The organism is Devosia equisanguinis, from assembly GCF_900631955.1.
GTDB classification, from domain to species: Bacteria; Pseudomonadota; Alphaproteobacteria; order Rhizobiales; family Devosiaceae; genus Devosia; species Devosia equisanguinis.
The window spans coordinates 1-56,470 of the sequence record NZ_UZWD01000033.1; the positions used below are offsets into that span (position 1 = coordinate 1).

Genomic DNA, 56,470 nt, shown 5'->3' on the forward strand with positions numbered 1-56,470 from the left:
CTATCTTCACAATGTCAAAGAGCTGACCTAACGCCGTCGCCGGCTGAAACGTCATGGGAAGCCTGTGCTTCCGAATTCCTTCAGGGAAACATGATCTTAGCACCGGTTGCCCGGCAGATCATCTGCCCTGTCAGAGATCGCTGAACTGTGGGAGCAGCTCGTGCTCGGCGTCGTCAGCGTGGCGGGTTGTAGTCGAGACACTTAAGTCTGTCAACACCCTATTTTCATTTTTCGTTTCGCTCGAAACCAGTTCGAACAACCCGGAAACTGAAAACCCGAAACCGAAAATTTCTCTTCAATTTCAGTGGCTTGCCTCCGTGCCCGCCGCCGTCTGGCGCCGCGCTCTTCAGCGATGAGCGGGTTATAGGGCCCACCCCCGAACCTGTAAACCCCCATCATGACAAAAACGACAAATTCGCTTCGTCCGGCAGGGTGCAACTGTGGGAAACTCGACTGAGACACCAGAGATTTAAGGGCTTTGCGGCCGAAGTCGATTTTTTGCGGTTTTTGAGGCAACCCTTTCCCCGCACTCACCAATTCGCCCTGGCGTTCTGGCCTTCACGGGGCAAATCAGCGATTCAACCTGCGAAACAGCCAAAAGAAAAGGGCCGCCGGATTGCATCCGGCGGCCCTTTTCATGTCGCACCCGATCCGGTCAGGCCGAACGGTTCTTGTTATAGAGGTCGAAGAACACCGCAGCGAGCAGCACCACGCCCTTGATCATCTGCTGCCAGTCGATATTGACGCCCATGATCGACATGCCGTTGTTCATCACGCCCATGATGAAGGCACCGATCACAGCGCCGGCCACCTGGCCCACGCCACCCAGCGCCGAAGCACCGCCAATGAACACGGCCGCGATCACGTCGAGCTCGAGCCCCTGCCCGGCCTTGGGCGTCGCCGAATTGAGGCGGGCCGCATAGATCATGCCGGCCAGCGCTGCCAGCGCCCCCATGATGGCGAAGATGTAGAAGGTGGTCCGCTCGGTCTTGACGCCCGACAGCGCCGCCGCCTTGAGATTGCCGCCCAACGCATAGATGCGGCGACCAAAGGTCAGCTTCTTGGTCAGGAACACGAAGCCGGCGATCAGCACGGCCATCACCACCAGCACGTTGGGCAGGCCGCGATAGGAGGCCAGCATATAGGCGAAGAACAGCACCAGGGCCGCGATCACCAGGTTCTTGATGACGAAAAGGCTGAACGGCTCCACGGTATAGCCGCGGGCCTTGCGACGGGCGCGACTGCGGATGGAGAAGAACACCATCGCCACGATCGCCAGGATGGCGATGATCATGGTTGTGGTGTGCAGCACCACCGGCTGGCCGTTTTCGGCAATGAATGGCGTAGCCGTCGGCCCCACGAAATCGGGAATGAAGCCGGCGGACAACAGCTGGAACTCGGCCGGGAACGGGCCGACGGACTTGCCGCCCAGAATGGCCAGCGACAGACCCTTGAAGATCAGCATGCCGGCAAGCGTCACGATGAAGGCCGGCACCTTGTGATAGGCGATGATATAGCCCTGTGCCGCACCGATGGCCGCGCCGGCCACCAGACAGATGGCGCCTGCAACGATCGGATTGGCGAGGAAGGCCAGCTCCGGCGGGAATTTCCAGCCGATCATCAGCATGGCCGCCAGCGCGCCGATAAAGCCGGAGACAGAACCAACCGACAGGTCGATATGGCCGGCGACGATCACCAGCAACATGCCCAGCGCCATCACGATGATGTAGGAGTTCTGCAGGATGATATTGGTCAGGTTCACCGGCTTGAACAGCACGCCATTGGTGAACGACTGGAAGAAGATCATGATCAGGATCAGCGCGAGCAGCAGCCCGTAATCGCGCATATTGGCACGCAGCGCGCCGATCAGCGTCAGTTCTTGGCTCTTGGCCTGAGCGGCCGGGGAACCGGTCGGTACAGTTTCGGTGGTCATGATGCCTTTCCTTCAGCGCGCACGATGGAGCGCATGATCTTTTCCTGGCTCGCTTCGCTGGTCGGCATTTCGCCCACGATACGGCCTTCGTTCATTACATAGATGCGGTCGGTGATCCCCAGCAGTTCCGGCATTTCCGAGGAGATGACCAGGATCGCCTTGCCCTGGGCCGCCAGCTGGTTGATGATGGTGTAGATTTCATATTTGGCGCCCACGTCGATGCCGCGGGTCGGCTCGTCCAGGATCAGCACGTCCGGATTGGCGAACAGCCATTTCGACAGCACCACCTTCTGCTGATTGCCGCCGGAAAGATTGCCGGTGACCTGATAGATGCTGGACGAACGGATATTGGTCTTCTTGCGATAATCGTTGGCGACGTCCATCTCGGCGAGATCGTCGATCACGCCCCAGCGCGACACCCCAAGCAGATTGGCGATGGTGGTATTGTGCTTGATATGGTCGATGAGGTTGAGGCCATAGGTCTTGCGATCCTCGGTGGCATAGGCGATGCCGTTGCGGATCGCCCGGTCCACGGTCGAGGTATCGACCTTCTTGCCGTTGAGCAGCACCTCGCCCGAAATCTTCTGGCCATAGGACTTGCCGAACAGGCTCATGGCAAATTCGGTGCGGCCCGACCCCATCAGCCCGGCAATCCCCACCACTTCGCCACGGCGCAGGGTGATATTGACGTCGCGGATCACCTGTCGCTCGCGATGCAGGGGATGGAAGACGTTCCAGTTCTTCACCTCCATCACCACATCGCCCACTTGGGGCGTGCGGGACGGGTAGCGGTCATCCAGCGAGCGCCCCACCATCGAGGTGATGATGCGGTCTTCCGAAATGTTCTCGGTGTCCATCGTCTCGATGGTCTTGCCGTCGCGGATCACCGTCACGCGGTCGGCAATGCGCGAGATTTCATTGAGCTTGTGGCTGATGATGATCGAGGTAATGCCCTGCTTCTTGAACTCGAGCAGCAGGTCGAGCAGCGCCTGGCTGTCCTTTTCCGAAAGCGAGGCGGTCGGCTCGTCCAGGATGAGCAATTGCACCTGCTTGGAGAGCGCCTTGGCGATCTCGACCAGCTGTTGCTTGCCCACCCCGATATTGGTCACCAGCGTGTCGGGATCTTCGGTCAACCCCACCATGGACAACAGCTTGCGCGCGCCGTCGCGGGTTTCGTCCCAGTCGATCACGCCACCCTTGGCTTGTTCATTGCCCAGGAAAATGTTTTCGGCGATCGACAGGAGCGGCACCAGCGCCAGTTCCTGATGAATGATGACGATGCCCTTGTGCTCGCTGTCACGGATGGAGCGGAATTGCTGCTCCTCACCCTGATAGATGATCTGTCCGTCATAGGAGCCATGGGGATAGACGCCGCTCAACACCTTCATCAAGGTGGATTTGCCGGCGCCGTTTTCCCCACAGATGGCGTGGATTTCGCCTTCTCGCACATCGAGATTGACGTCCTGCAGCGCCTTCACGCCGGGAAAGGTCTTGGTGATGCTGCGCATCTCCAGAATGGTTTTGCTCATGCTTTGCTCGCCTTGATGGACGCTGTCCGCCATTGGGGGCCAGTGACCAGCCGAATGACCGATGGGCTCCGCATGACTGCGAAGCCCTTGCTTGAATGTTAGCGGGATTACTGCAGGTCAGCTTCCGAGATATAGCCGGAGTCGACGACCAGTTCCTTGTAGTTCTTCGCATCGACCTCGTAGGGGGTCAGCAGCTTGGACGGCACAACCTTGTTGCCGTTATTATAGGTGCTGTTGTCGAGATCGGCCGGTGCATTGCCGCTCAGCACGGCATCGACGAGATCGGCAGTGACGCGCGCCAGCTCGCGAGTGTCCTTGTAGACGGTCGAATACTGCTCGCCGGCGATGATCGCCTTGATCGAGGGCACTTCGGCATCCTGGCCCGAGATGATCGGGTACTTGAGATCAGCCGAGCCATAACCGATGCCGGTCAGCGAGGAGATGATGCCGCGGGCAACGCCATCGTTCGGGGCCAGGATCGCATCGACACGCGAGCCATCCGAATAGTAAGCGGAGAGCAGGTTATCCATGCGGGCCTGGGCGGTCGCACCGTCCCAACGCAGCGTGCCGACCTGGTCCATGCCCTGCTGGCCGGACTTGAGCACGAGGACACCCTCGTCGATCAGCGGCTTCAACACGCTCATGGCGCCGTCATAGAAGAAGAAGGCGTTGTTATCGTCGGGCGAGCCGCCGAACAGCTCGATATTGAACGGACCCTTGTTCTCGGGATAGCCGAGACCCTTGAGGATGGAATTGGCCTGCAGCACGCCGACCTGGAAATTGTCGAACGTGGTGTAGTAGTCGACATTGGGCGTGCCCAGGATCAGGCGGTCATAGGCGAACACCTTGATGCCGGCAGCGGCGGCCTGATCGAGCACGGCGCTGAGCGTGGTGCCGTCAAGCGCGGCGATGACCAGAGCCTTGGAGCCCTTGGTGACCATGTTCTCGATCTGCGACAGCTGGTTCGGAATGTCGTCACCGGCATATTGCAGGTCGACGGTATAACCCTTGGCCTCAAGCGCCGCCTTGAGCTCCGCGCCGTCCGAATTCCAGCGGAGCGTGGTCTGCTCGGGCATGGAAACGCCCACGATACCCTTGTCCTGCGCAGCGGCGACACCCATCGAACCGACTGCGATCACACCGGCCATGGCGGCAGCGGCGATCGTCTTCAACACGTTCATTCTCAACTCCCAAAAATGAATTTGCGCGCCAGATAGAGGCATTGCCACTCCAAAGGCCGCGCCTCGATATAGAACTCCGAATTGCTGCAAGTAAACAGCAATTGAAGTACGTACGTCGAATTTTCGATTTACCTAGAAATCGAAGGCAGTTCCCAATTGCGATTGAGCTCCGCGCTTACGCGGAGCCCGATATTTCAGAACAATTGCAGATGATTACTGAAGTTCTTCTGCCTTGATGTAACCGGAGTCGATCACGCGTTCCTTGTAATTGGTGGCGTCGACTTCGTACGGGGTCAGCAGGATCGAGGGCACAACCTTGACGCCATTGTCATAGGTGGTGGTGTCGAGGCCGCTCGGCTCGTTGCCGGACAGGACCGTGTCAAGCAGCTGAGCAGTGTACTGAGCCAGCTCGCGCGTGTCCTTGAACACGGTGGAGTACTGTTCGCCGGCAATGATGGCCTTCACCGACGGGACTTCAGCGTCCTGGCCAGTGATGATCGGCCAGGCAAGGTCGCCCGAGCCATAGCCCACGCCGCGGAGCGACGAGATGATGCCGCGCGACAGGCCATCATAGGGAGCCAGCACGCCATGAACGCGGGTGCCGTCCGAGTAGTTGGCGGACAGGATGTTGTCCATGCGAGCCTGTGCGACAGCACCGTCCCAACGCAGGGTACCAACCTGTTCCATGCCCATCTGGCCCGACTTGATGACGATGTCACCGCTGTCGATCATCGGCTGCAGTACAGCCATGGCGCCATCATAGAAGAAGAAGGCGTTGTTATCGTCCGGCGAACCGCCGAACAGCTCGACATTCCACGGCTTCTGGTCGGCGAAGCGCTCGTTGAGGCCCTTCACCAGGCTATTGGCCTGGAGCACGCCGACCTGGAAGTTGTCGAAGGTGGTGTAGTAGTCGACATTGCCGCTGTCGCGGATCAGGCGGTCATAGGCAATGACCTTGACGCCCTGGTCAGCGGCCTGCTGCAGCACGGCGCTGAGCGTGGTGCCGTCGATCGAACCGATCACGAGGGCCTTGGCGCCCTTGGTGACCATGTTCTCGACCTGAGCCAGCTGGTTCGGGATTTCGTCTTCTGCATATTGCAGGTCGACAGTGTAGCCCATGCCTTCCAGCGCGGACTTCAGCTCATTGCCGTCCGAGATCCAGCGCAGCGACGACGAGGTCGGCATGGCAATGCCGATCAGGCCCTTGTCCTGTGCGAAAGCGCCGGTGGCAGCGGTGGCCAACAGGGCACCGGTGGCGAACAGCGTCGCTACTGTTTTGAGAACCTTCACGTCTCGACTCCCTTTGATATTCGAGATTGTTGTTGTCGGTCTTTTGGGATGGGGAACAGATCAGACAAACACAGCTGACATCGACCGCAGACAACCCGACCCGGCAGCATGCCCGCCCGGCCAGCGCCACAGCAATTGCAGCGGCACCGCATGCGGGGCCGCAACGTGCAACTGTATCGAAATCCTCCTGCTTGGAACGGCAATGCCGCTACGGACCCTCCCCGGCCCATGGCTGGGACGCTAGGATAATCAGATAAGGGTGTAAAGGTCTCCAGGGGGTGGATTCAGTGTTTTTTTCGATACTCGAATATTAATATTGACCAATGATTGCGGCGCTTGGAACGAGCGGCTAGTGTGCCCCAATCCCGGGAGGGGGTTGCCAGATGGGCTCGGAACGGAGCATGAGGCAATCACAAAGGTATCAGATACCATGGGGACGCTTTGACAGCCTTGTCTGAGGACGGTCGCGCCGAACAGAGCGCGGCCCATACGGTCGCCGACGACCTAGCGCAACACATCCTGACGCAGTTGACGCCAGGCTCCAGCCTGCCAAGCGAGGCGGAGCTGGCCGAGCATTACGCCGTCAGTCGCCTTACCGTGCGTGAAGCGGTCAAGCTGCTGGCCGGGCGTGGCCTGCTGCAACTGGCGCGCGGCCGCAAGGCGGTGGTGCGCGAGCCAGACGGCGCCGCTTTCGCCGACTTCCTTACCTCGGTGATCCGTTACGATTCCAAGGGCCTGTTCGATCTGGTCGAAGTGCGTCTGGCACTCGAAGTGCAATCGGCGACGCTGGCCGCCAAGCATGCCAGCCGCGCCGGTATTGCCGCCATCGAGAGCGCCCTGCAGGGCATGCGCGAAGCCGCCTTGTCAGACGCCCCCGACGCCGAGACGGTTTTCCATACCTGCGATGTCGGTTTCCACGAGGCCGTCGCCCTGGCCAGCGGCAACCGCGTGCTCGGCTATCTATTCGAGGCCATGGCCACGCCTTTGCGAGAAGGCCTCTTCATCAGCCGCCGCGGCCATGCCAGCCGAGGCCACACCCTGCAGGACACCATCGATGCGCATCAGCGCATTCTCGACTGCATCCGCGAGGGCAATGGCCGCGCCGCCGCCGAAGCCATGCGCGTCCATCTCAAGGACACCCAGCGCGACATCCGCATCGCCGTCACCAAGCTGGCCATCCTGCCGACCAGCACCGGCAACCGCTCGCCATCAGTGCCCGCATTGGAAGAGTGAGGTGCGGGGTTCTGACCCTGTTTGCAGCAAGCACCGTTCCGGCCCCGGGCTCGAACCGAGTGCGGCATGGTGCTGGTGCATCTATCGCACCAAAAACCAGCGAGCGTTGGACAAACACTTTTGGTGTCTTCCTGGGGCGTGATGCCCCCAAGACGCATCACCTGGCCCCACCAAGCGCCTAGCGGTGGCCGCAAAACCCCGCTAAGCTCTTTGTCGGGAAGTCATTTTCGTGGCCTGAAGCGAGCGACTGGTACGCATGTCGATCAAAGCCGCCGTCTATCATCTGACACATTACAAATATGACCGACCGGTCTATCTGCAGCCCCAGATCATAAGGCTGCAGCCGGCGCCGCATTCTAAGACCAAGGTCCTGAGTCATTCGCTTCGGGTCTCGCCGAACCTGCATTTCGTCAACACGCAGCAGGATCCCTATGGCAATTTCCTGACCCGTTTCGTCTTTCCCGAGCCGGTGACCGAGCTCAAGATCGAAGTCGATCTGGTCGCCGACATGACGGTCTATAATCCCTTCGACTTCTTCGTCGAGGAGATCGCCGAAACCTGGCCCTTCACCTATCCCGAAGAGCTGCGCGACGATCTCTCCATCTATATGAAGCCGGAGCCGGCCGGTCCGCTGATGCAGCGGCTGATCGCCGATATCGACCATTCGCCGCAAAACACCGTCACCTTTGTCACCGGCCTCAATGCGCGCATCCAGACGCTGGTAAACTATATCGTCCGCCTCGAGCCTGGCGTGTGGACGCCCGAAGAAACGCTCGGCAATGCTCGCGGCTCCTGTCGCGACTCCAGCTGGCTGCTGGTCAATCTGCTCCGCCATCTCGGCTTTGCCGCACGCTTCGTCTCCGGCTATCTCATCCAGCTCAAGCCCGATCTCGTTTCGCTCGACGGCCCCGCCGGCACCGACCACGATTTCACCGACCTGCACGCCTGGTGCGAAGTCTACCTGCCCGGCGCCGGTTGGATCGGTCTCGACCCGACCTCGGGCCTGCTGACGGGCGAAAGCCATGTGCCGCTGGCCGCCACCCCGCATTATCGCAATGCCGCCCCGATATCGGGCTTCGCTTCCTTTGCCGAAGTGGATTTCGCTTTCGACATGAAGGTGACGCGCGTCGCCGAGCATCCGCGCATCACCAAGCCCTTCTCCGATGAAAGCTGGCAGCGGCTCGATGCACTGGGCCACAAGGTGGATGCCGTGCTCGCCGAAAACGATGTGCGCCTCACCATGGGTGGTGAGCCGACCTTCGTCTCCATCGACGATTTCGAGGCCGATGAATGGAATGCCGGCGCGGTCGGCCCCACCAAGCGTGGCCTGGCCGACGACCTGATCCGCCGCCTGCGCCAGCGCTTCGCGCCCAATGGCATGCTGCATCATGGCCAGGGCAAGTGGTATCCTGGGGAAACCCTGCCGCGCTGGACCTTCTCGCTCTACTGGCGCCTCGACGGCAAGCCGGTGTGGAAGGACGAAAGCCTCATCGCCCGCGAAGGCGTTGAGACCAGTGCCACCCACGAGGACGCAAAGCGCTTTCTCGATGCCTTCGCCCGCAATCTCGGCCTCACCGGCGACACCATAGCCGAGGCCTATGAAGACCCCGGCGAGTGGCTGCTCAAGGAAGCCAACCTGCCTGCCAATGTCGATCCGGCCAATTCCGAGCTTGCCGACCCCGAAGCGCGCTCCCGCATCGCCAAGGTGTTCGAGCGTGGCCTGACCTCACCCACCGGCTATGTGCTGCCCGTACAACGCTGGAACGCCATCGCCTCCAGCCCCTGGCTCACCGAGAAGTGGAAGACACGGCGCGGCAAACTGTTCCTCGCGCCCGGCGACAGCCCCGCCGGCTACCGCCTGCCGCTGAGTTCGCTAAAGCATCTCAAACCCACCGACTACCCTCATGTCGTGCCGCTCGATCCTGGCGCGCCGCGCGCCCCCCTGCCCGATACCGAGGAACTGCTGGCGCGCAAACAGACCGGTCTGGAGATCGATCCACGCGCCCAGACCGCCGCAGGATTCACTGCGGCCACCGAGCAGCAGGACATCACCGAACAGGTGCTCAGCGAGATCGAGGGGCAAGTGCGCACGGCGGTCACAGCCGAACTGCGCGACCATCGCCTCTGCGTCTTCCTGCCTCCCGTCGAGCGGCTGGAAGATTTCCTTGAACTGATCGCCGCCACCGAAGCGGCGGCCAAGGAGATCGGCCAGCCCGTTCACCTCGAAGGCTACGCGCCGCCACAGGATCCGCGCCTCAATGTCATTCGCGTGGCGCCAGATCCGGGCGTCATCGAGGTCAATATCCATCCATCGGCCAATTGGGACGAATGCGTCGCCACCACCACGGCAGTCTATGAAGAGGCCCGCCTCTGCCGCCTGGGCGCCGACAAGTTCATGATCGACGGCAAACATGTCGGCACCGGCGGCGGCAACCATGTCGTGGTCGGGGGCGCCACCCCCAATGACAGCCCCTTCCTGCGCCGGCCGGACCTGCTGAAATCCCTGGTGCTGCATTGGCAGCGCCACCCCTCGATGAGCTATCTGTTCTCCGGCCTCTTCATCGGACCCACCAGCCAGGCCCCCCGCTTCGACGAGGCCCGGCACGACAGCCTCTACGAGCTCGAAATCGCCATGGCCCAGGTTCCGGCGCCCGGCGAAGGCACGCCGCCTTTGCCCTGGCTGGTGGATCGGCTGTTCCGCAACCTGCTGGTCGATGTCACCGGCAACACCCACCGTTCCGAAATCTGCATCGACAAGCTCTATTCGCCAGACGGCCCCACCGGTCGACTGGGTCTGGTCGAATTCCGCGGCTTCGAAATGCCGCCCAATGCCCGCATGTCGCTGGCCCAGCAATTGCTGGTTCGCGCCCTGATCGCTCGCTATTGGGCCGCCCCGCTCGACGGCAGCTTCGTGCGCTGGGGTACAACCCTTCATGATCGGTTCATGTTAGGGTCATATATCTGGCGCGACTTCCTCGGCGTGCTCGCCGATCTGCGCCAGCACGGATTCGATTTCGACCCTGCATGGTTCGCCGCCCAGCAAGAATTCCGCTTCCCCTTCTGTGGCGAAGTGGAGGTAGACGGGGTAAAACTCGAACTTCATCAAGCCCTTGAGCCCTGGCATGTCATGGGCGAGCAGGGCGCCATCGGCGGCACTGTCCGCTTCGTCGACAGCTCGGTGGAGCGCCTCGAGGTCACGCTCGAAACCGACAATCCCAGCCGCTACACCGTCACCTGCAACCAGCGCCCGGTGCCGCTAAAGCCTTCCGGTACCAACGGAATTTTTGCCGGCGGGGTCCGCTTCAAGGCCTGGCAGCCGGCCTCGGGCATGCATCCGGCCATGCCGGTCCATGCGCCATTGGTGTTCGACATCTACGACACCTGGACCGGCCGGGCCATCGGCGGCTGCACCTATCACGTCGCCCATCCCGGCGGCCGCAATTACGAAACCTTCCCGGTCAATGGCAACGAGGCCGAGGCCCGGCGCCTAGCCCGCTTCGTGCCGCACAACTACACGCCCGGACCCTATGGGTTGCGTGCAGAAATGCCTGCGGAGGAATACCCGCTGACCCTTGACCTGCGTCGTCCGCCACGGTTCACCTAGCAAATGATCACGCGGAATCAAGAACGTCGCGGCAAGCCCCCGGCTGGGCCTGGTATTGTTGCGGACTATAAACTGCTGCCCGGCGTGCCGGATGAGATGATCGACCCCTCCGGCGCCATCCGCCCGGGCTGGGACAAGCTCATGTCGGCCTTTGACGCGCTGGGGCCGACAGAGCTTGCCGGCCGCTTCGAACGCGCCGACCAGTATCTGCGCGATGCCGGGGTGTTCTATCGCAAATATGACGGTGCTGAGGGCAAGGAACGCGCCTGGCCGCTGGCCCATATTCCCCTGCTTATCGCCGAAGCCGACTGGATCCGCATTTCCAATGGCCTCGTACAGCGGGCCGAACTGCTCGAGCGCATCGTTGCCGACATCTATGGCGACAACCGGCTGGTGCAGGAGGGCCTGCTGCCTCCCGAACTGATCGCCCAGAGCGGGGAATTCCTGCGCCCGCTCGTGGGGGTGCGACCCACCAGCGGCCATTTCCTGCATTTTTGCGCCTTCGAACTGGGCCGCGGCCCCGATGGCGCCTGGTGGGTGCTGGGCGACCGCACCCAGGCCCCTTCCGGTGCCGGCTTCGCGCTGGAAAACCGTGTTGCCACCACCCGCGCACTGTCCGACATCTATGCCGGCATGAACATCAAGCGGCTGGCCGGTTTCTTCCGCGGCTTCAAGGATACGCTCTTCGCCCAGGGACGCCGCGATGGCGGTCGTGTCGGCATCCTGACCCCCGGCCAGCTCAACGAGACCTATTTCGAACACGCCTATATCGCCCGCTATCTCGGCCTCATGCTGCTCGAAGGCGAGGATCTGGTAGTGGACAATGGCCAGGTCATGGTGCGCACCGTTGCCGGCCTCAAGCCGGTCAGCGTGCTCTGGCGGCGCATGGATGCCAGCTTCGTCGATCCGCTGGAACTGCGCTATGACAGCCATATCGGCACGCCCGGCATGGTCGAGGCGCTGCGCAGCGGCTCGATCTCGATGATCAACGCTCTGGGCACCGGCATCCTTGAATCCCGCGCCTTCGCCGCCTTCCTGCCGCGCCTGAGCAAGCATCTGCTCGGCACCGGGCTCGAACTGCCCGAAATCGCCACCTGGTGGTGCGGACAAAGCGCCGAGCGCGAATTCGTGCTCGACAATTTCGACAACCTGATGATCGGCCCTGCCTTTTCGACCGACCTGCCGTTCGACGATCTGCGCGGCACCGCGCTCGGCCGCAGCATGACCGAGGAGCAGAAGGCCCAGCTCAAGGCGCGCATCGCCCGCCATGGCGGCGACTATGTCGGACAGGAGCCGGTGCAGCTGTCCACCGCACCGGTCTATATCGACGGCAAACTCGAACCACGCCCCATCACCCTGCGCGTCTATGCGGCGCGCACCGAGGACGGCTGGACCATCATGCCCGGCGGCTTTGCCCGCGTCGGCTCCACCCGCGACACCTCCGCCATCGCCATGCAGCGCGGCGGGCAGGCCGCCGACGTCTGGGTCATGTCCTCGAGCCCGGTGGAACAGGTGTCGCTCCTGCCGCGCGACGGCGAAAAGCTGGTGCGCAATTCGCCCGGTAGCCTGCCGAGCCGCGCCGCCGACAATCTCATCTGGCTGGGCCGCTATGCCGAACGCTGCGAAGCCAGCATCCGCATCCTGCGCGCTTACAATGCGCGTCTGGCCGAACTGTCGCGACCGGAACTCCCCATTCTTTCGCACTGCGCGGAGTTCCTCGAAAGCATGGATATCGACGCGTCCGAAGCCATGCCCAAGGGCCTGTTGAACGCGATCAGCAGCGCCGTGCACAGTGCCGGCCAGATCCGCGACCGCTTCTCGCCCGATGGCTGGCTGGCGCTCAACGATCTGCAAAAGACCGCCCAACGCTTTGGCACCCGCATCACCACGGGCGACGACTCCACCCGCGCCATGACGGTATTGCTGCGCAAGCTGGCTGGCTTTTCTGGCCTGGTGCACGAGAACATGTATCGCTTCGCCGGCTGGCGTTTCCTCGAACTCGGTCGCCGCCTCGAACGCGCCATCCAGATCGCGCGCATCACCGGTTGGCTCACCGACAAGGATGCGCCCGATGGCTCGCTGGAAATGCTGCTCGAAATCGGCGACAGCGTCATGTCGCACCGCCGCCGCTATTCGGTGAGCGCCGGCACGCAGAGCGCCATCGATCTGTTGATCCTCGATCCGCTCAATCCGCGCTCGGTTTTGTTCCAATTGACCGAATTGCGCACCCAGATCGAGACACTGCCCGGCGGCATCGACGATGGCCAATTGTCCCCTGCGGCCAAGACGGCACTGCGCATCCATACCGATCTGGTTATTGCCGAGCCGCATGAACTGACCCCCGAACGGCTCGACCTGCTCGCAGATCATCTCGGCCAGCTTTCGGGCCTTGTCGCCTCGGCCTACTTTACGTGACCCCCATGCTCTACGATGTGCGCCTGACCCTCGAATATGACTATGCCGCGCCCGTGCATGGCGGACGCCACCATATTCGCGTCACCCCGGCCAGCGTGCCCGGCGCCCAGCGCGTGGTGGCCGCCTCGCTCTCCTTCACCCCCAGGCCGCATCGGCAGGAGAGCTTTCTCGATTTCTTCGGCAATACCGTCACTTCGCTCATCTATGTCGAGCCCCATGACAAGCTCGAAGTGCGTCTGACCGCCCGGGTGCAGGTCGACGATGTCTCGCCGCTGGATGACCTGTCGCCCGCGCTTGACGCGCTGCCGCTCGAAATCGGCCGCTACTGGTCGGTGGAGCCCGGCAGCCCGCAGCATTTCCTTGCTGCCTCGCCCCGCGTGCAGATCGTCCCGGCCATTACCGACTATGCTGCCGAGGTCACGGCGACGGCTCACACGGTTCTGGCCAAGGCCAATGCGCTCTGCATGGCTATCAATCGCGACTTTACCTACGATCCCAAGGCGACGGATGTGGAAACCCGCCCTGCCGAGGCCTTCGCTCTGCGCAAAGGCGTCTGTCAGGACTTCGCCCATGTGATGATCGCCGGCCTGCGCGGCCTTGGCATTCCGGCAGGCTATGTGTCGGGCTTCCTGCGCACCATTCCCCCGGAAGGCAAGCCACGACTTGAAGGCGCCGACGCCATGCATGCCTGGGTGCGCGCCTGGTGCGGCCAGCATCTGGGCTGGGTGGAGTTCGACCCCACCAACAAGATGATCGCTGGTCCCGACCACATCACCATCGGCCATGGCCGCGACTATGCCGATATCTCCCCCATCGTCGGCGTCCTGCGCACCAATGGCTCGCACGAGACCAAGCAATCTGTCGACGTGATACGCGTGGAATAGCCTTCGGGAACCAAATTTCTCTGCTGCCGTTATTGTCGCACGCGGCGTTGATCGCCACGCACAAAGGTCCGGTGCCCCGGGCCATGGAGGCAGAGAATGAACACCACATCCCAGCACAATGTCTATCGCCGCGCCCAGTCCACGATCAGCGCTCTGCCGATCGAGGGTTATGACGGCAATACTCATTTTGGTGGCGTGGCCCTGGCACTGCTGCCGGCACTGCTCATCCTGAGCGCTGCCACCGGCCTGCTGCTGGCTCTGCTGTAAGTCGAGGCATTCGCCTCGCACCGCGCATCACGCGCGAAAAAGCTGTCCCTATCCGTTCACTACAGCCGGGTCGCTCGACGCGGATAGGGCGCGCCATTGTTTCTGTTGGAGGGTTTCATGACACTTGGCACCATTCTCATCATTATCTTGATCCTGCTGCTGATCGGCGCATTGCCCAATTGGGGTTACTCGCGCGGCTTCGGCTATTTCCCGTCCGGCATTCTCGGCGTGGTCCTGGTGATCGTGCTGATCCTGGTTCTGATGGGGCGCGTCTAGCGCCCCCTCCCCTGCGGGGCGGATGGAACTGACAGCGCCTTGCGGCGTTCAATCCACACAAGCACAATAGGAGCGTCAAATGGCAACCACGACTGATATGGCCCCCACGCGCCGCAAGTCCAGCAGCGGCTCGCGCAATTCTTCCAAGACCCGCGAGCAGGAACTGGAAGACCAGATCTCGCAGCTGCAGGCCGATCTCAAATCGATCACCGAAACCCTCGGCAAGCTCACCAACGAGAAGGCCGGCGAAGTCAAGGATATCGCCAAGACCGAGATCGCTGCACTCAAGCGCCGTGGCCAGACCATGATCGATGATGCGCAGGATCAGGCCGGCGAAATCGAAAAGCAGCTCAAGGATACCATCCGCGAAAAGCCGCTGACCGCCGTAGCCAGCGCGTTGGGCATTGGCTTCGTTCTGGCGCTCCTGACCCGGCACTGAAAATGAATTTTCTATTGCCGCTCGCCAGCCTGCTTGGCATCGAGGTCGAAGCGGTCGCCGATCGTGCAAAGTCGATGGTGCTGATCTGCAGCGCCATCGCTTTGCTGCTTCTGGTGGGCGTCGCCTTCCTGATCGCGGCAGGCTATATGCTGCTGGCGCAGTCAGTCGGCCCCATCATCGCCGCGCTGATCTTTGCGGGTAGCTTCTTCGTTCTCGGTCTTGCCGTTTATCTCGGCGCGCAGATCGGCGAAGGTCGCCGGCGTCGCGTGGCTGCTGAACGCCGCAAATCCAGTGAAACCGGCGCGCTGCTGACCAGCGCGGCACTGACCGCCCTGCCGGCCGTGCTTCGGGCCCCCGGCATTCTGCGTCTCGGTGTACCGGCGGCCGCTATTGCCGCCTTTCTGCTGTTGCGCAACAAGGACGGCGATTCCTGATCGAAATCTTTTTCCTGTCGCTGGCTCAGGCCGGCGGCAGGGGTAACCAGATTTCAGCGCTCACGCCGTCGGCGCCAAAAACCAGCTCGACATTGCTGTCCAGAACCTTGGCCAGGCCACGCTTGACCAGCTTGACGCCCAGCCCCAGCTCTTTCGGCTCCGAAACCACGGGGCCGCCGCTCTCCACCCAATGCATGCGCAGGCCGCGAATCGGGCTGTCTTCGATCTCCCAGGCAAGGTCCACCCTGCCCTCGTCGCCGGACCAGGCGCCAAAACGATGTGCATTGGTGGTGAGTTCGTGCAGGATGAGCCCCAGGCCCAGCGCATGATCTGGCGGCAGCGCCACGTCTTTCCCGCCGGCACTGAGACGCGGCGTTTCCACCGCGAAATCCCGGCCAAGCTCTGCTGCTACCACTTCATGTAATTGCACGCCCGACCAATCGCGATCGGCCAGGAGCAGATGGGCATCTGAGATGGTCCGCAACCGGCCGCTGAAGGCTTCAAGGAATTGTTGGGGGTCAGGATTTTGCCGCAGCGTCTGGCGCGCCACCGACTGGATCATCGCCAGCGTATTCTTGACCCGGTGATTGAGTTCGCGCAGCAGCAACTTGGTGTGCTCGGCATTCTGCTTGCTGTCGGAAATGTCGATGCAGACGCCCATCATCACCATGGCCCGTCCCGCGCCATCGCGCTGATAGACCCGACCACGCATCGACAGCCAGGTGCCGCTGGCCAGCGCCCGCACTTCGGCCTCGAAATCGACGCCGGTCTTGAGCGAGTTGATGATCTTGGAGGTCAGCGCCTTGCGCTCCGCGGGGGCAACGGCCGCCGCAACATCCTCCACCCGCACCGCGCCGCCATCAGCAAGCCCCAGCACGCGGCGGAACGTGTCATTGCAGGTGATCTCGCCCGCAGGAATGTCCCAGACCCAGCTGCCGACCTTGCCGGCCTCGAGCGTCAGGGCATGGCGCCACTCCTCGCGCATCAGCGCCGCGGCGGTGCGCGCGCGCACCCGAGCCTCGTCCTTGAGCACCAGCATGCTGGATGTGGTCTCGGCCAGGTCCTGAAGATGCTGGATCAAGCTCGGATCAACACTGTCCCGCACCTTATCATCGAGCACGCAGACCGTGCCGATGGGCTGGCCCCGCACCATGATCGGCACGCCGCAATAGAAACGCACACCCGGCCAGCCGGTGACGAAGGGATTGTCGCGGAATCGCTCATCGCCGAACATGTCGGTGATGGTCAGGGGTGAACGATCCGGCACAGCGATAGTATGGGCGCAAAATGAGATGTCGGCGCTGGTCTGGGTCAGGCCTTCCACACCGAAGCAGGCGCGATACCACTGCCTGTCTGCATCGACCAGCGACACCTGCGCGAACGGCGCGCCGAACATGGCCGCGGCGAGCCGCGAGATCCGATCGAAATCAATGTCTGGAGGCGTGTCCAAGACATGCAGCTCGTGGAGCACTGCCAGCCGATCTGCGTCGTGAAGGGCCCTGCCGACATCCTCTGGCAGCGTCAATTTGGTCTCACTCACAACACGTCCCGGGCATCCTGCTGTCGGACAGTAATGGCATAGCCTTAATCCACCCCAACGCGGCCACCCCAAAAGCGTTCCACATTATTTTCCGTTATTTTCTGTCTCCGCCGAAGGCAAGATCACCTTGAGCGCTTCATGATGGATTTTGAGGTGAACGCTGGGGTCGAGAGCAATCAGTTCGCCATCGATAACAGCGTGATGGCCCCGGCGACGCTTGGGGAAATGCAGCGTCAATTGCGGCGTCTCCACCTCGCTCACCATGGCATTGTCGCGCCAGCGTCCGGTCAAGACGTCGATGCCGAGATTGAACAATTCATGGGTCGTGACGCTTGAGGCGAGGTAGACGCCCAAAAGTCCGCTGTCGAGACTTTTGGCTACCGGTACAGGGGCGTTATCGAGTGGATTGTTGGACACCGCGATCCCGGAAACCGTCCGCCGCGATGTGGCACCGCCCCCATAGACCTCGACCTCGAACCGCGGCGGATCGACTGCGGCTGCACCGATGGCACGCAGGCTGGCCAGCATCTTGCCCCAGCGGCTGCCATAGACCATATGGCTGCGAATACGCACCAGCCGCGCATGGATGCCGACGCCGAACTGATGCACGAATGGCCGGCCATTGGCAGTGGCGATGTCGATATGGTGGACCTGGCCATGGGCAATGGCATGCAGGGCAGCATCGAGATCGAGCGGCATGCGCAGCGCCCGTGCGAAAAGGTTCATGGTCCCAGCCGGCAATATGCCCAGCGGCACGCCGGTTTCGAAGGCTGTCGCCGCCGCCGACGATATCGTGCCATCGCCTCCCCCCGCCAGCAGCGCGTCAGTGCCGTCCGATGTCGCGGCCCGGCGCAGCGCATCGGCGACGCCGTCACCATCGACCACAACGCAGTCAAGCTCATGCCCGGCATCGGCAAAGATGTCCCGCGCTCGCGCCGTGAAGGCATCGAGATCCATGGTGCGCAAAGTGCCGCCGCCGCGGTTCAACACAGCCTTGACGCGCACCGGTTCACTCCATCGCAGCAGCCACGGTCCGCGCCTGCCCCAGGCCGGGCATCGCGATAACCACACAAAGCCCGCCGCCTGCGACCGGCTGATAATCGGGTGCGCCACCGAACTGGCCGGCCAGTTGCTTGATGACCACCGAACCGAGCCCACCTTCGTCCGGCGGACCGTCTGGCATGCCGACACCATCATCGGACACAGCCAGCATCGCCACGTCATCCGCCCCGGCGAACAGGCGCACGCGAATTGCGCCGCGCCGTCCATCGGGGAAGGCATGCTTGAGGCTATTGGTGACCAGCTCGCTGACCAGAATGCCCAGTGTGGTCGCATCGCGCGAACTCATCAGCACTGGCGCAATATCGCCGCTGAGCGTAATGCGGCCGTCATCGGTCTGAGTGGCGGCTATGTCATCGAGCACCGGCTGCAGAAAATCGCTGGCACAGGCCGTTTCGAGATCATCGGACAGACGCAGGCGCCGATGCGCCGAGGCTACGGCATGCACGCGCAAGCGCGCTGCCTCCAGCGCCTGCCGAACTTCTTCGGAGCGGCTGCGCATCACCTGCAGCGCCAGCAGCGACGAAACGGTCGCCAGCGAATTGCCGATGCGATGATTGGTATCCTGCAGCAGGGCCTCGACCCGCTGGCGCTCATGTTCGGCATGGGCGCGCGCCTCTTCGATATCGCGCGTGCGCTCGGCCACCAGCGCTTCGAGCGCCTCGTTCTGCGTGACAAGTCCAGAGTGACGCTCCGCCAGCGCGCTCACCTGCCTCTGGGTCCGGGTCAAGAGCGCATAGCCCAACACCGCCGCAGCGGCCAGCGCTGCCATCAAAGCCACGACCAGACCATGCCGGTAGCGGTCGATTTCATCATTGCGCTGCACCAGCTTGGCATCTTCATCGGTGATGAAAGCCTCGAGCGTACGGCTGACCTCGGCCATGAGCCGCGCGCCCATGCCGGTTTCGGTCAGCGACAACGCTTCGTCCTCGCGCTGGCTGGTGGCGAGCTCGACGGTCCGCTCCATTTCGGCCAGCTTGCCGCTGAGTTCGCCCAAAATGCCATCGAGCCGAGCCGCTTGCTGGGGATCGTCAGCGGTCAGCGCCAGCAATTGGCTGCGCCGGTCCGCGACTGTCGTCATCGCCTCATCGAACAGCTCGAGGAACTGTCGATTCTGCGTCAGCAGGTAGCCGCGTTGGCTCGATTCCGCCTGGCTGAGCGCGTGGGTCAATTCCCGCGCCGAATTGCGCACCGCATAGGTCTGCGTGACGTCGGCAATCTGGCGATCAATACCGCGCAGCAGCGCAAGGGCAAACAGCGCCGTGACGCAAACCAGCCCCAGCGACAACCAGATGGTCAATCGCCGGACGGTCAGACGTCTCCACATTGGCTGCGCCATGATCGCACCGTTCTCCGCCAAGGCACGAATCGTTCCGAACTCCCTGTTCCGCACATCCCGGCAGGCCAACCATGCCGCAGCGCGATGGCAGTAATACGGCCAAGCTAGATCAACGGCCGCCGCCGCTCGCCGGCACCTTCCCAGCCCGCAATCTCTCTCAACCCGGCGACATCGATCACTTCGCAGCTGCGATCATGCCAGCGGATAAGCTTCATATTGCCCAGCCGCCGCAGCGTCTTGTTGGTATGGACAATGGACAGACCCAGCGTGTCGGCGACATGCTGCTGACTGAGCGGCAGCGAAGTCGTGCCCTTGCCGCCCATGCCGACATTGGCGGCGCGTTCGCACAGAAATGACAGAAGGTAGGCTGCACGCTCCAGCGCACTGCGACGTCCAAGGCTGAGCAGATGCTCGTCCAGCATCCGCTCCTCGCGCGCTGCAAGCCAGGTGACGTCAAAGCCGAGCCCGGGGTGATTGCGGAACAGTTCATCGAGCCGGTCACGCTGAAACACACACAGCACCAGTGGCGACAGCGCCTCGACTGAATGGTCCATCTCGCCGATCACCGAGCCCTGCAACCCAACCAGATCGCCGGGCAACAGATAGTTCAGGATCTGCCTGCGGCCATCGACCAGCGTCTTGTAGCGAAAGGCCCAACCCGACAGCACCGTATAGAGATGGGCACTGTGCGCCCCCTCCATCAGGATCGAGGAACCGGTCTCGGCAACCAGCTCACCAGACTTGAAGGATGAAACAAACTTCAATTCCTCGGATGTGAAAGGACGAAAACTCGGCATGGCGCGCAGAGGGCATTGTTCACAGGGAACACGCCGGCCCGCTATGGGAAGATCGAGACTCAAAACGAGGTCCTGGGGCTTGAGGATATGCTACCAACGCAGCACATCCCTGCGCGTTCCACATGTCAAAGTTAAATGACAATTCCCCCACTTGAGCCCACCTAGTGGCGCTCATGATGGGAGATCCCGATTTGTCCGAAGGCCGCAGTGCATTGATCGTCGAGGGTGAATACCTCGTCGGCCTGCATATCCAGACCATTCTCGAAGCCTATGGATTTACTGACGCCACCATCGTGCCCGGCATCCGCGAAGCCAAGGCGCTGTTGCGTGGCGAGACCGCGTTCGACCTGGCCGTCGTGGAAATCGCGCTCGACCGGCCTGACACCATCGACTTTGCGCGCGCCCTGCGCGACGCCAAGACGCCGCTCATCGGCACCACCACGGATTTGCGCGCGCATTCCGGCATTGCCGGTCTCGATTCCGTGCCCATTCTCCCCAAACCCATTCCGGAAGAAAGCCTGGCTGACGCGGTCAGCGCAATGTTCTTGCCACCCGATACTCCATAGACAATCGGCCCAGCCATTATGGCCGGGCCGATCAGCAGGGATCAGAACGAGTGGTTGCCCGATGTCACCTGGGCTGACACGGCATCGGGGCCATAGTCGGATTCGCCCGAGATCTTCAGCATCTCCGCCAGGCGCGAGCGGGCACGGCTGACGCGGCTCTTCATGGTACCGACAGCGCAATCGCAGATTTCGGCGGCTTCTTCGTAGGAGAAGCCGGATGCGCCGATCAGGATCACCGCTTCGCGCTGATCATCGGGCAACTGCGACAGCGCCTTCTTGAAATCTTCCAGATCCATGGAGCCGTATTGCGACGGATGCACCGACAGGCGTTCGGTGAAAACCCCATCGGAATCCTGCACTTCGCGACCGCGCTTGCGCATCTGGCTATAGAATTCGTTACGCAGGATGGTGAAGAGCCAAGCCTTGATATTGGTGCCCATCTCGAAGCTGGACTGCTTGGCCCAGGCTTTCATGACCGTATCCTGAACGAGGTCATCGGCCTTGTCGTGCTTGCCGGTCAGCGACACCGCAAAGGCACGCAGGCTGGGCAAGGTCGCCAGCATTTCGCGTTTGAAGGAGGGAGTTTCGGCGCTCATACCGGCTTACTCTCCGTCCTGATGTTTGCCCGTCTTGGACTTCTGCGCCTGCTCGGCACTGTCCAGACGCTCAAGCAGGTCGAGCAGGTCGTCCGGAACCCCCTCGTCCTGAACGGCGCCGTAAAGCGCGCGCAGCCGCGACCCGATATCGGAATGCGGCCCGAGCCCGTCCTCATCCCGCCCCGCCTGCGACTGCACACGTTGCTGAAGCGCACTATTGTCTTTTGTCATACCTGCAATGACCGATCAGTCCGTTGAATGCCCATTGGATGAAGAAATGCGGGAGCTCAAAAAAAGTTCCGACCCTTTCGGAACTTTTATCGCAGCTCTCCGTTTTACGGTCTCGTGAATCACGATCACAAAGCGTCATTGGGAGTTTCGTCTATGTCTTTGTCCATGCGGATCGCTCCGCATCTGCCTTATCTGCGGCGTTTTTCTCGGGCAGTCACCGGATCGCAGACATCGGGAGACGCTTATGTCGCCGCGACGCTCGAAGCCCTGATCGCCGATATTTCCCTGTTCCCGGAAGCCTCTTCCGACCGTATTGCCCTTTATCGACTTTTCTCCACTCTCTTTTCCTCCTCTGCCGTTCGCGTTCCCGAACCGACCTCCAGTTTCGCCTGGGAGCAGCGCGCCGCCAACAATCTCTCAAATCTCGCGCCCCGCACGCGTCAGGCCTTCCTGCTTGTCGCCGTCGAAGGCTTCAGCCACTCCCAGGCCGCCGAAGTGCTCGGCGTGTCGGAATCCGAATTCGGCCAGCTGCTCTCCGAAGCCTCGACCGAAATTTCGCGCCAGGTGGCGACCGAAATCATGATCATCGAGGACGAGCCGCTGATCGCCATGGATATCGAGCAGATGGTGGAAAGCCTCGGCCATACCGTGGTCAGCATCGCCCGCACCCATAAGGAAGCGGTGAACCTGTTCAACCAGACCAGCCCGCGCATGATCCTTGCCGATATCCAGCTCGCCGATGGCAGCTCGGGCATCGATGCAGTCAACGATATTCTCAACACTCACTCGGTGCCGGTGATCTTCATCACCGCCTTCCCCGAGCGGCTGCTGACCGGCGAACGTCCCGAGCCAACCTTCCTCGTGACCAAGCCGTTCAACCCCGAAATGGTCAAGGCTCTGATCAGCCAGGCCCTGTTCTTCGACGAAGGCTCGCGCAACGCCGCCTAAGTCACCCGCCGTCCCCCGCGCCGACCGTCAAACCCGCTCCCAGGCAGAATGACGGTCGGCGTACTCTTTGCGCTTTTGTTGGCGATGGGACGGCCAGAAAAATCTCAGTCTTCCAGCAGATAGCCGCCGGCGCGAGCCGGCAAGATTGTCGTGCCGACAATCTTGGCGATGGATGCGCCGCCCACGACATATTTGGCGCTGGCGCGGGACAGAATGATGCCATCCGTGCCGGATCGGATCGGCTGGCGGGCCATGAAAGCTTCGGGGCCATCCATGGCGATCAACTCCGCCACCACCTGACCCGCCCTCACGCTTTCGCCCAATTCCACCTGATAGGCGAGTAGCCCGGCGCTGGGCGCGCGCAGAATTTCTGTGGCCTCGAAAGGGGTCGGCGACGGCGCTGGCTTTGCAGGCGCAACGGCGGCGTCGATCAGCCCGCGCCCGGCAAAGAAATCGAACAGCCCATTGGCATCCTCGATCCCTAGCGCATCGCTGACATCGGCCTGCCCCCGATATTCCAGCGTCGCCGTCTCGGCAGCCATGGGAATGGGCACACCGGGATTGGCGGCCTGCGCCTTGCGATAGAGCGCGGGCAATACCTCGTCGAACGAACCGCCGCCGCTATCCTCGGCAGTCAGGGTCGCGGCGACGCCCATGCGATCCGCCAGATCCTGCAGCCCTGGCATCAGCTCGGGCGAGGTGAAAATGTGCTTGAGGCTGAGATCGTCGCAATGCAGGTCGAGCACGATATCGGCGTCATGCGCCGACGCCAGCACCTTGAGCCGCAGCGTCTGGTTGGCGGTGACCGGCCGCTGTTCGGCGAGCCACTCGCCCACGGCAGCGCGCAGCAGGGCGACATTGGCAGACGCATCCTGGGTAAAGCGCCCCTCCACCGCCTTGGCGACCAGCGGATAAAGGTCGGGCCAGCGGCGGTTGAAATTGACGCCGGTTTCGAGATCATAGCGCCCAATATGGCGGCGCAATACGCGCGTCGCCAGGCCCAGCGGATTGACCGAGGGGAAGATCACAAAGCGCGCCTTGAGCCTGCCCTGCGCATCGGCATCGCGCAGGCGCGGCAAGAGATGATGCAGCGCCATGGTGCCCGGCTGCTCGTCGGCATGCAGCGCCGCCTGCAAATGCACCTTGGTCGGAGCATTCTCGGGACCGGCGCTATACCAATAGAGCGCCGTTGTCTGGCCGGGGCTATCGCCGGCAAGGGTGATGGCGTGTTGCTGGAAACTCATCGCGCTATACTCACGCTAGGCTGGCCAGTTTGTCGGCCATGGTCTGGGGCTTATCGCTGCGGGTGGAGAAATGCATGGTGCAGAACACCCGCTCCACCCCCATTTGCTGCAACTTCTCGCAACAGGCTTCGACCACGGCCGAAACCGCCGCCATCTCACCCTCGATATTGGTACCATTGGCATGCATGTGGTGACTGAGGCCCGAGCCCTCGATGATCTCGCGCACTTCCCTGATATAGCGCGACACCGATGGCCCGACGCCCATCGGAACCACGCAGAGATCGGCGACAATGAACATTGCTTGTGCTCCCGGAAGAAGGCGGTCAGCGCAACCAGCGCGGCATGAAACGCATGCGCGGCGGCTGCGGCAGATGCCGCATGAGATGGGAATAGATGCGCCCGAAGATGAAGAAGATCACCAGCGATACGGCGAGGAAATACAGCGCCGCCACCGAAAAATGCAGGAAGGCATTGAAGTCGCGCTCGAACAGGTCCTTGGCCGTGATCATCAGGTCCTTCTGCGCCCCCACCACCGGCAGGGCGAAATAGACGATGGCGGTGGCGTGGAACAGGAACACCACTTCATTGGTATAGGCCGGCCAGGCCAGCCGGATGAGATTGGGCCAGATGACGCGGCGGAACTGCTGGCTGCGGCTCATGCCATAGGCGCGCGCTGCCTCCACCGCACCGCGCGGTACGGCGCGCAGTGCTCCATAGAAAATCTCCGCGGTATAGGCCGCCGTGTTTAGCACCAGCACCAGCGGCCCCATGAACAGCGGATGCAGCACGAAGCCCGATATCCCCAGCGGCCGCCAGACGCTCATATTCAGCGACAGCGCCAGGGAATAGAACATGAAGAACTGGATGAAGAGCGGCGACCCGCGAAAGGCATAAATATAGCCGCGCGACAGCCGGTTGATCAGCGGATTGCTCGACCCCTTGCCGAGCGCCAGGAAGATGGCCATGGCAAAGCCGATGGGGATCGAGGCCGCAGCGAAGTAGATGTTGAACAGCACCGCCGGCGCCATCACGGCGAGATCGTCGAAAAATCCCTGCATCAGCCGCGCGCCTCGCTGAGAATGCCGCGGCCGGTTCGTCGCATGAGCGCGTCGAAAGCCCGCTCCGACAGCCAGGTGACGAGAATGTAGAAGACGAAGAGCACGAGATAATAGCGCCAGCGCCAATCGTCATGCACCAGCCCCACGGCGGGCAGGAAATTGGGCGCGCCAAGCCGGTCGGCCCAGAGCACGATATCGGCGATCTGCAGCAGCGACAAAAGCGAAGTCGCCTTGACGATCAGCATCCACACATTGGAGAGGCCCGGCAGCGCATAGACCCACATCTGGCGGATATGAATGCGCCACAATACCTGGCGCGCGCTCATCCCATAGGCGCGTGCGGCTTCGAGCTGCCCGGCGGGCACCGAGCGCATGGCGCCGTGGATGACATTGGTGGCAAAGGCGCCATAGACCAGGCCAAGCGACACGCTGGCCAGCATCAGATATTCGCTGGTGCCGAGAAACCAGTTGGCCTCCCGACAGGGCGGCCAGGGCGCTGTCTGGGCGGCAATGGTTTCGGGCGTACACACCTGGGTCGCCACGATCCATTCCACCGCCTGCTCGAAGGCCAGGGGAAAGAACAGGAAGAACAGCACATCGGGCACGCCGCGCACGATGGCCGAATAAAAGCTGCCGATCATCCGGAGCGGCAGGTGGCGCGAACTTTTCAGGGTGGCGCCAATCAGCCCGAAGATCACCGCCAGCGTCCCGCCCATCAAGGCAGCGAAAATGGTGAACTGAAAACTGGCGTACCAGGTCAGGTGCTTGCCGTTTGTCAGGTAGCTGACCCAGAAGGCGATGTCGTCGAGCATGCTGTCTCGTATTTTGAGGCTATGCCCCCTCCCCGCTAGCGGAGAGAGGGCAATAGAGCCGCTGGGACTGGTGCCGATTATTCGGCGAAGTACGGGCCCTTGCCGTCAAACCACTTGGCGATCAGGGTGTCGACGGTGCCGTCGGCCTTGAGCGCGGTCAGCGCGTCGTCGATCTTGGTCTTGAGCTCGGCATCGTCCTTGCGCAGGCCGGCGCCGACGCCGCCACCGATCAGGATATCCTCGCCCACGAATTCGATGGCGCCATTGGAGGCGGCAACCACCGGCTCGAGATAGGCACCATCGGCCAGGATGGTGTCGACATTGCCGGCCATCAGGTCAGCCATGTTCTGGTCGGCGGTGGTGAAGCTGACCACCGTATTGCCGCTGGCCAGGTTGGCTTCGGCATAGGCGGCCTGGATGGTGCCACCCTGCACGCCGATACGGGCGCCGGAAAGATTGGCGAAATCCAGGGTCGAGCCGGGGGCGGCGACGAACTTGGACGGATCGGGCGGGAAATAATTCTGGGTGAAATCGATGGTGGCGAGGCGTTCCTCGGTGATCGACATGCCGGCCATGATCAGGTCGTAATTGCCGGCCAGCAGGTTCGGGATGATCGAATCCCAATCATTGATGATCCACTCGCAGCTCAGCGCCGCCTTTTCGCAGATGGCATTGCCGAGGTCGATTTCAAAACCGGCCGGCGCGCCGCTATTGTCGAGGAAGTTCCACGGCGCATAGGCGCCTTCGGTGGCGATGCGCACGGTTTCCTGCGCCATTGCCGGCGTTCCCAGCGCGAGTGCCGCAACGGCGGCGAGGACAAGTTTCTTCATAGGTTTTCTCCGTGCTGACTGGTTCGTTTGGTGCCCGGCTGTCCGGGTCTGGTTTCGCCTGCCGTCATTCGTGGTTGGCGGCATTGAGAAATTGCTTGAGGCGGGCCGAGCGGGTGGCGCCGAACACTTCGTCCGGCGTGCCCTCTTCCTCGATCAGCCCGAGATGGAGGAAGATGACGCGATCGGAAACGGTGCGCGCAAAGTCCATGTCATGGGTCACCAGGACCATGGTGCGGCCCTCGTCGGCGAGCAGCTTGATCACCCGCAGCACCTCGACTTCGAGCTCCGGATCGAGCGCGGAAGTGGGTTCGTCGAACAGCATGACGCGCGGGTTGATGCAGAGCGCCCGGGCGATGGCGGCGCGCTGCTGCTGGCCGCCGGACAATTGCGCGGGATAAGCATCGGCCTTGGCGCCGATCCCCACCTTGTCGAGCATGGCGCGCGCTTCCGCCTCGACTTCGGCGCGGTCACGCTTCTGCACGACCAGCGGGGCTTCCATGACGTTCTCAAGCACCGTCATATGCGCCCAGAGATTGAACGACTGGAACACCATGCCCAGTTCGGAGCGGATGCGGCGGATCTGGCCTTCGTCGGCGATCTGGCGGTGCTGGCCCTCACCCTTGAGGCTGATCGCCTCGCCATCGATCAGCACATCGCCGCTATCGGGGATTTCCAGCATGTTGATGCAGCGCAGCAGGGTCGATTTCCCCGACCCAGAGGACCCGATCAGCGACACCACCTGCCCTTCGCGCGCCGTGAACGATATGCCCTTGAGCACCTCCAGGGTACCGAACGACTTATGCAGATCGCGCAGTTCGACGACTGGCATCGCCCCCGCCACAGCGGGTTCAGCTTGCTTCATGCTCACCTGGCCCGGGACGCGGGCGCCTTCCTGACTGGCGATTGCCTAATTGCTAGGCTGGCAATCTTGACCGTTTGGTAGAAAAGCAGATGCTGGCCAGAGTGCAAGCGTCAAATCACCCGGCGTCGATCACGCCACCATTTTAGACATGGAATTCCAGTGTTTTTTGTTCTGTCGAAGGTTTTCTGGCTGCTGGCGCAGCCGCTGAGCATTGTTCTCGTGCTGTTGGCCTGCGCCATCGTCCTGCTCTTTGTCGGCCGCCGCAAGCTCGCGATCGCCCTGCTCGTTCCGACGGCGCTGGTGCACACGCTCACCAGCTTTACCAGCTTCGGCTATGTGATCATCCAGCCGCTCGAAGCCAGGTTTTCGGTGCCGGAAACCATGCCAGAAAATGTCGCCACCATCATCGTCCTGGGTGGCGCCACACTTGCCCGCCCCAGCACAGCCCGACAGACAAGTGAACTCAATGAGGCCGGGGACCGGCTGACCACCGCGCTATGGCTTGCCCGGTTCTATCCCGAGGCGAGCCTGGTGCTGAGCGGCGGCGCCGGTCTGCTCGATGACACCACCGAGGCCGAAGCCACCACCATGCAGCGCTTCTTCATCCAGCAGGGCATCGCCCCGGAACGGCTGGTGCTGGAGGAAGCGTCCCGCAATACTGATGAGAACAGTGCCTTCACCCGCGACTATCTCGCCACCGTCGATGGCCCGGCCATTCTCGTCACCTCGGCCTTCCACATGCCGCGCTCAATGGGTCTATTCCGCAAGCAGGGGCTCGATCTCATCGCCTGGCCGACTGATTATCGCAGTTCCGGGCGTGAAGGCTTCGGCTTCGACATTGCCAACCCGGTCAACAATCTCAGCGTCACCACCGTGGCGATGAAGGAGTGGATCGGACTTGTTGTCTATCACTGGACCGGACGCACCGCCGACCTGTTGCCGAGCCCATGAAAAAAGGCGGCCACTGGGGCCGCCTAAGTGTCGTCAGGAGGAGGTCGGGAGGGGAAGAGGGTTAGAAAACTCAGGTCCGGCGGAAGAGGCCGATGACCAGAGAAATGACCAGGAAAGCCAGGAACAGGAAGAACAGAATCTGCGCAATTCCTGCCGAGGCGCCCGCAATACCACCGAAGCCAAGAACACCGGCAATAAGCGCGATCACAAGGAAGACCAGAGCATAGTACAGCATGGGAAACTCCATGAATAAACCTGCTCATAAAACGCGCCGCCATTGCCGAAGTTCCAGCCTCCGAAAAATAGCGTCAGTGGTGGAGGTATGCGGTCGTCTGCTTTAGCGCTTGGCGCGAAAGGCGCCGACGTCTCGGGCCTTTTCCGCTACCCTCCCTCAGTGCACGGCACGGGAAGCCCGATTGCATTTGGCCACAAGCTCTCACCCCCCACCCCGGCCCTCCCCGCAGGCCGGGAGGGAGAAGAACCAGTGCTTTGGGCAAAATCTCGCGCCAAACGCGATGCGGCTCCTCCCCCTTGACGGGGGAGGCTGGGTGGGGTGTGCAGCGCGCTCGAACCCAAAGGCAATGCCCCTGCCTCAAGCCGGCGGTCGAGACTGAACCGACCTAACCCCGAGCTGTTTTATCGCCCCAGACCGAAGTCGTGGTGCTCCAGCGCCGTCATCACCCCACGCAATTCGGCGAGGCCCTTCATGCGGCCGATGGTCGGGTAGCCGGGCTGCGAGCGGCGGCCGAGATCATCGAGGATGTCCTGGCCATGGTCGGGCCGCATGGGGATCTGCCAGTCGGCGCGACCCTCGGCCTTCCTGCGGCGCTCCTCGGCAATGACAGCCGCGATGACCGCAACCATGTCGGTATCGCCACCCAGATGCTCCGCCTCGTAGAACGAGCCGGCGATATCGTCGCTGTCGCGTTTGACATTGCGCAGATGCAGGAAGTGAATTTTCGGGCCGAAGCGCTGTACGATCCCCGGCAGGTCGTTGTCCGGCCGCGCACCCAGCGAGCCGGTGCAGAAGGTCATGCCGCTGGCAGGACTGTCGACCGCGTCGAGAATGTACTTGTAGTCCGCCTCGGTGGACATGATGCGCGGCAGGCCCAGCAAAGCGAATGGCGGATCGTCCGGGTGGCAGCAGAGGCGAAGGCCCAGCTCTTCGGCCGTGGGCACCACCTGTTCGAGAAAGTCGATGAAATGGGCCTGCAGCTGTTCGCGGCTGATGGCGCCATATTCGTCGAGATGGGCCTGCACGTCTTCGAGCGTCATCGACTCGGTCGAACCCGGCAGGCCCATGGTCACGTTGCGGGCGAGCTGCTTTTTCTCGTCATCATTCATATCGGCGACGCGCCGCGCCGCTTCGTCGGCAATGGCATTGGTATAGTCGGCCGGCGCACCCGGTCGCTTGAGGATGTGAATGTCGAACGCGGCGAAGTCGTTAATATCGAACCGCATGCAGGAGCCGCCATTGGCCACAGTCCAGCGCAGATCGGTCCGGGTCCAGTCGAGCACTGGCATAAAATTGTAGCAGATGGTCTCGATGCCACTGGCCGCCAGGTTGTGCATCGAGATCTTGTAGTTCTCGATATGCTCGCGCCAATTGCCCTTCTGCTTCTTCATGTCCTCGGTGACGGGCAGGCTTTCAACCACGTCCCAGGTCAGCCCGGACGGCGAGCCATCCTTGCGGGTCTGGATGTCCTGGTGCCGCCTGGCGATTTCCTCCGCCGTCCACACCACACCATTGGGCACGTGATGCAAGGCACTCACGACTCCAGCCGCACCCGCCTGGGTGATGTCATCGATGCTGGTCAGGTCCTTGGGGCCAAACCACCGCCACGTCTGTCGCACCTGGAAACTCCATTCTTGTATGGAAGTTCAATGCCACAATCGGCGCTGCGTCGGAAGCCTCATTGATGCCGCACACGGCTCATGCGCTCACTTGCGCATGTCGCGGTCATAGACGAATTTCGGCATTTCCCATTTGAAGGCGATGGCGAGGGTACGCAGGGTAAAGCCGAGGATGATCGAGCCGATGACCATGAGATCGATGGGCACGCCGGCTCCGAGCCCGGCGAAATAGACGATGCCGGTGATCATCGATACGGTGGCGTAAAGCTCGCCCTGGAAGATCAGCGGAATATCATTGCACAGCACGTCGCGCAGGATGCCGCCGGCGGTTCCGGTCACCATGCCGGCGACAATGACGATGATCGGATGCACACCCGCTTCGATGCCGATATTGCAGCCGATGACGGTGAAAACCACGAGGCCCAGCGCATCGAGCAGCAGAAACGGCCATTTGAGCCGATCCACCAGCCGCGCCAGCGGAATGGTGGCCAGCGCCGCGCCGCAGACCAGCAGCAGTACATAGGGGTTCTTGACCCAGACCAGCGGATAGTGATCGAGCAGGATATCGCGCAAGGTGCCTCCGCCCAGGGCGGTGACGCAGGCGATGAGGCAGACGCCGAACCAGTCCATATTGCGGCGCCCGGCGGCCAGGGCTGCGGTCATCGCTTCGGCGGCAATGGCGATGTAGAAGGCAATCAGCAGCATGGTCATTTTCCGTGCGGCGCGAAAATCGGGTTGTGGGCCGCGCGTCCCGATAGCAGCATGTGCCTGTCCTTCCCATTGGAAACAAGCCCCATGCGTCAGCCCGCCAGTGTCCGCACGCTCGAAGAATTCGGCCGCGTCCGGCTGAGCGACAGCTTCTTCATGCGCGACTTTCTCTATTCCGAGATCGCCGTGATCAATGGCTTTGCCAACCTGCCCGACGATCCCGACCTTGCCATAGCTGCGGGCACCAAGCTCTGCGAGGACCTGCTGGAGCCACTGCAACAGCATTTCGGCCGGATCTCGATCCGCTCGGCCTATCGTTCCCCGGAGGTCAACGGTTTCGGTAATGCCAATGGGCTCAATTGTGGGAGCAATGAAAAGAACTATGCGGGCCATATCTGGGACCATCGCGACGCCGAGGGTCGCATGGGCGCCACGGCATGCATCGTGGTCAACCGCTTCATTCCCTATTACGAGACGACCGGCGACTGGGAAGCCCTGGCCTGGTGGGTGCATGACCACCTGCCCTATTCGGACATGGAGTTCTTTCCCCGTTATGCCGCGTTCAACCTGCAATGGCGCGAAGACCCGGTGCGGCGCATCTACAGCTTCATCCCGCCCCGCCGCGGCCTACTTACCCGCCCCGGCATGGACAATTGGAGCGGCAAGCATGAGGCGGCCTATGCGGGCATGCTCAATGCGCTTGGCTAAAGAAAATCCGCCCGGTGCGGCGTAAACACATCCACCAGCCGCCCCTTTTCCAGCGCCACGACACCATGCACCAAGCCTGACGGCACGATGAAGCTGCCGCCTTCGCCGACCACTTCCGTCACTCCGTCGATGGTCACCTCGAAACTGCCCTCGGCTACATAACTGACCTGGATATGCGGGTGACTGTGCAGCGCGCCGACGGCGCCCTTTTCGAAGCCGAACTCGACCTGCATCAGTTCCGGGGTATGGATGAGCACACGTCGCGTATTGCCGGGCGCCAGCTCGGTCCATTCGGTTTCGTTGGGCTGGGCGAAGAATTTCTGTTCAGTCATCAGTTCACCTTGCGAGCCAGCCGCCATCGACAGGGATGACGGCGCCGTGCATGTAGTTGGAAGCGGGCGCGAGAAGGAACACGGCGGCATCGCCGATATCCGACGGCACGCCCCAGCGTCCCACAGGAATACGCCCGAGAATGGCCGACGAACGATCCGGGTCGTTGCGCAGCGCCTCGGTATTGTTGGTCTCGATGTAGCCGGGGGCGATGGCGTTCACATTGATGCCGCGCGCCGCCCATTCATTGGCCAAAAGCCGGGTAATGCCCAATACACCACTCTTGGACGCGGTATAACTGGCCACCCTGATGCCACCCTGAAAGCTCAGCATCGAGGCAATGTTGACGATCCGCGCCCTTCGCCCCTCGGCCAGTGCCTTGCGCCCCAGCGCCTGGCAGAGGAAGAACATGGTCTTGAGGTTGATATCCATCACCGCGTCCCAGTCGGCTTCGGTGAAGTCGACCGCATCCACGCGCTTGATGATGCCGGCATTGTTGACGAGACCATCGATCGGACCATGCTCGGACCAGGCCGTATCGAACATCGCCTGGGCGTCGCGAACCGATCCCAGGTCCGCCCGCATGGCGGCAAAGTCGGCGCCCTGTTCGGCCATCAGCGCCGCCGTCTCGTCCATGCCGGAGCGTCCGACACCAATGACCTTGCCCCCGGCCCGGCCGATGCAGAGCGCGATGCCCTGCCCGATGCCGGTATTGGCGCCGGTGACCAGAATGGTCCTGCCCGCAAGGCCGAAGGCGGACAGGTCCATCAGAGCAGGTCCTCCATGGCCACCTTGTCGACATCAGTGTAGTCGACATTGTCGCCGGCCATGGCCCAGATGAAGGTATAGGCGCCGGTGCCTGCACCGCAATGGATCGACCAGGGCGGGGAGAGGATGGCCTGCTCGTTGCGCACGATCAGGTGGCGGCTTTCGGTCGGCTCGCCCATCAGATGCACCACGAAGGCGTCGGGCTTGAGATCGAAATAGAGATAGGCCTCCATGCGCCGGTCATGCACATGCGCCGGCATGGTGTTCCAGACCGAGCCCGGTGCGAACTGAGTGAGCCCCACCACCAACTGGCAGGTTCTCACGCTGTCGGCATTCACATATTGATAGATCGAACGCTGATTGGCGGTTTCCTGACTGCCGAGATCGAGCCGCTTGGCGCCGGACTGCTGCAATAGCGTTGTGGGGTAGCTGGCATGGGCCGGCGCGCTGAGCAGATAGTATTTTGCACCCTCCCCACCGAAACGCACGTCTTTCGCGCCCATGCCGACATAGAGCATGTCGCGGGGTCCGACCGCATGCTCGACACCGTCGACATGGACCTGGCCGGCTGCACCGATATTGACCGCGATCAACTCTCGCCGGTCGAGGAAATTGGCGGTGCCGGTAGGCTTGATTGTGTCCAGCGCCAGCGGCGTACCTGCGGGTACCGCGCCCCCCACAGCCATGCGGTCATAATGGCTATAGGTCCAGCGCACCTGTCCGGCCACGAACAGATCGTCGATGAGAAAGTTTTCGCGCAGTTCATTGGTCCCCAGCCCGGCGGCGGTGATGGGATCGATGGCGAAACGGATGTCGAATTCTGTGGTCATGACAGGTCCTGAAGTGATGAGCTTTGCTCGGCCAGCCGGGCGCGATAGCGGTCCTGGCTGCGCGAGAGATGCTCTCGCATGGCCTCGCGCGCGCCCTCGGCATCGCGCGTGGAGATGGCGTTGAGAATGCGGCGGTGCTCTTCGTGCAGCCCCGCCTGGTAGTCATAGGTCAAGACGCTTTCCGTGCCCCAGGGCGAGGCGACGTCGCAGGGAATGGTGCGACTGCCAAGAGCATCGAGCACCTCGATATAGAAGGGATTGTTGGTGGCCGCGGCAATCGCCCGGTGAAAGGCAAAGTCGGTCTTGCCGGTCGGGTTGCCGATGGCCAGCAGGCGGCCGAACTCATTCCACGCCTCAAGGATTGCCGCCTCCTGGCTGGCGCTGCGCCGCTGCGCCGCCAGCCCCGCGGATTCGATCTCGATGCCCATGCGCACTTCGAGCACGTTGAGCGCCACCGAGATCTTGTTCGAGCGTTCCCCGCCAATGCTCGAAAAGGCCGATGTCGGGCCCGACATCACGAACACACCGGCGCCCTGGCGCGACTGCACCAGCCCATCGGCGGCAAGCGCCGCGATGGCCTCGCGCACCACCGTGCGACTGACGCCGAAATGCTGGGTGAGCTGGCTTTCGGTCGGCAGTTTCTCGCCGGCCCCAACCTCGCCGCTGCCGATGCGCTTGCGCAGCGCCTCGACCACCATTTCAGCCAGTTTGGGTTTGCGCGCCGGAGGCGGCGTTGCTTCGATCACAGACATGACGATCACCGGAACAGGCTCGGGAGCCACAGGGAGAGCGCCGGGATATAGGTCACCATGGCCAGCACCACCAGCCCGGCACCATAGAATGGCCAGACGCTTTTCATCGCCGTCCAGATCGAGATCTTGCCGACGGCGGCGGCGACGAACTGCACCGGCCCGAGCGGCGGCGTATTGAGACCGATACCCAGATTGAGGATCATGATGACGCCGAAATGCACCGGGTCCACGCCGAAAGCCGTGACCATGGGCAGGAAGATCGGGGTGGTGATGATGATCAGCGGCCCCATATCCATGAAGGTGCCCAACAACAGCAAGAGCACATTGATCAGCAGCAGGACCATCAGCGGATCACTGGTAAGCTGGCCGACGAATTCGGTGAGAATGGGCGCTACGCGCAGATAGGCCATCAGCCAGCCGAAAGAGGCAGCAGCGCCGATGATGAACAATACCATGGCAGTGGTCCGCACGGCGCCGGTGACACAATGCACGAAATTGGACCAGCTCATCGAGCGATAGACCAGGAGCGTGACCAGGAAGGCGTAGATTACCGCGATGCAGGAGCTTTCCGTGGCAGTGAAAATACCCGAACGCACCCCGCCGAAGATGATGACTATGAGCAGCAGGCCAGGAATGGAGACCAGGAAATACTGGAACGCGCGCGCGAAGCCCGGAAAGGGCTCCGTCGGATAGCCACGCTTGCGCGCCACCACATAGGCGGTGATCATCAGGGCGACGGCCAGCAGCAGCCCGGGAATGACGCCGGCGGTGAAGAGATCGGCAATCGAGATGCGTCCGCCCCCGGACAGCGAATAGATGATCATATTGTGGCTGGGGGGCAGTAGCAGCGCGATCAGTGCCGACATCGAGGTGACATTGACCGCATAGTCGGCGCCATAGCCGCGCGCCTTCATCTGCGGAATCATGATCCCGCCAACCGCGGCAGCTTCGGCTACAGCCGAGCCGGAAATGCCGCCGAACAGCGTCGAAGCCAGAACGTTGACCTGCCCCAACCCGCCGCGCACATGGCCGATGACTGAGCCCGCAAAAGCGATGATCCGCGCCGCGATGCCGCCACGCATCATCAGGTCGCCGGCGAAGATGAAGAAGGGAATGGCCAGCAGCGTGAAGGCCCCGACGCCGGAATTGAGCTGCTGGAACACCACGACCGGAGGCCGGCCGATATAGACGATGGTGGCGAAACTGGCGATGCCGAGGCAGAATGCGATGGGCGTACCCACCACCATGAGCAGGCCGAAAACGCCGAAGAGAACCCAGTATTCCATGGCGATCAGGCCTCAGTCACAGTTGGTTCGATGATGTCAGCGTCGACCGGTTCTCCCGCCAGCCGCAGGGCCATGCGCTCGAGCACGAAAAGGCAGATCAGCACGCCGGAAACGATGATGGGCAAATAGGTAAAGGTCTGCGGCAAACCGATCACCGGAATGCGGACGCTGGCACCCCGAATGGCCAGTTCGCTACCGAACCAGACCATGCCAAAACCGAAAGCGAAGATGGCAATGTCGCTGATGCTGCGCAGCCAGGGCTTGGCAGCTGCCGGCAAGGCGTAAAGCAGCACGTCAAATCCCATATGGAACTTTTCGCGCACCCCGACAGCGGCGCCCAGGAAAATGAACCAGCTCATGATCATGATCGCCCCGCCTTCCGTCCAGGACGGGGACGCATTGACGACGAAGCGCATATAGACCTGGTAGGCGACAATGACGGTCATGGCGACAAGCCCGATGCCCGACAGCCAGAGTGCAAGATTTGAGAGCACGTTCAGCACGCGGCTGACGGCAAGAAGTCCGCTTTTCATCGGTTCATCCCCGCGGTGAAGCCGAGCCGACCGAAGCCGGCCCGGCGCGATCAATCAGCCCTCGGTGGCCTGGATGCGGGCAACCAGATCCTGCAGCTTGGGGTCAGTGACATACTTGTCGTAGACCGGCTTCATGGCATCGATGAAGGGCTGCTTGTCGACGGTGTTGATCGTGGCACCAAGCGCTTCGACCTTGGCCTTGGATTCCACTTCCTTGGCCGCCCAGAGCTCACGCTGATGCGGCACCGATTCCTGGGCGGCTTCGCGCATGGCCGCCTGGTCTTCGGCAGAAAGGCCATCCCAGACGACCTTGGAGACCACCAGCACTTCAGGCACCATCAGGTGCTCGTCGAGCGAATAGAACTTGGCGACTTCGGCGTGGCCGGCAGTGTCGTAGCTGGGATAATTGTTCTCGGCGCCGTCGATGACGCCGGTCTGGATGCCCGAATAGACTTCGCCATAGGGCATGGGCGTCGCATTGCCACCCAGCGCGCCGACCATGTCGACGAAAATGTCGGACTGCATGACGCGGAACTTCATGCCCGCCATGTCTTCAGGCGCGGTGATCGGTTTGGAGCTGTTGTAGAACGAGCGCGCACCGCCATCATAAAAGGCCAGCGCCACCACATCCACCGCATCGAAGGCCGCCAGGATTTCCGCGCCGATCGGACCGTCGAGCACATTGTGGAAGTGATCGGCCGAGCGGAAGATGTAGGGCAGCTGCGTGACCGTGGCTTCCGGCACCTGGGTGCCGAAGGCGCCGATGGAGATGCGGTTGAGATCGATGACGCCGAACTGCGTCTGCTCGATGGTGTCGGCCTCGCCGCCCAACTGAGCGGAGTGGAACACTTCGACCGAGTAGCGGCCGCCGGTCTTGTCCGAGAGCAACTCACCGAATTTCTTGACGGCTTCGACGGTCGGATAGCCATCGGGATGGGTATCGGACGAGCGCAGCACCGTCTGGGCGCTGGCGGTCGAAACCATCAAGGCAGACGCAATGACGGCGGCAGCCGCCATCTTAGGCAGATGAAACATGAAGTCCTCCCAATGTGTCTTGCTTGGTGGCGACAAGGCTCCTCCCCCACGCCACCGGCGGGCAAACCCGCCACCAACCCGGCTTGTCTTGGCAAGGCCCGAGTATCGTGCAAACTAGTATGGAAGACGAAATGACAAGTCAACATACAATTACTTGTATGTTGTATGATGACTTTGCAGGTGCTTGCGCGACCATGAAAAAAGCTCCCCAAACCGGTGTTTGGAGAGCTGCTTAAATGTGCCGTTCTGGCGGGATAGATGCGGGCCGATAAAGTCCTCAGATGTGGATAGCCCCGTCGCCCAGGGCCAGTGCGGCTTCGCGGATGGCTTCTGACAGGGTCGGGTGGGCATGGGTGGTGCGCGCCAGATCTTCGGAGGCACCGGAGAATTCCATCAGCGTCACCAGTTCGTGGATCATCTCGCCGGCATTCTTGCCCACGATATGAGCACCCAGGACGCGGTCGGTCTGCACATCGGCGAGAATTTTGACAAAACCCTGTGTCGCCAGCATCGCCTTGGCGCGGCCATTGGCGGTGAAGGGGAATTTGCCGATCTTGTATTCGACGCCTTCGGCCTTGAGCTCGTCCTCGGTCTTGCCCACCGAAGCCACTTCCGGATTGGTATAGACCACCGACGGAATGGCGGCATAGTTCACATGGCCGGCCTGGCCGGAGAGGATTTCGGCAACGGCAATGCCCTCGTCCTCGGCCTTGTGCGCCAGCATTGGGCCGGCAATCACGTCGCCAATGGCATAGATACCGTCGACCGAGCTCTTGTAATGCGCATCGACGCGGACCCGGCCACGCTCGTCCAGCGCCACGCCAGCGAGGTCGAGGCCCAGCCCTTCGGTAAACGGCTTACGGCCGATGGCCACCAGAACGACATTAGCGTCGAGCAGTTCGGCGTCACCACCCTTTGCCGGTTCGACCCGCACCTTGAGCGCACCATCGTCCTGCTTATCGACGCCGGCAACCTTGCTCGAGAGCTTGAATTCCATGCCCTGCTTCTGCAGCATGCGCTGGAACTGGCGGGCCACTTCGCTGTCCATGCCCGGCAGGATACGGTCGAGATATTCGACCACGGTGACCTGGGAGCCAAGACGCTGCCACACCGAGCCCAATTCGAGTCCGATCACGCCGGCGCCGATGACGACGAGCTTGTTCGGCACCTTGTCGAGGCTGATACCGCCGGTCGAGGTAACCACGGTCTTCTCGTCGATATCGATGCCCGGCAGGTTCGCCGATACGGAACCGGTGGCGATGACGATATTCTTGGTCGAAATCTCGGTCTGCGGTCCGCTTTGCGGCGTCACCAGCACCCGTCCGGGGGCCGCGATCGAGCCGATGCCGCGGAACACGGCGATCTTGTTCTTCTTGAACAGATAATCCACGCCGCCGACATTGGAGGCGACCGTTTCGGTCTTGTGGTTCATCATCTGCGGAAGGTTGAGCTGCGGGGCCGGAATATCGATGCCCAGCGCCTTGAAGCCGTGACCGGCTTCCTCGAACAGCTCGGAAGCATGCAGCAGTGCCTTGGAGGGGATGCAGCCGATATTGAGGCAGGTGCCACCCAGTGTCGGCCACTTCTCGACCACGGCCACCTTCATGCCCAGCTGTGCCGCACGGATGGCGCAGACATAGCCGCCCGGTCCCGAGCCGATGATGGTGAGGTCGAATTGATCTGCCATGGTAAGAAACCCCGAAACTGTTAGCGCTGCTGTGCCAGCGCGACACGAACCGCCAGCGCCAGAAATGTAATGCCGGTAACCCGATTAAACCACCGGCCGGCGCGGAAAAAGCCCTGCCGCACCGAATGGGTCGTAAAGAAAACCGAGACCAGTGCAAACCAGGCAAAAAGCATGATGCTCATGCTCGCCACATAAATCACCTTTACATTGCCCGCCGTATGCACGGAGACCAAGGACGTGAACAGGGCGAGGAAGAACAACACCGCTTTTGGATTGAGAAGATTGGTGAGGAACCCCAGCGCAAAGGCGGCCATGTCGCCGCGCGGGCTCTCGCCACCTTCCGCAATGCTGGGCGGCTGCGGCGGCGGACTGCGCAACGCCGCGATGGCGAGCCAGACGAGATAGGCCGCGCCTGCCCATTTGAGAATGTTGAAGGCTAGCAGCGATTGGCCCACCAGCACGCCGACGCCCAGAAGCGTGTAGCTGCCATGCACCAGGATCGACGTGGCAACACCGGCCGAAGTAAACAGCGCCGCGCGCCGGCCATGCACCACCGATTGGCGCAAGACCATGGCGAAATCGGCGCCCGGAATAACCGCATTGATGCCAAAAGCCAGCATCAGGCCTGCAAATTCCAGCCAGGGGAAGGTCATCACTGCTACCGCGCGTTAGTGGGCGGCAAAGCGTTACACCAGCCAAACCGCCCCGGCAATGCGGCCGCCGATAGCCTCCCCTGCCCGATGGGCAAGGGCGGCTAGAAGGCCACCCCGACAAACAGGAGCACGAGGCCAATCAGCGACACCATCCAGATGCCGGAACGCAGAAGAGGAATGTCGATGAAATAGCCTGGAATATAGGCCCAGCGTGCCCAGAACCACAATTGCGCACCCCATTGCGTCAGGCTATCGGAGCGCCCCGACAGTTCGGTGGCCACCGCCAGCGCAATGAAGATGCCATAGGTCTCGAGGAAATTGCGCAGCGCGCGATTGCCCCGTGCTGCCCATTTGTTTGGCGGCCGCTCATTATCACGCTGGCTGCCGGCAAATTTGATGCCATAGTCGAGGCGATAGGCAGTGGATTGCACCATCACATAGGCAAAAGCCAGCGCGGCACTCCAGGTCAGCAGGGTCAACTCGACGCTCACATTCATCTCCATGCATCAGGGTCTGCCAATAGAACGGCGGGCCCATCCTGCCGGATCACTGGCAATCGAGCAACTCGAAGGCATCGCCAGGCGATACGTCCCCGTCCCACTCGGTGCTGCGATAGTTCGAATACCAGAGGCTGACCGCCAGTTGCGGCAGGATCACCTGTTCGGGCGCCTTGCCCCCGCGCTCTATATCGAGAAAGCGCACCTTGCCGTCATAGATGCCATAGATGGATGGGTGGTCTGTTTCGACGAGGAAAGTACATTGCTCGGTGCTGTCCGCTGCGCACGGCCCGGAAATCGACCAGAGCGGCGCCCCAAAACCATTGGGCACGCTGACGCCACCCTCCAGCACTACATCGGAATTGGGCATTTCGATATAGAAGGCCGCCGTCTGGTTGGCGGGCGCGATCTGCGGCACCCGCTTGAAGGTCAGCCACCAGGGCGCGTCGGGCTGCTTGTAGCGCGCATTGGCCAGTGTGCACTCGGTGGCCATGCCGGTGCTGCAGAGGATGACAGAAAGGAAAAATGCCGACAGGACACGCATGGGACGATCTCCGGGGAGCCTGTCCGCGAAGAAATCACGCCCGCACTCAGCCTCCTACCCCGTTACAGGGGGATCAGGAGGCCGAAATCTCCTGCGCGCGCTTCAGTGCTGCGGGCAGTTGCCGGTCGATATCGAGCGCGCCTGTTTCCACCTGCTCGAGAAAGGCGCGGCAGAAGCTGCCCTTATCGCCGGCCTGGTTATAAGCGGTCATGATCTGCGTGCCGCCATAGGTCTCGGCCGCCTTCTGCTGGCCTTCGGCGCCCCCGCCCAGCCGGGTGATGACCCGGTCGGCGAGATCGAGAAAGCCGATATTGCGCAGATACCAGTTTTCCGCCGCCAGCTTGTAGCTGCCGTCGAGGCCAGTGGTTTCGTAGCAATGGGTGGTCATGACATTGACGATGGCCTGCGAGCCGTGAAAGGCCATCAGCTCGCCGATCAGTGCGGTATTTTCGGTATCGTTCTGCGCCAGAGCGGGCGCGACAAGGCCCAGAAATGCAACGGCCAGGGCAGCAGTTTTACGCAACGCGAAATCTCCAGGTCGGGGCAATCCATCGCGCTTTTCATAGGGGCCGGGACCCTTAACAGAGTCTTAGTATTTCATCCGGACGCCCATCACGAAAATGCGAATGCAAACGATATCCCTGTAAACCACAGAAGTGCGGTTCAATCAGGGCAGGCTTGCCCGCCCACCGGTCACCGACAGGATCGATCCGGGGGTATAGCTGGACGCATCCGACAATAGCCAGACAATGGCCTCGGCGACCTCGTGGGCCGTGCCCGCGCGTTTGACGGGGATGGCCTCGATCATGCGCGCAACCCGGTCCGGATCGCCACCCGAGGCATGAATATCGGTCTCGATAACCCCGGGGCGGACGGCATTGACCCGCACGCCATGTTCGGCCACTTCCAAAGCCAGCCCGACCGTAAAACTGTCAATGGCGCCTTTGGCGGCCGCATAATCCACATACATATTGGCACCACCCAGCTTGGCAGCACCGGAGGTGAGATTGACGATGCTGCCGCCGGTGCCACCATGGGCCCGCGACAGGCGCCGCACCGCCTGCCCCGCGCACAGCATCGCGCCATAGACATTGATAGCGAACATGCGTTCAAGCCGGGCGAGGTCCACGTCCTCTACCCGCATCGCCACATCGACCACACCCGCATTGTTGACCAGACCCTTGAGCGGTCCCAAAGCATCCGCCGCGTTGAAGATGCGCTCTATGTCCTCGGGCTTGGATACATCGCCTTGCACGGCAACACTCTTGCGCCCAGCACGGATGATTTGGGCACAGACGGCCTCGGCGGCAGCCAGATTACCGGCATAATTGACAACCACATCGAAGCCGCGCTCGGCCGCAAGGATGGCACTTGCCGCACCGATGCCGCGCGATCCGCCGGTGATCACGACCACCCCGTTATTCATCCGGCCCCCCAAAAAGATGAGGCCGGGGACTTGCCCCGGCCTCGACGGACCTTAGAGATCGAGCACCAGCCGCTCGGGCGCCTCAAGGCTTTCCTTGACGCGAACCAGGAAGGTGACGGCTTCCTTGCCGTCGACGATGCGGTGATCATAGCTGAGCGCCAGATACATCATCGGGCGGATGACGATCTGACCGCCGACCACGACAGGACGCTCCTGGATCTTGTGCATGCCCAGAATACCCGACTGCGGGGCATTGAGGATCGGGGTCGACATCAGCGAGCCATAGACACCACCATTGGAGATGGTGAAGGTGCCGCCCTGCATGTCGGCCATCGACAGCTGCCCATCGCGGGCCTTCCTGCCGAGATTGCCAATTTCCTTTTCGATCTCGGCGATCGACATCTGGTCGGCATTGCGCACCACCGGAACCACAAGGCCCTTGTCGGTGCCGACAGCGACGCCGATATGGGCGTATTGCTTGTAGATCAGGTCATCGCCATCGATCTCGGCATTGACGGCCGGGATTTCCTTGAGCGCATGCACCACGGCCTTGGTGAAGAAGCCCATGAAGCCCAGCTTGACGCCATGCTTCTTCTCGAACAGGTCCTTGTACTGGTTGCGCAGGTCCATCACCGGCTTCATGTCCACCTCGTTGAAGGTGGTCAGCATGGCGGCGGTGTTCTGCGCATCCTTGAGGCGGCGCGCAATGGTCTGGCGCAGGCGGGTCATCTTCACGCGCTCTTCGCGCGACGCGTCATCGGCGGCAACCGGAGCGCGCGGCGCGGGAGAAGGCGCCGGAGCGGCGGGCTTTGCAGCAGGAGCCGGAGCGGGGGCAGCAGCAGGCGCGGCGGCGGGCGCCGGACGGGCCAGGGCCGAGAGCACATCTTCCTTGAGCACCTGACCAGACTTGCCGGAACCGGCAATGCCGGCGGCGTCGAGATTGTTCTCGTTGATCAGCTTCTGCGCCGAGGGAGCCGGAGCCCGGTCGGTCGGCTTGACCGGCTCGGGACCGGCAGCATTGGCGGCAGGAACTTCGGTCTTGGCCGGTGTCGGAGCGGCAGCGGCGGGCGTCGAGGCGGCAGCAGCGGCACCGGCAGCAATGGCACCCAGCAGTGCCCCGACATCGACGGTTTCGCCCGGCTGGGCAGCGATGGCTTCGAGAACGCCTGAAGCGGGCGCCGGAACCTCGATGGTAACCTTGTCGGTTTCGAGCTCGACAATGGGCTCATCGGCAGCGACGGCGTCGCCCACCTTCTTGTACCACTGACCGATGGTTGCCTCGGTGACGCTTTCGCCCAGCGTCGGCACGCGGATTTCTGTCGACATTGAGTATGTCCTTCTTTTTCAGGCCGGAGCGCCTTCGTCCTAGGGACGAATGTGGCGCTCTTTATGTCATGTCACAAGGCTTATGAGCCCAGCGCGTCATCGAGGAATGCCTGGAGCTGTTCCAGGTGCACGCTCATGCGGCCGGTAGCCGGCGAGGCAGCAGCGGCGCGGCCGGTATAGCGAACGCGCTGGTTGCCACGGCCCATCTGGTCGAACACCCATTCCACATAGGGTTGGATGAAGGCCCAGGCCCCCATATTGCGCGGCTCTTCCTGGCACCAGATCACTTCCGCATTGGGGAAGCGGCTCAATTCATCCAGCAGTGCTTTGGCCGGGAACGGATAGAGCTGCTCGACGCGCAGCAGATAGACATCGTCGATGCCCTTCTTCTCGCGGTCTTCGAGCAGGTCGTAATAGACCTTGCCCGTGCATAGCACCACGCGACGGATCTTCTCGTCGCTTTGCAGCCGAATAGTGGTCTTGGGCAGGCCCGGGGCCTCGGCATCGTCCCAGAGCAGGCGATGGAAGACGCTGTCCGGACCCAGTTCCACCAGACCCGAGACGGCGCGCTTGTGGCGCAAGAGGCTCTTCGGCGTCATCAGGATCAGCGGCTTGCGGAAGTCGCGCTTCAGCTGACGGCGCAGGATGTGGAAATAGTTGGCCGGTGTCGTGCAGTTGGCGACCTGCATATTGTCTTCCGCGCACAGCTGCAAGAAGCGCTCGGGACGCGCGGAGGAGTGCTCCGGGCCCTGCCCTTCATAGCCATGCGGCAACAGCATCACGAGGCCCGACATGCGGAACCACTTGCGCTCGCCCGAGGAGATGAACTGGTCGATCACCACCTGCGCGCCGTTGACGAAGTCGCCGAACTGGGCTTCCCACAGCGTCAGCGCCTTGGGCTCGGAGAGCGAATAGCCATATTCAAAACCCAGCACCGCTTCTTCGGAGAGCATCGAATTGATGACCTCGTAGCGCGACTGATCGGGCGCCAGATTGTTGAGCGGCGTATAGGTCTTGTTGTCGACCTGCTGATCGTTGAGCACCGAATGGCGCTGGCTGAAGGTGCCGCGTTCGCAATCCTGGCCGGAAAGGCGCACGGGATGGCCTTCGGTCACCAGCGTGCCGAAAGCCAGTGCCTCGGCGGTTGCCCAGTCGATGCCCTCGCCGGACTCGATCGCCGCCAGGCGATTGTCCATGAAGCGCTTGACCGTGCGGTGCACGTTGAAGTCGGCGGGAACCTGGGTGAGCTTGGTGCCGATCTCGACCAGCCTGTCGAGGGCGACACCGGTTTCGCCACGGCGCGGACCTTCGTCATGCGCCGGCTTGAAGCTCTTCCACTGGCCATCGAGCCAGTCGGCCTTGTTCGGACGATAGTCCTGGCCGGCTTCGAATTCAGTTTCGAGGCGCGCCTTCCAGTCGGCCTTGAGCTGGTCGATATCGGTCTGGGTCAGCAGGCCCTCGCCCACCAGCTTTGCCGAATACAGTTCCAAGGTGGTCTGGTGCGACCGGATCTTGGAATACATCAGAGGCTGGGTGAAGCTGGGCTCGTCGCCTTCATTATGGCCGAAGCGACGATAGCAGAACATGTCGATGACGACAGGCTTGCCGAACTTCTGGCGATATTCGACCGCGACCTTGGCGGCAAAGACAACCGCTTCCGGATCGTCGCCGTTCACATGCAGCACCGGCGCCTCGATCATCTTGGCGACATCGGTCGGATAGGGCGAGGAGCGCGAATAGATCGGCGAGGTGGTGAAGCCGATCTGATTGTTGATCACGAAATGGATCGAGCCACCCGTGCGGTGCCCCTTGAGGCCCGACAGGCCCAGGCACTCGGCAATAACGCCCTGCCCGGCAAAGGCAGCATCGCCATGGATCAGCAGCGGCAGCACCATGGAGCGGTCCGGCTTGCCGTCCTGCTCGATATTGACCAGCTTGCCATCGGGGGCAATGTGCTGGTCCTGCTTGGCGCGCGACTTGCCCAGCACCACCGGATCGACGATCTCGAGATGGGAGGGATTGGCAGTCAGCGACAGGTGCACCTTGTTGCCGTCGAATTCGCGGTCCGAGGAAGCACCCAGATGGTACTTCACGTCGCCCGAACCTTCGACGTCGTCGGGATAGAAGGCGCCGCCCTTGAATTCGTGGAACAGCGCGCGATGCGGCTTGCTCAAAACCTGGGTGAGGACATTGAGACGGCCACGGTGGGCCATGCCCAAGACGATGTCCTTGATGCCCAGCGCGCCACCGCGCTTGATGATCTGCTCCAGCGCCGGAATGGTGGCTTCGGCACCATCGAGGCCGAAGCGCTTGGTGCCGGTATATTTGACGTCGAGGAACTTCTCGAAGCCCTCGGCTTCGATCAGCTTGTTGAGGATGGCCTTCTTGCCCTCGGGCGTGAAGGTGATTTCCTTGTCCGGGCCCTCGATGCGCTCCTGGATCCACTGCTTGGCTTCGGGATCGGAGATATGCATGAACTCGATGCCAAGCGTACCGCAATAGGTGCGCTTGAGGATCGCCAGCATCTCGGGGAGCGTCGCGTATTCGAGGCCGAGATAGTTGTCGATGAAGATCTTGCGGGAATAATCGGCTTCGGTGAAGCCGTAGCTCGTCGGATCGAGCTCGGGCGCCGGCTCTTCGGCGCGCAGGTGCAGCGGATCGAGATCGGCGTGCAGGTGACCGCGCATGCGATAGGCACGGATCATCATGATGGCGCGGATAGAGTCGCGCGTGGCCTGCAACACTTCGGTAGCGGTGGGAGCGGGCTTGCCTTCCGCAGCGGCCTTCTTGGCTACGACCTTCTCAGTCTTGACCGCCACTTCGGCCCAGTTGCCGTCCAGGGCGCTGACCAATTCGCTGGCTTCGGCCTGCGGCCAGTCCTTGCGACCCCAGCTCGGACCGTCGGCGTTCTTGCGCGCCTCGTCCTGGCTATCGTCGAGACGGCTGAAGAAGCTGGCCCATGTCGCGTCAACGCTGGACGGGTCGCTCTTGAAGCGAGAATAGAGTTGTTCGATGTAGTCGGCATTCCCTCCGTAGAGGAAAGAAGTCAGCAAGAACGTGTCGTTCTTTTCCTGTCGTGTCATCGCTTGTGTCGCAGGACTTTGCGCCCCGCCATCCTTCTCAACGAACCGGGAGTGCCGGTTTCACGCGGTCCTTAAATTGCTGCGGATACTGACCGCTTATCCTTAGTATCCTGTTAAGTGGAACGATCCCTGAGCAGGATCGTGGCTCGAATAGACTCATACCGTATTGAACGCCCGAGGGCTTATCACCGCTCTGTGTCCGAACCGCGACCTAACCGGGTTGCATCCGGCCAGTTTCGCTGATTGTCGCCCCGGCAAGGGCCGGGGCTCGTCATGAAATCTCAAGTAAATCGCGGCATTCGCCGAGATGACGCCACGGTAATGCAACCGACATGCCCCGCCATTCGAGCCTAGCTCTCATGGCCTGCTCGCCTCCAATCGCTCCACCGGAGCGATTGGCCCTGGGGGACGGCTCTCAGCCCTTCAGCACATCCACAAGCGTGGTGCCAAGGCGCGCCGGCGACGGCGAGACGCGAATGCCGGCCGCTTCCATCGCGGCGATCTTGGACTCCGCGTCGCCCTTGCCGCCCGAAACCACGGCGCCGGCATGGCCCATGGTCCGGCCCTTGGGAGCGGTGCGGCCCGCGATGAAACCGGCCATCGGCTTCTTGCGGCCCTTCTTGGCTTCGTCGATCAGGAACTGGGCGGCGTCTTCTTCGGCCGAACCGCCGATTTCGCCGATCATGATGATGGCTTCGGTGGCGTCGTCAGCCAGGAACATCTCCAGCACGTCGATGAACTCGGTGCCCTTGACCGGATCGCCGCCAATGCCGACCGCAGTGGTCTGGCCGAGGCCTTCGTTCGAGGTCTGGAACACTGCCTCATAGGTAAGCGTGCCCGAGCGCGAAACAATACCCACCGAACCCTTGCGGAAAATCGAGCCCGGCATGATGCCGATCTTGCATTCTTCCGGGGTCAGGATGCCCGGGCAGTTGGGGCCGAGCAGTCGCGACTTGGAGCGGTCGAGGCGAGCCTTGACGCGCACCATGTCCATCACCGGGATACCTTCGGTGATGCAGGTGATGAACGGGATTTCGGCATCGATGGCTTCGATGATGGCATCGGCAGCACCGGCAGGCGGCACATAGATGACCGAAGCGTCCGCGCCGGTCTTTTCCTTGCCCTCGGCGACCGAAGCGAAGATCGGCAGGCTTTCACCCTTCGAACCGGTCCAGGTTTCGCCGCCCTTCTTGGGGTGGATACCGCCAACCATCTGCGTGCCATAATAGGCCAGCGCCTGTTCGGTGTGGAAGGTGCCGGTCTTGCCGGTCAGGCCCTGGACGAGGACCTTGGTGTTCTTATTGACGAGAATAGACATCAGGTAAGGTCCTTCAAATTAGCCGTTGATCGCCGCGACGATCTTCTTGGCGGCGTCGTCGAGATCGTCGGCCGCCGTGATCGCCAGGCCGGACTCGTTGAGGATCTTCTTGCCCAGTTCGACATTGGTGCCTTCCAGGCGCACCACCAGCGGCACCTTGAGGCCCACTTCCTGCACGGCCGCGACAACGCCTTCGGCGATGACATCGCACTTCATGATGCCGCCGAAGATGTTGACCAGAATGCCTTCGACCTTGGGGTCGGCAGTGATGATCTTGAAGGCGGCCGCGACCTTGTCCTTGCCGGCGCCGCCGCCAACGTCACAGAAGTTCGCCGGCTCTTTGCCGTAGAGCTTGATGATGTCCATGGTCGCCATGGCCAGGCCCGCGCCATTGACCATGCAGCCGATATTGCCGTCGAGCGCCACATAGGCGAGGTCCCACTTGGAGGCCTCGATTTCCTTGCTGTCTTCTTCGCTCTCGTCGCGCAGCGCCTTGATATTGTCATGGCGGAACAGCGCATTGCCGTCGAACGACACCTTGGCGTCGAGCACGCGCAGATGGCCGTTTTCCATGACGATCAGCGGATTGACCTCGAGCAGCGCCATGTCGGTGTCGCTGAAGGCCTTGTAGAGGATGGGGAACAGGCTCTTGGCGTCTTCGGCGGCAACGCCGTCGAGCTTGAGCGCGGCCACGATCTTGGCCACATCGGCATCGGTGACACCGGCTTCGGGATTGATCGCGACGGTCACGATCTTTTCCGGAGTGTCATGGGCCACGGCCTCGATGTCCATGCCGCCTTCGGTGGACACCACGAAAGCCACCTGACCGACCGAGCGATCGACCAGCAGCGAGCAATAGAGCTCACGGGCGATATCGGCGCCGTCTTCGACATAGAGGCGGTTGACCTGCTTGCCGGCTTCGCCGGTCTGGGCAGTCACCAGCGTATTGCCGAGCATTTCCTTGGCGTGGGCAACCACTTCCTCGATGCTCTTGGCCAGGCGCACGCCGCCCTTGGCATCGGGACCGAGTTCCTTGAACTTGCCCTTGCCGCGACCGCCGGCATGGATCTGGCTCTTGACCACATAAAGCGGGCCCGGCAGCGACCTGGCTGCGGCCTCGGCTTCGTCGACCGAGAAAATGGCGACGCCAGCGGCAACGGGCGCGCCGTATTCTTTCAGCAGCGCCTTGGCCTGGTGTTCATGGATATTCATTCTATTCCCCTTGGGTGGGCAGACGTAAGCCGGACATTTCCAGAGACCGGAAAGGGCGAAAGCCGCTGGCGGAACCAGCGGCTTCAATCATTAGGCCAGCTTGGGCTGGATCTTTTTACACGCCTCGATCAGGCCTTCGACCGCGCCGACCGATTTGTCGAACGCCTTTTGCTCGGAGGAGTTGAGCGCGATCTCGACGACCTTCTCCGCGCCACCGGCACCGATGATCACGGGCACGCCGACATAGGTGCCCTTGACGCCATATTCGCCATTGAGCTGCACGGCGGAAGGAAGCACGCGCTTCTTGTCCTTGAGATAGCTCTCGGCCATGGCAATGGCGGATGCGGCCGGCGCATAGAAGGCCGAACCGGTCTTCAGCAACCCGACGATCTCGGCGCCGCCATCACGGGTGCGCTGCACGATCTCTTCGAGCTTTTCCTTGCTCATCCAGCCCATCTTGACGATGTCGGTCAGCGGAATGCCGGCAACGGTGGAGTAGCGGGTCAGCGGCACCATGGTGTCGCCATGGCCGCCCAGCACGAAGGCGTTGACGTCCTGAACCGACACGCCCAGCTCTTCGGCGATGAAGTGCACGAAGCGCGAGCTGTCGAGCACGCCGGCCATGCCGATCACCTTGTTGGCGGGCAGGCCGGAGAACTTCTGCAGCGCCCAGACCATGGCGTCGAGCGGGTTGGTGATGCAGATGACGAAAGCGTCGGGGGCATATTTGGCAATGCCCGCACCCACCTGCTCCATCACCTTGAGGTTGATTTCGAGCAGGTCGTCGCGGCTCATGCCGGGCTTGCGCGGCACGCCGGCGGTGACGATCACCACATCGGCGCCTTCGATGTCCTTGTATTCGGACGTGCCCTTGAGCGTGGAATCGAAGCCCTGGGCCGGAGCCGACTGGGCGATATCGAGGGCCTTACCCTGCGGTACGCCGTCGACGACGTCGAACAATACGACGTCACCCAGTTCTTTCTGAGCGGTCAGCAGGGCCAGTGTCCCGCCGATCTGTCCAGCACCGATAAGGGCAATCTTCTTGCGCGCCATAAGCCTCATCCCAACTGCGTTGAATTGGCGCACGTCTTAACCCTCCCCGCATTGAGGAGCAAGTGAACCCTTCGTCTAAAGCCGGGTTTGGCCCATGCTGATGGGTGAAGGGGGAATGCCGGTTGGGCATGTGCGCAGGGACTGCGAACTCGAAACGTCCCACCCATCGTCATTGCCCGGCTCGACCGGGCAATCCATGCTGCAACAAAACGCCGGACAGAAATGGACCACCCGATCAAGTCGGGTGGTGACGATGGACATCTAGAACTGGCTCGGTCAAATGTCTTCTGTCTCGTCGGGCACCGCATCCCGCAACCCCTTGCCGAGATATTCCTCGGACTGCATCTCGGTGAGCCGGGACACCGTGCGCTGGAATTCGAAGGCGGTCTTGTCGTCCTTGCCCAATTGTTCGAGCGGCACCGCAAAGCTGGCCGCCAGCTTGACGCCCCGGTCGTAGAGACTGTCGATCAACAGGATGAAGCGCTTGGCCGCATCGGACCGGGTCCGGTCCATCTGTGGCACATCCTCGAGCATCACCGAATCGAACGAATGTGCGATGCTTACGAAATCTCTGGTCCCCAGCGGCTTTTCGCAGAGATCGGCAAAACCGAAACGGGCCGCCCCCATGGACATTGCCGGCACCGGAATTTCCCGGCCAATGCTTTCAATCACCCCCGGCGCGCCCAGTTCGCCGCCGGTAATGCGCAGCCAGAGCCGGTCCATGACCGCGCCGATTTCGGGCCCGGTGCCGAAGGCATAGACCTGCTGCCCGGCAAATTTCAGCCGCCGATAATCCTGTTCCGATGGCAGCCCCACCACCACCGTCTCCGCCTTGAGCCGGGCGATGAAGGGCAGGAACAGTTGCCGGTTGAGACCATCCTTGTAGAGATCGTCGGGGACCACGTTTGAGGTGGAGACCAGTGTGACCCCGCCGGCAAACAGTTTTTCGAACAGCCGGTCGAGCAGCATGGCGTTGGCGATGTCATGGACGTGGAACTCGTCGAGGCAGAGCACGCGCAACCCGCTCATGAGGATTGGCCGCACCACCGCTTCCACCGGATCGGCATTGTCGGCACTGCCTTTGGGCGACTTGCGAAACGCCGCAATGGCTTGGTGCACCTCATCCATGAATTCGTGGAAATGCACGCGCCGCTTCTGCGGGAACGGCACGGCGGCAAAGAACAGGTCCATCAGCATGGTCTTGCCGCGCCCCACTTCGCCGAACAGGTAGAGCCCGCGCACCGGCTTCGGCTTGTCGAAAAACCCGAACAGCCGCCTTGGCTTGGCCGCCATCAGGTCGTTCAGCACGCGATCGAACTGGTCCGCCGCCTCGCGCTGCGCCGGATCGGCGCTCAGCGCCCCGCGCGCCACCAGCGCATCATAGGCGGTGCGAACCGAGGAATAGGGGGAAGAAGAAGCCATCAAGCAATACCGAGCCAAACCCGCGCCGGCCCCAAGGCCAGTCGCACCACCCATTGCGTCGTGAGCCGGCCCGGGTCAACCCCGAGCGGCCACCTGCTCTGTGGCAAGGCAATTTCAAGCATGTAGAAGGATGACACAAAAAAGCCGGCCCATTGGACCGGCTTTCGTGAACTTAGCGCGACATGGAGACCGGCTGGCCACCACCCATCGTGCCGATATAACGGCCCGAGCTCGGCGCCAGGAACGCGGCGATATTGCCGTTATCATCATAAAGCTGCAGCTGGCTGCCGACCTGCTGCCAGCCCGTCACTGCCGCAATCTGCGACACGGTGCAGCCCGGCGCCGAAGCGCGATAGTAATTGGTACCGGTCTTGGCGGTCATCGGCAGGTTGAGCCGGCAGGTCTGGCCGCCAGCCACCACGTTCCACACGCCTTCCGGTCCGGTGCTGACGCCGGTGGTCATCGGTTGGCCCAGCGACACGATCGAGCCATTGGCGCCCGCAACCTGCGTCGGCTGCGTCATGGCGGGCTGGCCGCCCAGAACCGGCTGGCCGGAAAGGCCCGGGGCGGGCGTGCCCGTCGCGCCGATCGCCGGCAGCGTATTCTGCTGCACCGTCGAGTTCTGCACCGGCTGCGCCTGGCTGGGCGCACCGATGACATTGAGATTGCTGGTGTTGGTTCCACTGGTCGAGGCACAGCCGGCCAGCACCAGGGCCAATACCGACAAACCCGCAATGGAAGAAGCGCCGCGCTTCCAAACCTGCATTGATCACTCCTGCCCCAAGGGCTTAAGGGAAATTAACACTTGTGGCGGCTTATAAAGCAAACAGCCCCCCACGTTCAATCGCCCAACCCGCACCTTTCTTGTGCTGCCGCAATATGGCCGTTTTAGGGGTGGGTGTCGTTCATATCCTTCATCAGGTCCGCGAGAAGCACAGCCGCATCCTCGGCCTCGTCCTCCGGAACCTCGATACTAACGCCCTGTGTTCCGAAAAGGTTCGGAACCCCCGGCAATCCGCCATCCACCGGATCGAGCGGGTGAAAGCCATGCGCCCGCAGCGCGACCAGCATCACCCTGGCGATGGAAATATCCTTGATCTGCCCGACGGATTGAAACCGCATCCGCTTCTCCTTGTTGGATACCGATCCTGAACGGCGGCGGCGGCCAGGGCAAGCCCTGCACTACAAACCCGCGTGAAAGCCGGCGATCGGCAGGCGAGCAATCTTGCATCGCCGTCACGGAAGTGTTGCAGTGCCGATCAGTTGTCATCGCCCTTTGATTTGCGTCGCACACGCCGCAAAGCCGGGCATGTCTCGTTGCCGGAGCAGGCATGGGCGCCTATATCTTCCGCCGTCTCCTGCTGATGATCCCGACCGTGTTCGGCATCATGGCCGTGTCCTTTGTCATCACCCAGTTCGCCCCCGGCGGTCCTGTGGAACAGGCCCTGGCCAATATGTCGGGGCAGAACGTGTCGCTCAGCGAGCGCGTTACCGGCGGTGGCGGCGATGGCGTGGCCGCCCCATCCCGCCAGCAGACTGGCGGCGCCTATCGCGGCAGCCAGGGCCTGCCGCCCGAACTGGTCGCGCGCATCGAAAAGCAGTTTGGCTTCGACAAGCCGCCGCTCGAACGCTTTTTCTCCATGATCGGAAATTACCTGCGCTTCGATTTCGGCGACAGCTATTACCGCGACATTTCGGTGATCGATCTGATCAAGGAAAAGATGCCGGTTTCGATCTCGCTGGGCCTGTGGATGACGCTGATTGCCTATGGCATTTCGATCCCCCTTGGCATTGCCAAGGCGGTGCAAGACGGCAGCCGTTTCGATGTCTGGACCTCGACCATCGTCATCATCGGCTATGCCGTGCCCGGCTTCCTGGTGGCCATCGCGCTCGTCGTCCTCTTCGCCGGCGGCTCGTTCTGGTCGATCTTTCCGCTACGCGGGCTCACCTCGCCGGGCTGGGTCAGTTTTCCCTGGTGGCGGCAGGTGCTCGACTATTTCTGGCATCTGGTGCTTCCCATCATCGCCATGGGCCTGGGCGCCTTCGCCACCGCGACGCTGCTGACCAAGAACTCCTTTCTCGACGAGATCGGCAAGCAATATGTCACCACCGCCCGCGCCAAGGGCCTGACCGAGCGGCAGGTGCTCTATGGCCACGTCTTCCGCAACGCCATGATGTTGATCATTGCTGGCTTTCCCGGCGCCTTTATCGGCGTCTTCTTCGGCGGCTCGCTGCTGATCGAAACCATCTTCTCGCTCGACGGCCTCGGTCTTCTCGGCTTCCAGTCGGTGGTCAGCCGCGATTATCCGGTGGTCTTTGCCACACTCTACATCTTCTCGCTGCTCGGCCTCATCATCGGGCTGGTATCGGACCTGGCCTATATGTGGGTCGATCCACGCCTCGATTTCGAAAGCCGCGACGTATGAGCCTCGACGCTGCCCCGCATGGCCGCCTCAGCCCGCTCAACCGGCGGCGCCTCGCCAATTTCCGCGCCAATCGCCGCGGCTGGTGGAGTTTCTGGATCTTCCTCGTCCTCTTTGTGGTGACGCTGGGCGCCGAATTCATCGCCAATGACCGGCCCATTCTCGTCTCCTACAAGGGCGAGCTGATGGTGCCGGCACTTATCGACTATCCCGAAAGCACCTTTGGCGGGTTCCTCGCCACCACCAATTACCGCGATGAATTCATCGCTGATGAGATCAGCGCCAATGGCTGGGTGCTCTGGCCGCCCATCCGCTTCAGCTACAATACAGTCGATCCCTATGTAGCCTTTCCCGGCGCCAACCCGCCCAGCTGGTTGATGAGCCGCGACGTGGTGTGCCAGCGCTACCCACAAGGCCTCGCAGATCCCGGCTGCCTTCCAGGCAATTTCCACGTCCTGGGCACCGATGGAACCGGGCGCGACGTCATGGCGCGGCTGATCTATGGCTTCCGCATTTCCATCCTCTTCGGCCTCGTCCTCACCGTCGCCTCTTCAGTAATAGGCGTCGCGGCCGGCGCCCTGCAGGGCTATTTCGGCGGCTGGGTCGATCTCATCGCCCAAAGGCTGATCGAAATCTGGACCTCGGTACCCGCCCTTTATCTCCTCCTCATCATCTCCTCGGTGATCGCGCCCGGCTTCTGGGTGCTGCTCGGCATTTTGCTTTTGTTCTCCTGGGTGACGCTGGTGGGCATCGTGCGGGCCGAATTCCTGCGCGCCCGCAATTTCGAATATGTCACCGCCGCCCGCGCCCTGGGTGTATCCAACCGCATGATCATGTGGCGGCATCTTCTACCCAATGCCATGGTCGCGACGCTGACCTTCATGCCCTTCATCCTCTCGGGCTCGGTGGCGACGCTGACCTCACTCGATTTCCTGGGCTTCGGCCTGCCCTCCGGCTCGCCTTCGCTGGGCCAGTTGCTCGAAGAGGGCAAGAACAACCTCGAAGCCCCCTGGCTTGGTCTGACCGGCTTTTTCACCATCTCCTTGATGATGACGCTCCTGGTCTTCATCGGCGAAGCCATCCGCGACGCCTTCGATCCCCGAAAGACCTTCCGATGAAATGTGGTATGATGGCCTCGCAAGGAGGCGCGCCATGAACAAGATCGTGCGGCAGCATTACCCGGTCGAGAACCTGCCAGAGGATTTGCGCGAACTCGTATCGACAAGTTCGGTCACGGTCATTTTAACCGAGGAGACGTATTCGACTCCGCCCCCACTTTCTCGCGAGCAGGCAGTCGCTTTGATGAAGCAGATGCAGCGCGATGCGGCGGAGCGCGGGGAAACCGTCACCACGGAGGAAGCTGTAGCGAGAATTCGGGCACTTCGCGACGAGTGGGATGACTGATTGGTGCAACCGGTCTACCTGGACACGAATATTTTCATCAAAGCTTTCGAGGGCCAGGACGAGCAGTCGCACGCGTTGGTCGGGCTGTTCTCTGGAGAAACGCCGTCTGGCTCAGCCCCTTTCGTAACAAGTGAACTGACACTGGCCGAATTGCTGGTCGTCCCCTATCGCAAACATGATGATATCAACCGGCTACGCTACGAAACCTTAATTCAGACGACGGACTGGCTTACGGTGGCCCCGGTCGATCGTGAGGTATTAGCGGCAGCGGCGCTGCTGCGGAGCGCACACTCTCTAAAGCTGCCTGATGCCATCCATATCTCAACAGCCATCAAGCTGGGATGTCAGTATTTCATGAGTGAGGACCAAGGCATCCGCGGCCCATATGCGTTAAGCTATGCGTCAACGACGCAAAACTGGCAGTCAACGTCGGTACAGGTGCTGAGGCCGACTCTTTCAGAAATTGCCGCAATAGAAGACGGTTGGCTCCACCCGTGACCGCGCCCCTGCTCTCGGTTCGCGATCTCACCATCGGCTTCGGCGCTAGCCCCGCCGCCAGGTCCGTATCCTTCGACATCAGCCCGGGCGAAACAGTGGCGCTGGTCGGCGAGAGCGGCTCGGGCAAGTCGGTGACGGCGCTGTCGGTGCTGAAACTGCTGCCGCCCAGCGCCACGCTCTCCGGCTCCATCCGCCTTGACGGCACGGAGCTGGTCGGCGCCGATGACGCCACGCTGCGGCAGGTGCGCGGCAATCGCGTCGGCATGATCTTCCAGGAGCCGATGAGCTCACTCAATCCGCTGCACAGCATCGGCAAGCAGATCGGCGAGACGCTGGCCGTGCATCAGGGGTTGCGCAAGACCGCTGCCCGCAAGCGCACGCTCGAATTGCTCGATGCCGTCGGCATTCCCGATCCGCTACACCGCTTTGACGACTTTCCGCACCAGCTGTCCGGCGGCCAGCGGCAACGCGTCATGATCGCCATGGCGCTCGCCAACGACCCGAAACTGCTGATTGCCGACGAACCAACCACCGCGCTCGATGTCACCGTGCAGGCGCAAATCCTCGCCCTCCTCAAAAAACTGCAGCGCGACAATGGCATGGCCATGCTGTTCATCACCCACGACCTCACCATCGTGCGGCGCATTGCCGACCGGGTCTGCGTCATGACCGGTGGCGAGATCGTCGAAAGCGGGCCGGTCAACGCCATCTTCGACAAGCCGCAACACGACTATACCAAACGCCTGCTCGCCGCTTCGCCGCGCGGGGACGCGCTGGTGCCCGCAGCCGACGCGCCCACCAT

General features: G+C 62.1%; 57 protein-coding genes (1 of these 57 cut by a window edge). 17 read left to right on the forward strand and 40 right to left on the reverse strand.

The genetic code is table 11. The annotated features are described in order from the left end of the window. Positions 1–655: 655 nt before the first annotated feature. The 4 genes from mmsB to chvE (DEVEQU_RS12905) all read right to left on the reverse strand — a co-directional run bounded on the left by mmsB (position 656) and on the right by chvE (DEVEQU_RS12905) (position 5,933). On the reverse strand, positions 656–1,933 hold the full coding sequence (gene mmsB / locus DEVEQU_RS12890) for a multiple monosaccharide ABC transporter permease (protein ID WP_126151004.1): 1,278 nt from the start codon (positions 1,931–1,933) through the stop codon (positions 656–658). Next, the gene (mmsA, locus tag DEVEQU_RS12895; protein WP_126151005.1) at positions 1,930–3,462 is read right to left on the reverse strand and encodes a multiple monosaccharide ABC transporter ATP-binding protein; all 1,533 of its coding nucleotides are present in this window, start codon (positions 3,460–3,462) and stop codon (positions 1,930–1,932) included. The genes mmsB and mmsA overlap by 4 nt, the downstream gene beginning before the upstream one ends. Before the next feature lie 107 nt (positions 3,463–3,569). Then, positions 3,570–4,643: a multiple monosaccharide ABC transporter substrate-binding protein gene (gene chvE / locus DEVEQU_RS12900; protein ID WP_126151006.1), complete on the reverse strand. Its 1,074-nt coding sequence runs from the start codon at positions 4,641–4,643 to the stop codon at positions 3,570–3,572. Between the two features lie 213 nt (positions 4,644–4,856). Continuing rightward, on the reverse strand, positions 4,857–5,933 hold the full coding sequence (gene chvE / locus DEVEQU_RS12905; RefSeq protein WP_126151007.1) for a multiple monosaccharide ABC transporter substrate-binding protein: 1,077 nt from the start codon (positions 5,931–5,933) through the stop codon (positions 4,857–4,859). 441 nt (positions 5,934–6,374) lie between these two features. On the opposite strand from chvE (DEVEQU_RS12905), the gene DEVEQU_RS12910 reads away from it, so the two are divergent. The 8 genes from DEVEQU_RS12910 to DEVEQU_RS12940 all read left to right on the forward strand — a co-directional run bounded on the left by DEVEQU_RS12910 (position 6,375) and on the right by DEVEQU_RS12940 (position 15,485). After that, entirely contained in the window at positions 6,375–7,166 is a 792-nt protein-coding gene (locus DEVEQU_RS12910) for a FadR/GntR family transcriptional regulator (RefSeq protein WP_126151008.1), read from the forward strand. 256 nt (positions 7,167–7,422) lie between these two features. Then, positions 7,423–10,770, forward strand: coding sequence for a transglutaminase family protein (locus tag DEVEQU_RS12915; RefSeq protein WP_126151009.1), 3,348 nt, complete (start codon positions 7,423–7,425; stop codon positions 10,768–10,770). Between the two features lie 3 nt (positions 10,771–10,773). Beyond that, positions 10,774–13,185, forward strand: coding sequence for a circularly permuted type 2 ATP-grasp protein (locus tag DEVEQU_RS12920; protein WP_126151010.1), 2,412 nt, complete (start codon positions 10,774–10,776; stop codon positions 13,183–13,185). A 5-nt stretch (positions 13,186–13,190) separates the two neighbouring features. Beyond that, a complete protein-coding gene (locus tag DEVEQU_RS12925; protein WP_126151011.1) occupies positions 13,191–14,069 on the forward strand; it encodes a transglutaminase family protein in 879 nt (292 codons plus the stop codon). 96 nt (positions 14,070–14,165) lie between these two features. Then, positions 14,166–14,336 (forward strand): hypothetical protein, encoded by a 171-nt coding sequence (locus DEVEQU_RS19920; RefSeq protein WP_164550389.1) that lies wholly within the window; start codon positions 14,166–14,168, stop codon positions 14,334–14,336. 117 nt (positions 14,337–14,453) lie between these two features. After that, on the forward strand, positions 14,454–14,612 hold the full coding sequence (locus DEVEQU_RS12930) for a DUF3309 family protein (RefSeq protein ID WP_126151012.1): 159 nt from the start codon (positions 14,454–14,456) through the stop codon (positions 14,610–14,612). Between the two features lie 79 nt (positions 14,613–14,691). Continuing rightward, a complete protein-coding gene (locus tag DEVEQU_RS12935; RefSeq protein ID WP_126151013.1) occupies positions 14,692–15,051 on the forward strand; it encodes a DUF883 family protein in 360 nt (119 codons plus the stop codon). Positions 15,052–15,053: 2 nt separating this feature from the next. Next, entirely contained in the window at positions 15,054–15,485 is a 432-nt protein-coding gene (locus DEVEQU_RS12940; RefSeq protein ID WP_126151014.1) for a hypothetical protein, read from the forward strand. Between the two features lie 25 nt (positions 15,486–15,510). Here DEVEQU_RS12940 and DEVEQU_RS12945 read toward each other — a convergent pair whose 3' ends face one another. From DEVEQU_RS12945 to DEVEQU_RS12960, 4 genes are all read right to left on the reverse strand, one after another. Then, a complete protein-coding gene (locus DEVEQU_RS12945) occupies positions 15,511–17,025 on the reverse strand; it encodes an HWE histidine kinase domain-containing protein (protein WP_126151015.1) in 1,515 nt (504 codons plus the stop codon). 84 nt (positions 17,026–17,109) lie between these two features. Then, the gene (locus DEVEQU_RS12950) at positions 17,110–18,030 is read right to left on the reverse strand and encodes a diacylglycerol/lipid kinase family protein (protein ID WP_206437847.1); all 921 of its coding nucleotides are present in this window, start codon (positions 18,028–18,030) and stop codon (positions 17,110–17,112) included. 4 nt (positions 18,031–18,034) lie between these two features. Beyond that, entirely contained in the window at positions 18,035–19,411 is a 1,377-nt protein-coding gene (locus tag DEVEQU_RS12955) for a sensor histidine kinase (protein ID WP_164550390.1), read from the reverse strand. Positions 19,412–19,527: 116 nt separating this feature from the next. Next, positions 19,528–20,220, reverse strand: coding sequence for a Crp/Fnr family transcriptional regulator (locus DEVEQU_RS12960; protein WP_126151017.1), 693 nt, complete (start codon positions 20,218–20,220; stop codon positions 19,528–19,530). Between the two features lie 191 nt (positions 20,221–20,411). On the opposite strand from DEVEQU_RS12960, the gene DEVEQU_RS12965 reads away from it, so the two are divergent. Then, on the forward strand, positions 20,412–20,786 hold the full coding sequence (locus tag DEVEQU_RS12965) for a response regulator (protein ID WP_164550391.1): 375 nt from the start codon (positions 20,412–20,414) through the stop codon (positions 20,784–20,786). A gap of 41 nt (positions 20,787–20,827) precedes the next feature. On the opposite strand, the gene DEVEQU_RS12970 is transcribed toward DEVEQU_RS12965, so the two are convergent. Then, on the reverse strand, positions 20,828–21,382 hold the full coding sequence (locus DEVEQU_RS12970) for an RNA polymerase sigma factor (RefSeq protein ID WP_126151019.1): 555 nt from the start codon (positions 21,380–21,382) through the stop codon (positions 20,828–20,830). A 6-nt stretch (positions 21,383–21,388) separates the two neighbouring features. Next, positions 21,389–21,613, reverse strand: coding sequence for a NepR family anti-sigma factor (locus DEVEQU_RS12975; protein WP_126151020.1), 225 nt, complete (start codon positions 21,611–21,613; stop codon positions 21,389–21,391). Between the two features lie 153 nt (positions 21,614–21,766). Between DEVEQU_RS12975 and DEVEQU_RS12980 the strand changes: the two genes are divergently transcribed. Then, entirely contained in the window at positions 21,767–22,561 is a 795-nt protein-coding gene (locus tag DEVEQU_RS12980) for a response regulator (RefSeq protein ID WP_126151021.1), read from the forward strand. A 104-nt stretch (positions 22,562–22,665) separates the two neighbouring features. Here DEVEQU_RS12980 and DEVEQU_RS12985 read toward each other — a convergent pair whose 3' ends face one another. The 6 genes from DEVEQU_RS12985 to DEVEQU_RS13010 all read right to left on the reverse strand — a co-directional run bounded on the left by DEVEQU_RS12985 (position 22,666) and on the right by DEVEQU_RS13010 (position 27,367). After that, positions 22,666–23,805, reverse strand: a complete 1,140-nt coding sequence (locus tag DEVEQU_RS12985; protein WP_126151022.1) for a succinylglutamate desuccinylase/aspartoacylase family protein — start codon at positions 23,803–23,805, stop codon at positions 22,666–22,668. A gap of 10 nt (positions 23,806–23,815) precedes the next feature. Beyond that, positions 23,816–24,103 carry an MTH1187 family thiamine-binding protein gene (locus DEVEQU_RS12990; protein ID WP_126151023.1) on the reverse strand — a complete coding sequence of 96 codons (288 nt, stop codon included), beginning with the start codon at positions 24,101–24,103 and terminating at the stop codon, positions 23,816–23,818. A 25-nt stretch (positions 24,104–24,128) separates the two neighbouring features. Further along, a complete protein-coding gene (locus tag DEVEQU_RS12995; protein WP_126151024.1) occupies positions 24,129–24,863 on the reverse strand; it encodes an ABC transporter permease in 735 nt (244 codons plus the stop codon). Continuing rightward, entirely contained in the window at positions 24,863–25,675 is an 813-nt protein-coding gene (locus DEVEQU_RS13000; protein WP_126151025.1) for an ABC transporter permease subunit, read from the reverse strand. The genes DEVEQU_RS12995 and DEVEQU_RS13000 overlap by 1 nt, the downstream gene beginning before the upstream one ends. A gap of 77 nt (positions 25,676–25,752) precedes the next feature. Beyond that, positions 25,753–26,505, reverse strand: a complete 753-nt coding sequence (locus DEVEQU_RS13005) for a transporter substrate-binding domain-containing protein (RefSeq protein ID WP_126151026.1) — start codon at positions 26,503–26,505, stop codon at positions 25,753–25,755. A 64-nt stretch (positions 26,506–26,569) separates the two neighbouring features. Then, positions 26,570–27,367: an ABC transporter ATP-binding protein gene (locus tag DEVEQU_RS13010; RefSeq protein WP_126151027.1), complete on the reverse strand. Its 798-nt coding sequence runs from the start codon at positions 27,365–27,367 to the stop codon at positions 26,570–26,572. Positions 27,368–27,526: 159 nt separating this feature from the next. Between DEVEQU_RS13010 and DEVEQU_RS13015 the strand changes: the two genes are divergently transcribed. Further along, positions 27,527–28,318 (forward strand): YdcF family protein, encoded by a 792-nt coding sequence (locus DEVEQU_RS13015; RefSeq protein WP_126151028.1) that lies wholly within the window; start codon positions 27,527–27,529, stop codon positions 28,316–28,318. Between the two features lie 70 nt (positions 28,319–28,388). Here the strand turns inward: DEVEQU_RS13015 and DEVEQU_RS13020 are convergent, their stop codons facing one another. The 3 genes from DEVEQU_RS13020 to DEVEQU_RS13030 all read right to left on the reverse strand — a co-directional run bounded on the left by DEVEQU_RS13020 (position 28,389) and on the right by DEVEQU_RS13030 (position 30,877). Then, on the reverse strand, positions 28,389–28,553 hold the full coding sequence (locus DEVEQU_RS13020; protein WP_046142315.1) for a DUF1328 domain-containing protein: 165 nt from the start codon (positions 28,551–28,553) through the stop codon (positions 28,389–28,391). A gap of 401 nt (positions 28,554–28,954) precedes the next feature. Beyond that, positions 28,955–30,172 (reverse strand): mannonate dehydratase, encoded by a 1,218-nt coding sequence (gene uxuA / locus DEVEQU_RS13025; protein ID WP_126151029.1) that lies wholly within the window; start codon positions 30,170–30,172, stop codon positions 28,955–28,957. An 87-nt stretch (positions 30,173–30,259) separates the two neighbouring features. Continuing rightward, positions 30,260–30,877: a trimeric intracellular cation channel family protein gene (locus DEVEQU_RS13030; RefSeq protein ID WP_329601472.1), complete on the reverse strand. Its 618-nt coding sequence runs from the start codon at positions 30,875–30,877 to the stop codon at positions 30,260–30,262. Positions 30,878–30,967: 90 nt separating this feature from the next. Between DEVEQU_RS13030 and DEVEQU_RS13035 the strand changes: the two genes are divergently transcribed. Next, positions 30,968–31,588, forward strand: coding sequence for a hypothetical protein (locus tag DEVEQU_RS13035; protein WP_126151031.1), 621 nt, complete (start codon positions 30,968–30,970; stop codon positions 31,586–31,588). Here the strand turns inward: DEVEQU_RS13035 and DEVEQU_RS13040 are convergent. From DEVEQU_RS13040 to DEVEQU_RS13140, 21 genes are all read right to left on the reverse strand, one after another. Further along, positions 31,585–31,920 (reverse strand): cupin domain-containing protein, encoded by a 336-nt coding sequence (locus DEVEQU_RS13040; protein ID WP_126151032.1) that lies wholly within the window; start codon positions 31,918–31,920, stop codon positions 31,585–31,587. The genes DEVEQU_RS13035 and DEVEQU_RS13040 overlap by 4 nt on opposite strands. Positions 31,921–31,924: 4 nt before the next feature. Then, the gene (kduD, locus tag DEVEQU_RS13045) at positions 31,925–32,686 is read right to left on the reverse strand and encodes a 2-dehydro-3-deoxy-D-gluconate 5-dehydrogenase KduD (RefSeq protein ID WP_126151033.1); all 762 of its coding nucleotides are present in this window, start codon (positions 32,684–32,686) and stop codon (positions 31,925–31,927) included. Next, the gene (gene kduI, locus DEVEQU_RS13050; protein WP_126151034.1) at positions 32,686–33,516 is read right to left on the reverse strand and encodes a 5-dehydro-4-deoxy-D-glucuronate isomerase; all 831 of its coding nucleotides are present in this window, start codon (positions 33,514–33,516) and stop codon (positions 32,686–32,688) included. The genes kduD and kduI overlap by 1 nt, the downstream gene beginning before the upstream one ends. Then, entirely contained in the window at positions 33,513–34,268 is a 756-nt protein-coding gene (locus DEVEQU_RS13055) for a FadR/GntR family transcriptional regulator (RefSeq protein ID WP_126151035.1), read from the reverse strand. The genes kduI and DEVEQU_RS13055 overlap by 4 nt, the downstream gene beginning before the upstream one ends. Before the next feature lie 5 nt (positions 34,269–34,273). After that, positions 34,274–35,554 (reverse strand): TRAP transporter large permease, encoded by a 1,281-nt coding sequence (locus DEVEQU_RS13060; RefSeq protein ID WP_126151036.1) that lies wholly within the window; start codon positions 35,552–35,554, stop codon positions 34,274–34,276. A gap of 5 nt (positions 35,555–35,559) precedes the next feature. Continuing rightward, positions 35,560–36,087: a TRAP transporter small permease gene (locus DEVEQU_RS13065; RefSeq protein ID WP_126151037.1), complete on the reverse strand. Its 528-nt coding sequence runs from the start codon at positions 36,085–36,087 to the stop codon at positions 35,560–35,562. A 54-nt stretch (positions 36,088–36,141) separates the two neighbouring features. After that, positions 36,142–37,122, reverse strand: a complete 981-nt coding sequence (locus tag DEVEQU_RS13070) for a TRAP transporter substrate-binding protein (protein WP_126151038.1) — start codon at positions 37,120–37,122, stop codon at positions 36,142–36,144. Positions 37,123–37,399: 277 nt separating this feature from the next. Further along, positions 37,400–38,809, reverse strand: coding sequence for a dihydrolipoyl dehydrogenase (lpdA, locus tag DEVEQU_RS13075; protein WP_126151039.1), 1,410 nt, complete (start codon positions 38,807–38,809; stop codon positions 37,400–37,402). Between the two features lie 20 nt (positions 38,810–38,829). After that, positions 38,830–39,462 carry a LysE family translocator gene (locus DEVEQU_RS13080; protein WP_126151040.1) on the reverse strand — a complete coding sequence of 211 codons (633 nt, stop codon included), beginning with the start codon at positions 39,460–39,462 and terminating at the stop codon, positions 38,830–38,832. Positions 39,463–39,563: 101 nt separating this feature from the next. Next, positions 39,564–39,953 carry an MAPEG family protein gene (locus DEVEQU_RS13085; protein ID WP_164550392.1) on the reverse strand — a complete coding sequence of 130 codons (390 nt, stop codon included), beginning with the start codon at positions 39,951–39,953 and terminating at the stop codon, positions 39,564–39,566. 55 nt (positions 39,954–40,008) lie between these two features. After that, positions 40,009–40,503, reverse strand: a complete 495-nt coding sequence (locus DEVEQU_RS13090; protein ID WP_126151042.1) for a hypothetical protein — start codon at positions 40,501–40,503, stop codon at positions 40,009–40,011. 73 nt (positions 40,504–40,576) lie between these two features. Further along, positions 40,577–41,026: a hypothetical protein gene (locus tag DEVEQU_RS13095; RefSeq protein ID WP_126151043.1), complete on the reverse strand. Its 450-nt coding sequence runs from the start codon at positions 41,024–41,026 to the stop codon at positions 40,577–40,579. A 144-nt stretch (positions 41,027–41,170) separates the two neighbouring features. Further along, entirely contained in the window at positions 41,171–41,929 is a 759-nt protein-coding gene (locus tag DEVEQU_RS13100) for an SDR family oxidoreductase (RefSeq protein ID WP_126151044.1), read from the reverse strand. A 51-nt stretch (positions 41,930–41,980) separates the two neighbouring features. Beyond that, entirely contained in the window at positions 41,981–43,255 is a 1,275-nt protein-coding gene (gene odhB, locus DEVEQU_RS13105) for a 2-oxoglutarate dehydrogenase complex dihydrolipoyllysine-residue succinyltransferase (protein ID WP_126151045.1), read from the reverse strand. An 80-nt stretch (positions 43,256–43,335) separates the two neighbouring features. Next, positions 43,336–46,338, reverse strand: coding sequence for a 2-oxoglutarate dehydrogenase E1 component (locus tag DEVEQU_RS13110; protein WP_126151046.1), 3,003 nt, complete (start codon positions 46,336–46,338; stop codon positions 43,336–43,338). Between the two features lie 415 nt (positions 46,339–46,753). Then, positions 46,754–47,656: a succinate--CoA ligase subunit alpha gene (gene sucD / locus DEVEQU_RS13115; protein ID WP_126151047.1), complete on the reverse strand. Its 903-nt coding sequence runs from the start codon at positions 47,654–47,656 to the stop codon at positions 46,754–46,756. A gap of 18 nt (positions 47,657–47,674) precedes the next feature. Then, positions 47,675–48,868 carry an ADP-forming succinate--CoA ligase subunit beta gene (gene sucC / locus DEVEQU_RS13120; protein ID WP_126151048.1) on the reverse strand — a complete coding sequence of 398 codons (1,194 nt, stop codon included), beginning with the start codon at positions 48,866–48,868 and terminating at the stop codon, positions 47,675–47,677. A gap of 90 nt (positions 48,869–48,958) precedes the next feature. Further along, on the reverse strand, positions 48,959–49,921 hold the full coding sequence (gene mdh / locus DEVEQU_RS13125) for a malate dehydrogenase (RefSeq protein ID WP_126151049.1): 963 nt from the start codon (positions 49,919–49,921) through the stop codon (positions 48,959–48,961). A 276-nt stretch (positions 49,922–50,197) separates the two neighbouring features. Then, complete coding sequence (gene zapE / locus DEVEQU_RS13130) at positions 50,198–51,343, reverse strand: cell division protein ZapE (protein WP_126151050.1); 1,146 nt, start codon at positions 51,341–51,343, stop codon at positions 50,198–50,200. Between the two features lie 172 nt (positions 51,344–51,515). Beyond that, positions 51,516–52,109 (reverse strand): AprI/Inh family metalloprotease inhibitor, encoded by a 594-nt coding sequence (locus DEVEQU_RS13135; protein ID WP_126151051.1) that lies wholly within the window; start codon positions 52,107–52,109, stop codon positions 51,516–51,518. 122 nt (positions 52,110–52,231) lie between these two features. After that, positions 52,232–52,465, reverse strand: a complete 234-nt coding sequence (locus tag DEVEQU_RS13140; RefSeq protein ID WP_126151052.1) for a hypothetical protein — start codon at positions 52,463–52,465, stop codon at positions 52,232–52,234. Between the two features lie 209 nt (positions 52,466–52,674). Between DEVEQU_RS13140 and DEVEQU_RS13145 the strand changes: the two genes are divergently transcribed. The 5 genes in view from DEVEQU_RS13145 to DEVEQU_RS13165 are tightly spaced (at most 34 nt apart) and all read left to right on the forward strand, a layout consistent with a single transcriptional unit that may run on beyond the window. Further along, positions 52,675–53,769, forward strand: coding sequence for a microcin C ABC transporter permease YejB (locus DEVEQU_RS13145; RefSeq protein ID WP_126151053.1), 1,095 nt, complete (start codon positions 52,675–52,677; stop codon positions 53,767–53,769). Continuing rightward, positions 53,766–54,884 (forward strand): ABC transporter permease, encoded by a 1,119-nt coding sequence (locus DEVEQU_RS13150; RefSeq protein ID WP_126151054.1) that lies wholly within the window; start codon positions 53,766–53,768, stop codon positions 54,882–54,884. The genes DEVEQU_RS13145 and DEVEQU_RS13150 overlap by 4 nt, the downstream gene beginning before the upstream one ends. Positions 54,885–54,918: 34 nt before the next feature. Continuing rightward, on the forward strand, positions 54,919–55,170 hold the full coding sequence (locus DEVEQU_RS13155; protein WP_126151055.1) for a hypothetical protein: 252 nt from the start codon (positions 54,919–54,921) through the stop codon (positions 55,168–55,170). Between the two features lie 3 nt (positions 55,171–55,173). Next, complete coding sequence (locus DEVEQU_RS13160; RefSeq protein ID WP_223214222.1) at positions 55,174–55,668, forward strand: type II toxin-antitoxin system VapC family toxin; 495 nt, start codon at positions 55,174–55,176, stop codon at positions 55,666–55,668. Further along, positions 55,665–56,470: the start of an ABC transporter ATP-binding protein gene (locus DEVEQU_RS13165; RefSeq protein ID WP_126151057.1), read on the forward strand. It continues 826 nt past the right edge of the window; the window shows 806 of its 1,632 coding nt (coding positions 1–806); its start codon is at positions 55,665–55,667; its stop codon lies off the right edge, out of view. Before DEVEQU_RS13160 ends, DEVEQU_RS13165 begins: the two co-directional genes overlap by 4 nt.

Excerpts from the sequence above, each read along its gene's own strand:
- mmsB (WP_126151004.1), bottom strand. The coding sequence starts at position 1,933 with ATGACCACCGAAACTGTACCGACCGGTTCCCCGGCCGCTCAGGCCAAG.
- mmsA (WP_126151005.1), bottom strand. The coding sequence starts at position 3,462 with ATGAGCAAAACCATTCTGGAGATGCGCAGCATCACCAAGACCTTTCCC.
- chvE (WP_126151006.1), bottom strand. The coding sequence starts at position 4,643 with ATGAACGTGTTGAAGACGATCGCCGCTGCCGCCATGGCCGGTGTGATC.
- DEVEQU_RS12915 (WP_126151009.1), top strand. The coding sequence starts at position 7,423 with ATGTCGATCAAAGCCGCCGTCTATCATCTGACACATTACAAATATGAC.
- DEVEQU_RS12920 (WP_126151010.1), top strand. The coding sequence starts at position 10,774 with ATGATCACGCGGAATCAAGAACGTCGCGGCAAGCCCCCGGCTGGGCCT.
- DEVEQU_RS12925 (WP_126151011.1), top strand. The coding sequence starts at position 13,191 with ATGCTCTACGATGTGCGCCTGACCCTCGAATATGACTATGCCGCGCCC.
- DEVEQU_RS19920 (WP_164550389.1), top strand. The coding sequence starts at position 14,166 with ATGAACACCACATCCCAGCACAATGTCTATCGCCGCGCCCAGTCCACG.
- DEVEQU_RS12930 (WP_126151012.1), top strand. The coding sequence starts at position 14,454 with ATGACACTTGGCACCATTCTCATCATTATCTTGATCCTGCTGCTGATC.
- DEVEQU_RS12935 (WP_126151013.1), top strand. The coding sequence starts at position 14,692 with ATGGCAACCACGACTGATATGGCCCCCACGCGCCGCAAGTCCAGCAGC.
- DEVEQU_RS12940 (WP_126151014.1), top strand. The coding sequence starts at position 15,054 with ATGAATTTTCTATTGCCGCTCGCCAGCCTGCTTGGCATCGAGGTCGAA.
- DEVEQU_RS12955 (WP_164550390.1), bottom strand. The coding sequence starts at position 19,411 with ATGTGGAGACGTCTGACCGTCCGGCGATTGACCATCTGGTTGTCGCTG.
- DEVEQU_RS12960 (WP_126151017.1), bottom strand. The coding sequence starts at position 20,220 with ATGCCGAGTTTTCGTCCTTTCACATCCGAGGAATTGAAGTTTGTTTCA.
- DEVEQU_RS12970 (WP_126151019.1), bottom strand. The coding sequence starts at position 21,382 with ATGAGCGCCGAAACTCCCTCCTTCAAACGCGAAATGCTGGCGACCTTG.
- DEVEQU_RS12975 (WP_126151020.1), bottom strand. The coding sequence starts at position 21,613 with ATGACAAAAGACAATAGTGCGCTTCAGCAACGTGTGCAGTCGCAGGCG.
- DEVEQU_RS12980 (WP_126151021.1), top strand. The coding sequence starts at position 21,767 with ATGTCTTTGTCCATGCGGATCGCTCCGCATCTGCCTTATCTGCGGCGT.
- DEVEQU_RS12985 (WP_126151022.1), bottom strand. The coding sequence starts at position 23,805 with ATGAGTTTCCAGCAACACGCCATCACCCTTGCCGGCGATAGCCCCGGC.
- DEVEQU_RS12990 (WP_126151023.1), bottom strand. The coding sequence starts at position 24,103 with ATGTTCATTGTCGCCGATCTCTGCGTGGTTCCGATGGGCGTCGGGCCA.
- DEVEQU_RS12995 (WP_126151024.1), bottom strand. The coding sequence starts at position 24,863 with ATGCAGGGATTTTTCGACGATCTCGCCGTGATGGCGCCGGCGGTGCTG.
- DEVEQU_RS13000 (WP_126151025.1), bottom strand. The coding sequence starts at position 25,675 with ATGCTCGACGACATCGCCTTCTGGGTCAGCTACCTGACAAACGGCAAG.
- DEVEQU_RS13005 (WP_126151026.1), bottom strand. The coding sequence starts at position 26,505 with ATGAAGAAACTTGTCCTCGCCGCCGTTGCGGCACTCGCGCTGGGAACG.
- DEVEQU_RS13010 (WP_126151027.1), bottom strand. The coding sequence starts at position 27,367 with ATGAAGCAAGCTGAACCCGCTGTGGCGGGGGCGATGCCAGTCGTCGAA.
- DEVEQU_RS13020 (WP_046142315.1), bottom strand. The coding sequence starts at position 28,553 with ATGCTGTACTATGCTCTGGTCTTCCTTGTGATCGCGCTTATTGCCGGT.
- DEVEQU_RS13030 (WP_329601472.1), bottom strand. The coding sequence starts at position 30,877 with ATGCTGCTGATTGCCTTCTACATCGCCATTGCCGCCGAAGCGATGACC.
- DEVEQU_RS13035 (WP_126151031.1), top strand. The coding sequence starts at position 30,968 with ATGCGTCAGCCCGCCAGTGTCCGCACGCTCGAAGAATTCGGCCGCGTC.
- DEVEQU_RS13040 (WP_126151032.1), bottom strand. The coding sequence starts at position 31,920 with ATGACTGAACAGAAATTCTTCGCCCAGCCCAACGAAACCGAATGGACC.
- kduD (WP_126151033.1), bottom strand. The coding sequence starts at position 32,686 with ATGGACCTGTCCGCCTTCGGCCTTGCGGGCAGGACCATTCTGGTCACC.
- kduI (WP_126151034.1), bottom strand. The coding sequence starts at position 33,516 with ATGACCACAGAATTCGACATCCGTTTCGCCATCGATCCCATCACCGCC.
- DEVEQU_RS13055 (WP_126151035.1), bottom strand. The coding sequence starts at position 34,268 with ATGTCTGTGATCGAAGCAACGCCGCCTCCGGCGCGCAAACCCAAACTG.
- DEVEQU_RS13060 (WP_126151036.1), bottom strand. The coding sequence starts at position 35,554 with ATGGAATACTGGGTTCTCTTCGGCGTTTTCGGCCTGCTCATGGTGGTG.
- DEVEQU_RS13065 (WP_126151037.1), bottom strand. The coding sequence starts at position 36,087 with ATGAAAAGCGGACTTCTTGCCGTCAGCCGCGTGCTGAACGTGCTCTCA.
- DEVEQU_RS13070 (WP_126151038.1), bottom strand. The coding sequence starts at position 37,122 with ATGTTTCATCTGCCTAAGATGGCGGCTGCCGCCGTCATTGCGTCTGCC.
- lpdA (WP_126151039.1), bottom strand. The coding sequence starts at position 38,809 with ATGGCAGATCAATTCGACCTCACCATCATCGGCTCGGGACCGGGCGGC.
- DEVEQU_RS13080 (WP_126151040.1), bottom strand. The coding sequence starts at position 39,462 with ATGACCTTCCCCTGGCTGGAATTTGCAGGCCTGATGCTGGCTTTTGGC.
- DEVEQU_RS13090 (WP_126151042.1), bottom strand. The coding sequence starts at position 40,503 with ATGCGTGTCCTGTCGGCATTTTTCCTTTCTGTCATCCTCTGCAGCACC.
- DEVEQU_RS13100 (WP_126151044.1), bottom strand. The coding sequence starts at position 41,929 with ATGAATAACGGGGTGGTCGTGATCACCGGCGGATCGCGCGGCATCGGT.
- odhB (WP_126151045.1), bottom strand. The coding sequence starts at position 43,255 with ATGTCGACAGAAATCCGCGTGCCGACGCTGGGCGAAAGCGTCACCGAG.
- DEVEQU_RS13110 (WP_126151046.1), bottom strand. The coding sequence starts at position 46,338 with ATGACACGACAGGAAAAGAACGACACGTTCTTGCTGACTTCTTTCCTC.
- sucD (WP_126151047.1), bottom strand. The coding sequence starts at position 47,656 with ATGTCTATTCTCGTCAATAAGAACACCAAGGTCCTCGTCCAGGGCCTG.
- sucC (WP_126151048.1), bottom strand. The coding sequence starts at position 48,868 with ATGAATATCCATGAACACCAGGCCAAGGCGCTGCTGAAAGAATACGGC.
- mdh (WP_126151049.1), bottom strand. The coding sequence starts at position 49,921 with ATGGCGCGCAAGAAGATTGCCCTTATCGGTGCTGGACAGATCGGCGGG.
- zapE (WP_126151050.1), bottom strand. The coding sequence starts at position 51,343 with ATGGCTTCTTCTTCCCCCTATTCCTCGGTTCGCACCGCCTATGATGCG.
- DEVEQU_RS13135 (WP_126151051.1), bottom strand. The coding sequence starts at position 52,109 with ATGCAGGTTTGGAAGCGCGGCGCTTCTTCCATTGCGGGTTTGTCGGTA.
- DEVEQU_RS13140 (WP_126151052.1), bottom strand. The coding sequence starts at position 52,465 with ATGCGGTTTCAATCCGTCGGGCAGATCAAGGATATTTCCATCGCCAGG.
- DEVEQU_RS13145 (WP_126151053.1), top strand. The coding sequence starts at position 52,675 with ATGGGCGCCTATATCTTCCGCCGTCTCCTGCTGATGATCCCGACCGTG.
- DEVEQU_RS13150 (WP_126151054.1), top strand. The coding sequence starts at position 53,766 with ATGAGCCTCGACGCTGCCCCGCATGGCCGCCTCAGCCCGCTCAACCGG.
- DEVEQU_RS13155 (WP_126151055.1), top strand. The coding sequence starts at position 54,919 with ATGAACAAGATCGTGCGGCAGCATTACCCGGTCGAGAACCTGCCAGAG.